50 protein-coding genes and 1 pseudogene (2 of these 51 running past the window's edge) are annotated in these 57,671 nt (G+C 56.7%); 24 read left to right on the forward strand and 27 right to left on the reverse strand.

All coding sequences use genetic code 11. The features are described 5' to 3' along the window. The 5 genes from HOY33_RS12170 to ltnD form a co-directional block, all read right to left on the reverse strand. Positions 1 to 1,337 carry the 5' portion of a GntP family transporter gene (locus HOY33_RS12170; protein WP_172290484.1) on the reverse strand. 22 nt of this gene lie to the left of the window's left edge, so the window shows 1,337 of its 1,359 coding nt (coding positions 1-1,337); the start codon lies at positions 1,335 to 1,337; the stop codon falls past the left edge of the window. Between the two features lie 302 nt (positions 1,338 to 1,639). After that, a complete protein-coding gene (otnI, locus tag HOY33_RS12175; protein ID WP_172290485.1) occupies positions 1,640 to 2,434 on the reverse strand; it encodes a 2-oxo-tetronate isomerase in 795 nt (264 codons plus the stop codon). A 2-nt stretch (positions 2,435 to 2,436) separates the two neighbouring features. Further along, positions 2,437 to 3,060: an aldolase gene (locus HOY33_RS12180; protein WP_172290486.1), complete on the reverse strand. Its 624-nt coding sequence runs from the start codon at positions 3,058 to 3,060 to the stop codon at positions 2,437 to 2,439. Then, entirely contained in the window at positions 3,057 to 4,331 is a 1,275-nt protein-coding gene (gene otnK, locus HOY33_RS12185) for a 3-oxo-tetronate kinase (RefSeq protein WP_172290487.1), read from the reverse strand. The genes HOY33_RS12180 and otnK overlap by 4 nt, the downstream gene beginning before the upstream one ends. Continuing rightward, positions 4,328 to 5,242, reverse strand: a complete 915-nt coding sequence (gene ltnD / locus HOY33_RS12190; protein WP_172290488.1) for an L-threonate dehydrogenase — start codon at positions 5,240 to 5,242, stop codon at positions 4,328 to 4,330. Before ltnD ends, otnK begins: the two co-directional genes overlap by 4 nt. Before the next feature lie 225 nt (positions 5,243 to 5,467). Here ltnD and ygbI point away from each other — a divergent pair, with 225 nt between their 5' ends. Next, a complete protein-coding gene (ygbI, locus tag HOY33_RS12195; protein ID WP_172290489.1) occupies positions 5,468 to 6,229 on the forward strand; it encodes a DNA-binding transcriptional repressor YgbI in 762 nt (253 codons plus the stop codon). 261 nt (positions 6,230 to 6,490) lie between these two features. On the opposite strand, the gene HOY33_RS12200 is transcribed toward ygbI, so the two are convergent. Further along, on the reverse strand, positions 6,491 to 8,149 hold the full coding sequence (locus tag HOY33_RS12200; RefSeq protein ID WP_172290490.1) for a methyl-accepting chemotaxis protein: 1,659 nt from the start codon (positions 8,147 to 8,149) through the stop codon (positions 6,491 to 6,493). A gap of 523 nt (positions 8,150 to 8,672) precedes the next feature. On the opposite strand from HOY33_RS12200, the gene ugpQ reads away from it, so the two are divergent. Further along, entirely contained in the window at positions 8,673 to 9,422 is a 750-nt protein-coding gene (ugpQ, locus tag HOY33_RS12205; protein ID WP_172290491.1) for a glycerophosphodiester phosphodiesterase, read from the forward strand. Between the two features lie 48 nt (positions 9,423 to 9,470). Continuing rightward, a complete protein-coding gene (locus HOY33_RS12210; RefSeq protein ID WP_172290492.1) occupies positions 9,471 to 10,427 on the forward strand; it encodes an AEC family transporter in 957 nt (318 codons plus the stop codon). Between the two features lie 12 nt (positions 10,428 to 10,439). Here the strand turns inward: HOY33_RS12210 and HOY33_RS12215 are convergent, their stop codons facing one another. After that, complete coding sequence (locus HOY33_RS12215; RefSeq protein WP_172290493.1) at positions 10,440 to 10,742, reverse strand: hypothetical protein; 303 nt, start codon at positions 10,740 to 10,742, stop codon at positions 10,440 to 10,442. Between the two features lie 217 nt (positions 10,743 to 10,959). Here HOY33_RS12215 and HOY33_RS12220 point away from each other — a divergent pair, with 217 nt between their 5' ends. Then, positions 10,960 to 11,424 carry a tRNA (cytidine(34)-2'-O)-methyltransferase gene (locus HOY33_RS12220; RefSeq protein ID WP_172290494.1) on the forward strand — a complete coding sequence of 155 codons (465 nt, stop codon included), beginning with the start codon at positions 10,960 to 10,962 and terminating at the stop codon, positions 11,422 to 11,424. Here HOY33_RS12220 and HOY33_RS12225 read toward each other — a convergent pair. Genes HOY33_RS12225 through cpxR form a run of 4 tightly spaced genes read right to left on the reverse strand, consistent with a single transcriptional unit; the run spans position 11,421 to position 16,403 of the window. Continuing rightward, positions 11,421 to 12,188, reverse strand: coding sequence for a DUF3142 domain-containing protein (locus HOY33_RS12225; protein ID WP_172290495.1), 768 nt, complete (start codon positions 12,186 to 12,188; stop codon positions 11,421 to 11,423). The two genes, HOY33_RS12220 and HOY33_RS12225, sit on opposite strands and share 4 nt — an antisense overlap. Continuing rightward, positions 12,158 to 14,323: a hypothetical protein gene (locus tag HOY33_RS12230; RefSeq protein WP_172290656.1), complete on the reverse strand. Its 2,166-nt coding sequence runs from the start codon at positions 14,321 to 14,323 to the stop codon at positions 12,158 to 12,160. Before HOY33_RS12230 ends, HOY33_RS12225 begins: the two co-directional genes overlap by 31 nt. A gap of 14 nt (positions 14,324 to 14,337) precedes the next feature. After that, positions 14,338 to 15,708, reverse strand: a complete 1,371-nt coding sequence (gene cpxA / locus HOY33_RS12235; RefSeq protein WP_172290496.1) for an envelope stress sensor histidine kinase CpxA — start codon at positions 15,706 to 15,708, stop codon at positions 14,338 to 14,340. Further along, a complete protein-coding gene (gene cpxR, locus HOY33_RS12240; protein WP_172290497.1) occupies positions 15,705 to 16,403 on the reverse strand; it encodes an envelope stress response regulator transcription factor CpxR in 699 nt (232 codons plus the stop codon). Before cpxR ends, cpxA begins: the two co-directional genes overlap by 4 nt. A 153-nt stretch (positions 16,404 to 16,556) precedes the next feature. Between cpxR and cpxP the strand changes: the two genes are divergently transcribed. Then, entirely contained in the window at positions 16,557 to 17,042 is a 486-nt protein-coding gene (cpxP, locus tag HOY33_RS12245) for a cell-envelope stress modulator CpxP (protein ID WP_172290498.1), read from the forward strand. Between the two features lie 367 nt (positions 17,043 to 17,409). Then, positions 17,410 to 17,575, forward strand: a pseudogene (locus HOY33_RS12250) (type II toxin-antitoxin system HicB family antitoxin); the annotation flags it as partial. A gap of 117 nt (positions 17,576 to 17,692) precedes the next feature. Here the strand turns inward: HOY33_RS12250 and HOY33_RS12255 are convergent. The 3 genes from HOY33_RS12255 to HOY33_RS20495 all read right to left on the reverse strand — a co-directional run bounded on the left by HOY33_RS12255 (position 17,693) and on the right by HOY33_RS20495 (position 21,003). Further along, the gene (locus tag HOY33_RS12255; protein ID WP_172290500.1) at positions 17,693 to 19,228 is read right to left on the reverse strand and encodes a flavocytochrome c; all 1,536 of its coding nucleotides are present in this window, start codon (positions 19,226 to 19,228) and stop codon (positions 17,693 to 17,695) included. Positions 19,229 to 19,558: 330 nt separating this feature from the next. Next, positions 19,559 to 20,752, reverse strand: coding sequence for an MFS transporter (locus HOY33_RS12260; protein ID WP_172290501.1), 1,194 nt, complete (start codon positions 20,750 to 20,752; stop codon positions 19,559 to 19,561). Between the two features lie 29 nt (positions 20,753 to 20,781). Then, a complete protein-coding gene (locus HOY33_RS20495) occupies positions 20,782 to 21,003 on the reverse strand; it encodes a hypothetical protein (protein ID WP_199377783.1) in 222 nt (73 codons plus the stop codon). Between HOY33_RS20495 and yhjD the strand changes: the two genes are divergently transcribed. The 3 genes from yhjD (at position 20,994) to HOY33_RS12275 (ending at position 23,356) form a co-directional block, all read left to right on the forward strand. Next, a complete protein-coding gene (yhjD, locus tag HOY33_RS12265) occupies positions 20,994 to 22,025 on the forward strand; it encodes an inner membrane protein YhjD (RefSeq protein ID WP_172290502.1) in 1,032 nt (343 codons plus the stop codon). The genes HOY33_RS20495 and yhjD overlap by 10 nt on opposite strands. 23 nt (positions 22,026 to 22,048) lie before the next feature. Next, the gene (locus tag HOY33_RS12270; protein WP_172290503.1) at positions 22,049 to 22,246 is read left to right on the forward strand and encodes a 2-hydroxymuconate tautomerase family protein; all 198 of its coding nucleotides are present in this window, start codon (positions 22,049 to 22,051) and stop codon (positions 22,244 to 22,246) included. Positions 22,247 to 22,423: 177 nt separating this feature from the next. Then, complete coding sequence (locus tag HOY33_RS12275) at positions 22,424 to 23,356, forward strand: sugar kinase (protein WP_172290504.1); 933 nt, start codon at positions 22,424 to 22,426, stop codon at positions 23,354 to 23,356. A gap of 38 nt (positions 23,357 to 23,394) precedes the next feature. On the opposite strand, the gene HOY33_RS12280 is transcribed toward HOY33_RS12275, so the two are convergent. Then, the gene (locus tag HOY33_RS12280) at positions 23,395 to 24,891 is read right to left on the reverse strand and encodes a pitrilysin family protein (RefSeq protein WP_172290505.1); all 1,497 of its coding nucleotides are present in this window, start codon (positions 24,889 to 24,891) and stop codon (positions 23,395 to 23,397) included. 498 nt (positions 24,892 to 25,389) lie between these two features. Here HOY33_RS12280 and acrD point away from each other — a divergent pair, with 498 nt between their 5' ends. Then, on the forward strand, positions 25,390 to 28,503 hold the full coding sequence (gene acrD / locus HOY33_RS12285; RefSeq protein ID WP_172290506.1) for a multidrug efflux RND transporter permease AcrD: 3,114 nt from the start codon (positions 25,390 to 25,392) through the stop codon (positions 28,501 to 28,503). Between the two features lie 88 nt (positions 28,504 to 28,591). Here the strand turns inward: acrD and HOY33_RS12290 are convergent, their stop codons facing one another. From HOY33_RS12290 to HOY33_RS12340, 11 genes are all read right to left on the reverse strand, one after another. Beyond that, positions 28,592 to 29,899 carry a dicarboxylate/amino acid:cation symporter gene (locus HOY33_RS12290; protein ID WP_172290507.1) on the reverse strand — a complete coding sequence of 436 codons (1,308 nt, stop codon included), beginning with the start codon at positions 29,897 to 29,899 and terminating at the stop codon, positions 28,592 to 28,594. A gap of 316 nt (positions 29,900 to 30,215) precedes the next feature. Then, a complete protein-coding gene (locus HOY33_RS12295) occupies positions 30,216 to 31,379 on the reverse strand; it encodes a diguanylate cyclase (protein ID WP_172290508.1) in 1,164 nt (387 codons plus the stop codon). Between the two features lie 642 nt (positions 31,380 to 32,021). Continuing rightward, entirely contained in the window at positions 32,022 to 32,963 is a 942-nt protein-coding gene (locus HOY33_RS12300) for an ABC transporter ATP-binding protein (RefSeq protein WP_172290509.1), read from the reverse strand. Continuing rightward, positions 32,956 to 33,942: an ABC transporter ATP-binding protein gene (locus HOY33_RS12305; RefSeq protein ID WP_172290510.1), complete on the reverse strand. Its 987-nt coding sequence runs from the start codon at positions 33,940 to 33,942 to the stop codon at positions 32,956 to 32,958. The genes HOY33_RS12300 and HOY33_RS12305 overlap by 8 nt, the downstream gene beginning before the upstream one ends. Then, positions 33,942 to 34,829, reverse strand: coding sequence for a D,D-dipeptide ABC transporter permease (gene ddpC / locus HOY33_RS12310; RefSeq protein ID WP_370541638.1), 888 nt, complete (start codon positions 34,827 to 34,829; stop codon positions 33,942 to 33,944). The genes HOY33_RS12305 and ddpC overlap by 1 nt, the downstream gene beginning before the upstream one ends. A gap of 2 nt (positions 34,830 to 34,831) precedes the next feature. Beyond that, positions 34,832 to 35,854 carry an ABC transporter permease gene (locus tag HOY33_RS12315; RefSeq protein ID WP_172290511.1) on the reverse strand — a complete coding sequence of 341 codons (1,023 nt, stop codon included), beginning with the start codon at positions 35,852 to 35,854 and terminating at the stop codon, positions 34,832 to 34,834. Between the two features lie 65 nt (positions 35,855 to 35,919). Then, complete coding sequence (locus HOY33_RS12320) at positions 35,920 to 37,476, reverse strand: ABC transporter substrate-binding protein (RefSeq protein ID WP_370541639.1); 1,557 nt, start codon at positions 37,474 to 37,476, stop codon at positions 35,920 to 35,922. 22 nt (positions 37,477 to 37,498) lie between these two features. Then, positions 37,499 to 38,086, reverse strand: coding sequence for a D-alanyl-D-alanine dipeptidase (gene ddpX / locus HOY33_RS12325; protein ID WP_172290513.1), 588 nt, complete (start codon positions 38,084 to 38,086; stop codon positions 37,499 to 37,501). Positions 38,087 to 38,100: 14 nt separating this feature from the next. Continuing rightward, a complete protein-coding gene (locus tag HOY33_RS12330; protein WP_172290514.1) occupies positions 38,101 to 38,967 on the reverse strand; it encodes a MurR/RpiR family transcriptional regulator in 867 nt (288 codons plus the stop codon). Positions 38,968 to 39,256: 289 nt separating this feature from the next. After that, entirely contained in the window at positions 39,257 to 40,021 is a 765-nt protein-coding gene (locus HOY33_RS12335; protein WP_172290515.1) for an SDR family NAD(P)-dependent oxidoreductase, read from the reverse strand. Between the two features lie 172 nt (positions 40,022 to 40,193). After that, on the reverse strand, positions 40,194 to 41,621 hold the full coding sequence (locus HOY33_RS12340; protein WP_172290516.1) for a PLP-dependent aminotransferase family protein: 1,428 nt from the start codon (positions 41,619 to 41,621) through the stop codon (positions 40,194 to 40,196). A gap of 91 nt (positions 41,622 to 41,712) precedes the next feature. Here HOY33_RS12340 and HOY33_RS12345 point away from each other — a divergent pair, with 91 nt between their 5' ends. The 14 genes from HOY33_RS12345 to HOY33_RS12410 all read left to right on the forward strand — a co-directional run bounded on the left by HOY33_RS12345 (position 41,713) and on the right by HOY33_RS12410 (position 56,364). Next, positions 41,713 to 42,333, forward strand: coding sequence for a YitT family protein (locus HOY33_RS12345; RefSeq protein ID WP_172290658.1), 621 nt, complete (start codon positions 41,713 to 41,715; stop codon positions 42,331 to 42,333). Between the two features lie 357 nt (positions 42,334 to 42,690). After that, complete coding sequence (locus HOY33_RS12350; protein ID WP_199377794.1) at positions 42,691 to 44,622, forward strand: FAD-dependent oxidoreductase; 1,932 nt, start codon at positions 42,691 to 42,693, stop codon at positions 44,620 to 44,622. A gap of 339 nt (positions 44,623 to 44,961) precedes the next feature. Then, positions 44,962 to 45,819 carry a transporter substrate-binding domain-containing protein gene (locus tag HOY33_RS12355; protein WP_172290517.1) on the forward strand — a complete coding sequence of 286 codons (858 nt, stop codon included), beginning with the start codon at positions 44,962 to 44,964 and terminating at the stop codon, positions 45,817 to 45,819. Between the two features lie 9 nt (positions 45,820 to 45,828). Beyond that, on the forward strand, positions 45,829 to 46,488 hold the full coding sequence (locus HOY33_RS12360) for an amino acid ABC transporter permease (RefSeq protein WP_172290518.1): 660 nt from the start codon (positions 45,829 to 45,831) through the stop codon (positions 46,486 to 46,488). After that, positions 46,485 to 47,138 carry an amino acid ABC transporter permease gene (locus HOY33_RS12365; protein WP_172290519.1) on the forward strand — a complete coding sequence of 218 codons (654 nt, stop codon included), beginning with the start codon at positions 46,485 to 46,487 and terminating at the stop codon, positions 47,136 to 47,138. The genes HOY33_RS12360 and HOY33_RS12365 overlap by 4 nt, the downstream gene beginning before the upstream one ends. Then, positions 47,131 to 47,943, forward strand: coding sequence for an amino acid ABC transporter ATP-binding protein (locus tag HOY33_RS12370; protein ID WP_216660496.1), 813 nt, complete (start codon positions 47,131 to 47,133; stop codon positions 47,941 to 47,943). Before HOY33_RS12365 ends, HOY33_RS12370 begins: the two co-directional genes overlap by 8 nt. Next, positions 47,933 to 49,189: a M20 family metallo-hydrolase gene (locus tag HOY33_RS12375; protein WP_172290520.1), complete on the forward strand. Its 1,257-nt coding sequence runs from the start codon at positions 47,933 to 47,935 to the stop codon at positions 49,187 to 49,189. The genes HOY33_RS12370 and HOY33_RS12375 overlap by 11 nt, the downstream gene beginning before the upstream one ends. Continuing rightward, positions 49,186 to 49,884 carry a DUF1989 domain-containing protein gene (locus HOY33_RS12380; protein WP_172290521.1) on the forward strand — a complete coding sequence of 233 codons (699 nt, stop codon included), beginning with the start codon at positions 49,186 to 49,188 and terminating at the stop codon, positions 49,882 to 49,884. The genes HOY33_RS12375 and HOY33_RS12380 overlap by 4 nt, the downstream gene beginning before the upstream one ends. 66 nt (positions 49,885 to 49,950) lie before the next feature. Continuing rightward, the gene (locus HOY33_RS12385; protein WP_172290522.1) at positions 49,951 to 50,541 is read left to right on the forward strand and encodes a cupin domain-containing protein; all 591 of its coding nucleotides are present in this window, start codon (positions 49,951 to 49,953) and stop codon (positions 50,539 to 50,541) included. 356 nt (positions 50,542 to 50,897) lie between these two features. Continuing rightward, a complete protein-coding gene (locus HOY33_RS12390; RefSeq protein WP_172290523.1) occupies positions 50,898 to 51,890 on the forward strand; it encodes a BMP family protein in 993 nt (330 codons plus the stop codon). Next, positions 51,890 to 53,410, forward strand: coding sequence for an ABC transporter ATP-binding protein (locus HOY33_RS12395; protein ID WP_172290524.1), 1,521 nt, complete (start codon positions 51,890 to 51,892; stop codon positions 53,408 to 53,410). Before HOY33_RS12390 ends, HOY33_RS12395 begins: the two co-directional genes overlap by 1 nt. Beyond that, positions 53,403 to 54,485, forward strand: a complete 1,083-nt coding sequence (locus HOY33_RS12400) for an ABC transporter permease (RefSeq protein WP_172290525.1) — start codon at positions 53,403 to 53,405, stop codon at positions 54,483 to 54,485. The genes HOY33_RS12395 and HOY33_RS12400 overlap by 8 nt, the downstream gene beginning before the upstream one ends. After that, on the forward strand, positions 54,485 to 55,411 hold the full coding sequence (locus tag HOY33_RS12405; protein WP_172290526.1) for an ABC transporter permease: 927 nt from the start codon (positions 54,485 to 54,487) through the stop codon (positions 55,409 to 55,411). The genes HOY33_RS12400 and HOY33_RS12405 overlap by 1 nt, the downstream gene beginning before the upstream one ends. A 38-nt stretch (positions 55,412 to 55,449) precedes the next feature. Continuing rightward, positions 55,450 to 56,364 (forward strand): polysaccharide deacetylase, encoded by a 915-nt coding sequence (locus tag HOY33_RS12410; protein ID WP_216660497.1) that lies wholly within the window; start codon positions 55,450 to 55,452, stop codon positions 56,362 to 56,364. 48 nt (positions 56,365 to 56,412) lie between these two features. On the opposite strand, the gene ggt is transcribed toward HOY33_RS12410, so the two are convergent. Then, positions 56,413 to 57,671, reverse strand: partial view of a gamma-glutamyltransferase gene (ggt, locus tag HOY33_RS12415; RefSeq protein WP_172290527.1) — the 3' portion only. Its footprint extends 505 nt past the window's final position; only the last 1,259 of its 1,764 coding nucleotides appear in the window; its start codon lies beyond the right edge, outside the window; its stop codon occupies positions 56,413 to 56,415.

Genomic DNA, 57,671 nt, shown 5'->3' on the forward strand with positions numbered 1-57,671 from the left:
CAGGTAAAGATAAAACCGGCCAGACCGAGCACGGTCGTCAGCACCGTCCAGGTTCTCAGCCCGTCGGCAACGGACAGGCCAAGATATTTGGTCACAATCCAGAAGCCGGAATCATTGACGTGCGAGAGTCCCAACCCGCCGAAACAGGCCGACAGCGTCACCAGCACCAGTTGCATCTGGCTTAATCCGCTGACGGCTTCGCTCAGCAGGCCGCAGGTGGTGAGAATGGCGACAGTGGCCGAGCCCTGTGAGGCGCGCAGCGCCAGCGAAAGAATGAATGCGGCCGGCACCAGCGGCAAGTGGATGCTGGTCAGGGTATCCGCCAGCGCTTTGCCGATGCCGGATTCCACCAGCACTTTACCGAAAACTCCGCCCGCGCCGGTCACCATGATGACCATCGCCGCGGCAGGCATGGCGTCGCCCATAACGCCGCTGGCTTTTTCCAGCGACCAGCCGCGACGCAGGGCAATCAGCCAGAAGGCCAGCGCCAGCGCAATCAGCAACGCCACCGCCGGCGAGCCGACCAGCGACATAACGTCGCGCACCGCGTGGCCCGCTGGCAGGATGGTGGCGGAAACGGTGCCAAGCATAATGATCAGAATAGGAATGACGATCAGCGCGGCGATCAATCCGGCCGGCGGCGTGGAAGAGGGTGACGCGTTCGGCGTGGTCTCCTCCGGTTTTGCCAACTGCAACTGCTCCAGCACGTCAACGGATAGCGCATAGTTACGCCGATTGAGCCCTTTGGCGACCCAATAACTGATGATGCCGACGGGAATGGAGACCAGCAGGCCGATCATCGTCAGCCAGCCAATATCCGCATTCAATAAACCTGCCGCCGCCACCGGGCCGGGATGCGGCGGCAGGGCGACGTGAACCGTCAGCATCACCCCGGCGACCGGCAGACCGAATTTAATCGGCGACACTTTGGCGACTTTCGCAAAGCCATAAATAATCGGGGCGAGAATAATAAACCCGACATCAAAAAAGACCGGGATCCCCAGAATAAAGGCGGCGATAGTCAATGCGGCCACCATTAATCCCGGCCCCATTAACTGGGCGAAACGCCGGGCCAGTGATTCGGCGCCGCCGGAGACCTCGATCATTCTACCCAACATGGCGCCGAGACCAATAATAATCGTCACCGAACCTAGAATACCGCCCATGCCGGAGGTCACGACTTTCATGACTTCGCCGGTCGGAATACCGGTCGCCAACGCGACCAATAAACTCACGACCAGCAACGCGACAAACGGTTGTATTTTTAATTTAATGACCATCAGGAGCAGCAATAATACCCCGGCAATGGCGATACAAAGTAATAGCGAGGTGGACATATTTATGATCTCGTCAATATATCCGTTATCTTTCACATTGCAGGAATATTGACTGCGCTGTGAAATCTATCGGGTATTTATTCGTTATTTAAAGAAAAAGACGTCCTTGTTTCCGTATTGAAATAATAGGGAAACTCGGTCTTTTCTCGTTTTTTAATAAACGCGTCTCTGGCGCCGATATATACCCAATAGATTTCGAGATGCAGAAAGGCGGTAACCGAGCGACAAATTCGTCGGGAACGAATTTGACCAGCCAACGCACCTGCGACTTGAAAAATGACGGGTATAAATATAATCCAAGGTTATAGGTTATTTTTCCTCTTCAGCCAGGGTTTCACCCAACTCAACCCCGCTTCGGTTTTACCTCGCGGGTTATATTCACATCCAATCCAGCCGGAATAATTTACGTCGTCCAGCGTTGCAAACAGGAACGGATAATTAATTTCCTCGTCGTCGGGTTCATTCCGGGAGGGAACCGAAGCAACTTGAATATGCCCGACGCGCCCCTGAAGATCGTGAATAATTTGCGTCAGGTTGCCGTCCACAATTTGCGCGTGGAAAAAATCCAGTTGGATATAGACGTTCGGCCGATCGATCAGGTTCGCCAATTCCAACGCCTGATACTGACTGGAAAACAGATAATGCGGCTTCACCTTCGCGCTTAACGCCTCAATCATGATGTTGATGCCATGCGGCGCAAATTTATCAGCGGCGTAGCGCAGGTTATCGATAAACGTTTGCTGATAGGCGGCGCGATCGGCGCCGACAGGCACTACTCCCGCCATCACCAGCACCGACGGACAGTTCAGCGCCAGCGCATAGTCCAGCGCAGCGTCGATATCCCGGCGGGCATCGTCAATGCGGTCGGGCAGCGCGGCGACGCCCCACTCTCCCGCCGCGATATTGCCGGGCGCGGTATTGAATAACACCTGCGTGAGGCCGTTTTCCCGTAGTTTTTCCGCCAGCAGCGAAGCCGGGTATTCATAGGGAAACAGGTATTCGACGGCCTCAAAACCGGCATCGGCGGCGGCTTTGAAACGATCGAGAAACGGCACTTCCGTGAACAGCATGGAAAGGTTGGCAGCAAATTTAGGCATGATTAACTCCGTAATTCATCAATTTCGTCAACGGTGAGATAACGAATACGCCGATCGCCGAGAATAAAAATCAGTTTGGCGGTCTCTTCCAGTTCTTCCATATTGTCCGCCGCCGCCCGTAAATCTTTACCGGTGACGACCGGGCCGTGGTTGGCTAACAGAAACGCCCGATAATGCGGGGCCAGCTTCGCCAAATCCTCGCCGAGCCGCGCGTCGCCCGGGCGGTAATAGGGCACCACCGGCACCTCGCCGACGCGCATCACTACATAGGGCGTGAACGGTTTAATCGCATCCTGCGGGTCAAGCCCTTCCAGACAGGACAACGCCGTCAGGTAGGTGCTGTGCAGATGAACGACCGCCCGGCATTGCGGGTTATTGCGGTAAAGCGACAGGTGGAAACTGACCTCTTTCGACGGCTTGTCGCCCGAAATCCATTCGCCGCTCATGTCGACTTTGGATAAGCGCCCGGCATCCAGCTCGCCCAGACAAGATCCGGTTGGCGTGGCCAGCAACGTGCCGTCATCCAGCAGCAGCGAGAGGTTGCCTGCGGAGCCGGTGGCATAACCGCGCTGAAAGAAAGATGCCCCCAGCCTGACCATCTCGTCGCGTGCGTGTTGTTCATTCATACTGCGAACTCCCTTTGTGCTCGGGCAAAAAAGTCTTCATCGCCAAAATTGCCGGATTTCAATGCCAGCGACAGCGGGTGGTTGGTGGATCTGACCCAGGGCACGCCGGGTGAAATCGACGGGCCGATATGGAAAGCGTGGATACCCAACGTTTGCACCACAATGCTGGACGTTTCTCCGCCGGCAATGATGAAACGCTGAAATCCTTGCTGCTGAAGCTGTCGGGCCACGGCGGCGAACAGCGCCTCCACCGCCTGACTGCTGGCCTCCGCCCCCCAGCGTTGCTGGATCTGCGCGAGTTCGTCCGCTGAGGCCGTCGCGTACAACAGCGGCGCAAGCGCCTCATCGCGGTGCTCATTCACCCATGCGGCGAGCTCGCGGACATAGGCCTGCCGCTCTTCATCCCCTTGCAGGCAGCGCGCTACCTCAATGGCGCGGCTGGCCGCCTGCTGGCGGTAACGGGCGACCTGCTGATTGGTCATCACCGAGCAGGAACCGGACAGCACCACGCCGGGACCGGGCTGCGGCATACCGGCGGCGGTGGCCGCGCCACTCTGTCCGGCGGACTGCGCCCACTGGCGGGCAAGGCCGATAGCCAGACCGGAGCCGCCGGTAACCAGCTTCATATCGCGCAGCGCCTCGCCCTGCGTCAGCAAATGTTGTTCGTTCAGGGTATCCAGCACCGCGTAACGAACGCCTTGCTGCCTGAGCTGCGCCAACTGCTGTTTAACCGCCTCCGCGCCCTGCTCCATCACCGGATAAGGCACCAGCCCGCAACGGCCGGCGGCCTGCCGCTCCATCACCCGCATCAGATTGCTGTCCGTCATCGGCGTCACCGGATGATTTCGCATACCTGATTCGGACAACAGTTGATTCATCACAAACAGATGGCCCTGATACACGGTTCTGCCGTTGACCGGCAAGGCGGGCGAAATCACGGTTTGCGTTTCCCCCAGCGTATCCAGCAACGCGTCGGTAACCGGCCCGATATTGCCTTTATCCGTGCTGTCAAAGGTCGAGCAATATTTGAAATAATACTGCTGACAGCCCTGCCGCCGGAGCCAGGACAACGCGTCCAGCGACGCGGCGACGGCCTGCTGCGCCGGGCAGGAACGGGATTTCAGGCTAATGACCACGGCCTGCGCGTTAACCTGAAAATCCGCCGGCGGGACGCCATTCAATTGCACCGTCGGCAGGCCGTTTCCGACCAGAAAGCTGGCGATGTCCGTGGCGCCGGTAAAGTCGTCTGCAATAACACCCAGGGCGATCATTTTTCCTCCCCTTTTTCCGGCAGGCTAATACCGCTGAAAATTTTGATCACCGCGCTGTCGTCTTCTTTGCCGAACCCGGCGTTGCTGGCGGCGGTGAACATGTTGAACGCAGTCGACGCCAGCGGCAGCGGGAAGTGGAGCGCTTTGGCCGTGTCGGTCACCAGCCCCAGATCCTTAACGAAGATATCGACGGCGGATTTCGGCGTATAGTCGCCGTCCACTACGTGACGCATCCGGTTCTCGAACATCCATGAGTTACCGGCGGCGTTGGTCACCACGTCGTACATGATGTCCAGCGGAATGCCCGCGCGCGCGGCCAGCGCCATGGCTTCCGCGCCCGCGGCGATGTGTACGCCGGCCAGCAGTTGATGAATGATTTTTACCGTCGCGCCCAGACCGATCTCATCGCCGACGCGATAAACCTTGCTGGCGACGGCGTCCAGCACCGGCTGCAATTTTGCAAAGGCCAGATCGGAACCCGCAGCCATCACCGTGATTTCTCCGGCGGCGGCTTTGACGGCGCCACCGGAGACCGGGGCATCCAGCATAATCAATTGATGCCCGGCGAGTCGTTGAGCGATATTCTGGGCGTCCTGCGAGGAAATGGTCGACGACACCATAACCGCCGTGCCGGGTTTCAACTTCCCGGCAACGCCAGGTTCGCCAAACAAAATGCTGTTCACCTGCGCGGCGTTGACAACCAGAAGTACCACGGCATCCAGCTTGTCGGCAAAGGCAGCAATATCCGTTTCGGCCTGTGCGGCGCCGGCCTGGCGTAAGCGTTCAAGCGCTTGCGAATTAATGTCCACGCCGTAGGTGGTTAATCCGGCTTTGATACAGGACGTCGCCGCGCCAAAGCCCATGGAACCCAAACCGATAACGGCTACGGCATACTCTGATGTTTTTTTCATAACTGTCGCCTTTGTTAATTTTAGTGATTATTTGTTCTATGGTGTTAAATATAAGCGTTTATATTGCTATGCAGGGTGATTGATATCACATAAATTAACATCCAAATCGTAAAGATTGTGAGGAAAGCAGGCCCGCGTCGTGGTTTATAGCGTGAATTTATGATAATTATCGTTCTCAAACGCGATAGTTATCACAATATTTATCAAATAAGGATAGGAGCAGGGATGATCCCAGTAGAACGTCATCAACGTATTCTGGCGCTGGTCGCGGAGCGCGGTGTGGTTAGTATCGCTGAACTGACCGAGCGGCTTGAGGTTTCGCATATGACCGTGCGGCGGGATGTACAAAAACTGGAACAGGACGGCCTCTTGCTCAGCGTATCCGGCGGGGTGCGTTCTCCGGAGCGCCTGGCGATTGAACCGTCGCATCAGGATAAGTCCGTCATGTTCAGCCAACAGAAAGAGGCGATTGGCCGGTTGGCGGCCCGGCAGATCCCGCCGAACAGCTGCATTTATCTGGATGCCGGCACCACCACGCTATCGTTGGCGCGCCAACTGGCCGAGCGGGATGACTTATCGATCGTGACCAACGATTTTGTGATTGCGGCCTTTCTTATTGAATCCAGCCAGTGTCGCATGATCCACACCGGCGGTACGCTATGTCGGGAAAACCGCTCCTGTGTCGGTGAGGCAACCGCGCAGGCGCTGCGCAACCTGTTTATCGATATCGCCTTTATTTCCGCTTCCTCATGGAGCCTGCGCGGCTTATCCACGCCGAATGAAGACAAAGTGGGGGTGAAACGCGCGGTAGTGACGGCCAGCAGCAAGCGTATTCTGCTCTGCGACACTTCAAAATACGGCCGCATCGCCACCTATCTGGCCACCCCGCTAACGGTTCTTAACAGTATTATTACCGATAACGGGCTGCCGGGCACGGCGAAAGAAACGTTGGGGAAAATGGGGGTTGAGGTGCTGGTGGCGGAATAACCCGGCTAAGCGCGGAGGGACTCACACAAAAATGCCTTGTTTGTATTTTTATATTTAACATGCTGATATTAGATATAAATTTAGTGTTTAAACCGGTCACCGCACGGCGTAAGAAATTACGCTGAGGTGGACGTCCCCGCGAATGCGGCGCAAGCCAGTGCCGCGTCGGGAACGCGTCACTGGCGGTTCGGGAAAGGGGACTACCGCCGAAGGAGCCGCGTCAACGGTCTCAGGCGGCCTGAGCGGTAAATCAATCGGCCTTTAGAATGACTCCCAATTCTGCGCGCTGGACTGACCGGCCAGTTTCAGCGTCGGCGTTTGCGCCGGACGACCGGCCTTCTGCGCAGGAATTCTACCCACATCCTCGCCGCTCAAACGGAAAGTACTCATCAACTCAACCAGACGTCTGGCCTGATCGCTCAGGCTGTCCGCGGCGGTAGCGGACTCTTCTACCAGCGCAGCGTTCTGCTGCGTGACTTCATCCAACTGGTTAACCGCATCATTTACCTGGGAGATCCCCTGGGACTGTTCACGGGTCGTTACGCCGATTTCACCCAGCAACTCCGCGACGCGGCGTACCTGCTCGACGATTTCGCCCATCGTGGTTCCGGCTTCATTGACCAAATGTGAACCGTTTTCCACCTTTTGTACGCTCTCGCCAATCAGATCCTTGATCTCTTTGGCGGCGGATGCGGAACGCTGCGCCAGCGAACGCACCTCGCCGGCGACGACGGCGAAGCCGCGCCCCTGTTCACCGGCGCGAGCGGCTTCCACCGCGGCATTCAACGCCAGAATATTGGTCTGGAAAGCAATGCCGTCAATAACGCCGATAATGTCGCCAATCTTACGTGAACTGGCGGAAATATCTCCCATCGTGGCGACCACATTGCTGACCACGGTCCCACCTTTGGTCGCCGTGGCGCTGGCCGCGTTGGCCAGTTCCGATGCCATGGTGACGGTATCCGTATTCTGTTTGATGGTCGTATGCATCTGCTCCATGGAGGCCGCGGTCTGTTGCAAATTAGAGGCCTGTTCTTCGGTGCGCTGACTTAAATCGGTGTTGCCTATCGCAATCTGGCCGGCGCCGGTGGCAATCGATTCGCTGCTCTGACGCACCTGATTTACCGTATGGCTCAGGCCGTCGCGCATGGCCGCCATCGCCGCCAGAACGCTGCTGGTATCGCCCGGACGTAACTGGACTTCCAACGCCAGATTGCCCTGCGCCACCTGTTGCGCGATTTCAACCGCATACGTGGGTTCGCCGCCCAGTTGCTTCTTAATCTTGTAGGTAATTCCCCAGGCAACCAGCCCGCCCAACAGCGCCACCAACGCCGCTATGATGAGCATTAATGAACCCGCGGTGCGCGCCTGATGTTCTGATGCGTTTGCGGTATCAATGGTCAGCGTCGCCTGGTAGGTGACCATTTCACCCAACGCGTTAAAAATACCGTCCTGCGCATCTTGCAACTCGCCGAACAGTATATTACGCGTTTCCTCAAGCTGCCCCGACATCCCCACGCTAATCGATTTGTTTACCGTCTCAATATAAGACGGTATGAGTTTTTCCAGGTTTTGCGTGCGCGTCCGGGCTTCTGGCGAGATGGTGTTCTCCCGGATCTGCGTAAACAATTCGGCATTACGTGCCTGTAACCTGACAATACGTTGCCTCTGTTCTTCCATCTCCTGCCGATCGTCCATCAGCGCAATGTTCCTGATAACGCGCGACAGGGTATTGATGTTGTCTTTAACCTCCTGCATCAACAGCAGATTGTTGATACGCACCTGTGACAACTGGATATTGCCGCCCAGTTCTGCCAGTTGCATACGGCCAAACAGGGAGACAACAAAACCAATCAGGATAATGACGGCAAAGCCTGACCCTAGCATTGTTCCCAATTTCATGTTTTTTAAAAAATTCATAATGTTCCTTGGTGTTGAATATCTGCCGACAGATCCGCTTGCCGAGATATGTCTGTGTAATTGTTTTACATGGGGACGTTAGACAAGCTGTTGTTAAGAACTTGTTATTTATTCACGTCATACCTGATGAACTCGGGTATCGGGCAGTCAGTGATGAATAAGGAGTATAAGTGAGCGGCCAACAAATCTATTGTTGGATAAATGAGCGAAAACAGGCCTGATTGTCGCCATACAATAGTGAAAATCTGCATATGTAAAAATATTGATCGTCATTGACTATTGCTATAGCGCAATCATGCTCGTAAAACTCGTACCCTGTCACAGAAGCGGCGCGCTTTTTCGCCATGCAGTCTGCATTTGTCAGCGCTGTTTGGTCTGCAACCCAAACCGTCATAGGGTGAGCGCGAGTTGACGTTTGAGGCCGGGGCGGAGCATATTCAGTTGGCAACACGCACGACTGGCGGCATTTGTCCGCACAGTCATGGTATTGGTTTGATTCGCAAAGCGGATTACGGATGGAACAATGGAAGATACCTGGCCATATCCGGCGATTGTCGCCCATCGCGGCGGCGGTTCACTGGCACCTGAAAACACGCTGGCGGCGATTGATGTGGGCGCCAGTTTCGGTCACAAGATGATCGAATTTGACGCCAAGCTGTCGCGGGACGGCGAGATCTTTTTACTGCATGACGACACGCTTGAGCGAACCAGCAACGGTTGGGGGATTGCGGGCGATCTGCCGTGGGACAAATTAGTCGGGCTGGATGTCGGCGGCTGGTACGGTAAACAGTTTGCCGGCGAACGGTTGCCGCTGTTATCCGAAGTGGCGACGCGCTGTGAGAAATACGCGATGGCGGCCAATATTGAAATTAAACCCACCACCGGCCGCGAGCGGGAAACCGGGCGGCTGGTCGCCCTGGCCGCGCGTCGGCTCTGGCGAGATCACCCCGTCGCACCGCTGCTGTCGTCATTCTCGGCGCAGGCGCTGGAGGCGGCCCGGCAGGCGGTTCCCGAGCTTCCTCGCGGCCTGCTGCTGGATAAATGGAACGACGACTGGCAAACCCTGACGCAACGTTTAGGGTGCGTATCGCTCCACCTTAATCATCAACGGCTGACGGCGGAACGGACGGCGTTACTGAAAGCCGCCGGGCTGCGGATTCTGGCATATACCGTGAACCAACCTGCCCGGGCGCGAACATTACTTGATTGGGGCGTTGACTGTATCTGCACTGACCGGATAGATTTGATCGGGGCGGGCTTTGCTGCCGGTTGAAATCCGCCCGTTGTTGCGATTAGCGCCGGTTAATAAGGAAGTGGCTCGATGCCCGCATTTATTAGTTCGCTCTGGCACCAGATTTTCCTTTCTTTACCACTATTTGTGTTGATCATGCTGGGTTATGGCCTAATCCGCTTCGGAAAATGGCCGACGACCATTACCGACGGCATGAGCCGCTTCGTCTTCTCCGTCGCCATGCCGGCGATGTTATTCCGCATGATGTGCGATTTTGCCCAGCGTCCGACGGTTGACGCCCGCCTGCTGATCGCGTTCTTCGGCAGTTGCCTGATCGTTTTCGTGCTGGGCCGCATCGTGGCGCGTAAGATTTTTCATCTGGATGGCGTTTCCGGCTCGGTTTTCGCGCTGAGCGGCATCTTCTCCAACAATGTGATGCTGGGATTACCGATCGCCACGCTGTTGCTGGGTGAGGAGGCGGTGCCTTCCGTCGCCCTGGTGGTGGTGTTCAACGGCCTGATCCTCTGGACGCTGGTGACGGTATCCGTTGAGTGGGCGCGCAATGGCGCGCTCTCTCTGCAAGGCTTCACCAAAACCGCGCTGGGGGTACTGAAAAACCCGCTGATTATCGGTATTCTTTCCGGGACGGCGTTCAGTCTGACCGGCTTGACGCTGCCGTCTTACGTCGATAAGCCATTGGTCATGGTGGGCCAGATTGCGGTGCCGCTGTCGCTGATTGCGCTCGGTATGGGACTGGCTGAATACCGTATTCGCGACGGCTGGCAAATCAGCACGGCGATCTGTTTCATCAAATTGCTGGTACAGCCGCTGGTGATCTGGCTGCTGGCGATGGCGCTGGGCCTGCCGGAAATGGAAACCCGGGCCGTGGTGCTGCTGGGATCGATGGCGGTGGGCGTAAACATTTATCTGATGTCGCGCCAGTTTAATGCACTGGGCGGTCCGGTGGCGTCCAGCCTGTTGCTCTCGACGGCGCTGGCCGCCCTGACCACCCCGCTGATCCTGACGCTGATGGGCGTGCGTCTTTAAGCGGCCAACCGGTTAAGGGGTTTGCCGGGGCTGAGTCGGCAGCATCTTTTGCTGGGTGCTGCGTTGCCGCTCCTGTTCCAACTGCTGCTGTCGTTGCTGCTGCAACTGGGTATTGCGTTGCTGTAGCTGTTGGTTCAGTTGCTGCTTCTGCCCCTGCTGGTTCTGTTGCATGCGCTGCTGTAGCTGCTTCTGGCTGCTAATGCCGTTTTCATACTGCTGCTGCGCCGATGGCGTCTGCGGATTGGCGGCCTGGCCGGCCAGCGGCAGCAAAAACAGCACAGAAAGCAGCGTCGTCAGTGTGAATGGATACTTCATCTTCGATCCTCCACGGCACGGAATGTGCCAAAACCGTCATTTCGCCCGGGCCGATACCCATTCAGGTAAATCATTGGCCCGTCGCTTATAGTGTAACCGTCAATAGTGAAAACGTCCTGCGGAGTAATCCGCATTGCCTGACCGTTCAGGTTTTGGGTTACTTTGATGGAATGTTATATACTGCCGACAGAATTTTTCTGGTCATTGAAGTCACTCCATGTTTCATATTGCGCTCTATGAGCCACAAATAGCCCCGAATACCGGTAATATTATCCGTTTGGCCGCCAACAACGGCTGCACGCTTCATCTGATTGAACCGCTGGGCTTTGATTTTGAAGAGAAGAAGCTGCGCCGGGCCGGGCTGGATTACCATGATTTAGCCAACGTTCGCCGTCATAAAAACTATCAGGACTTTCTGGCGACGGTGGCAGGGCTGCGTATTTTTGCCTGCACCACCAAAGGCAGCCGCCCTTACGATCGGCCGGACTATCAGCCCGGAGACGTACTGCTGTTCGGCTCGGAAACGGCCGGACTGCCCGATGAGATCCGCAATGGCTTTGCGCCGGACTTCCGTATCCGCATCCCCATGCAACCGGAGAGCCGCAGCCTGAATTTATCTAATGCGGTTGCCATTATCAGCTACGAAGCCTGGCGGCAGAACGGCTTTGGCGGCCGCGTTTAATCGCCTGCGCCAGGGCGTTGTTTTTCCGGCGGCGGATTTAGCAGAAAAACAACCTCGCCGCGATAGTAGGGAGACGCCGCAAGGCGCTGTTGCCATGCCCTGTCCCACTTACCGTGCTGCACCAACCCCAGCCGGAAAGGGATCGTCAACTTCATCAAGGCCGGCAGATAGTCGGCATAACGGGTAACCGTATTGCGCCCCTGATAGGTTTGCACCACCAGTTCGTCAACGCTGTCATGCAGTCGGTTCAGTTCGGCCGCGTCGCCGGTTTTCGCCCAGTCGAGCAGCCCGGTGATGCTCAGCCGGCAGTCTTCCGGCACTCTTTTTCGCAACTGTCGCAGAAACGCCACATATCCCGCCAGTTGGTGGCTTTTGGCGTCAAAGTCGATTTGAATTCCCGGCGCCTGATTGCCATGGCGACGCCAGCTTTCCCGCAGTTTCAGCATACGGTTGAGGTGATTATCAGACAGTTCCAGCGTGGTCAGCCGGAAAGAAAGCCATAGATGGGTTACGCGTAATTTGCTGGCGGGGATCCCCTGACGAAGAAAAACACGCTTTCCCTGCCGACGGGCGATCTCGCCCTGATGAAGATACAGCGTATCGGCTTGATGTAGCACCGGCTGCGGCCGCACCGCCGCCCACAGCCAGAAAGCCCGATAGTGCGCGGCATTAACGCTGCCGGCCTGAACCGCGACGCTGACCGACAGCAGCCAGGCCAGCGCTATCGCCCGGCCTACCAGTAATATTTGAGCCGCCCTGCCCACGGCGTGCCTTTAAACTCGGTTTTCAGCCTGGTAAACCAGGCCTTGCGCGTGGCTTTGCCGATCTCCTGCCGACCGCAGTCATTGTGTCCGCTGGGAGCGTAGCAGTAGACGGCCCGGTAGAGCGCGTAGCTTTTATCTTCCGGCGGCGCATTGGGATCGGCGATCACCCGCAGATAGCCATCCAGTCGGTTATATTCCTGGCCGGTAAACCGGGTCGGCGCGTTGATTAACTCATCCAGCATATTGCTCTCGCCCCAGTCAAAGCCGACGACATTGCCGGTGCGCAGGAAAAATTCGCCGAGGCAGTTGCTGGCCCGCGCATCGTCAGGGTGCTGACTCAACCGGTTCACCACCGCATTCAGCGCCGGACATTGATACCCTTCTTCGGCATCGCCGCCGTCCCAGTCAAACACCGCCAGGTTTTCCCGGCTCCAACTGATGTTTTCCGACTCTTTCAGCGGAGAGATGGCTTTTCTCAACTCAATGTCTTTGAGGTAGCCGGCATAATCGGCATGCGTCAGTGATTTTGTCAGCAAGGTATGCAGGGCAATGGCGCGTTCCTCATGCGTCTGCTGTGGGCCGGTTTGCTGGCGGAGCAGGTCGGCGCCGGCGCTGGTTTTTAACACCGCGGAACGAAAACGCAGATTTTTAACCGGGCTGTCGGCGGCGAATACGGCTTCCGGGCGGCCCGCCTTCGCCAGCGTCTCGGCCAGCGCGAGTTGCAGGAACTGCTGCTGGGTATAATTCGTTTTCAGCGTCAGCAGGCGGCGCCAGTGCATTTCGGCGTCCTCCCACTGCCTCTGCTGCTGGAACGCTTTTCCGCGCAGCACTTGCAAACTAAAACGGGTGGTATCGGTGAGATCGTCATCTTTAGCGGCAGGAATGCTGTTTATCACCGCGGCATAATCTTTCAGGTGATAAAACCGCCAGGCGGCCTGTAGATAGCTGAATTCCGTTTGCATACCCGCATGGTCAAACAACGCTTGCTGGCTTGCCAATTCTTGCGCGGATAAGGCCGGTAATTGCATCCAGCCATCGTCGGCGCGCAGGCGCTTAAGATCCTGCACCAGCATTAACAGCGGACTCTCCGGCGAGGTGGTGAATTTGCCATTTTCCAGCAGTTTGTTATCAATCTCATTACTCAGCGCCTGTAACTCACTGACGCTGTCGGCATGGCTCAGCGCCTGATGGTAGGTTTTCGGTAATGCATTCAGATCGCCGATTAGCCAGTACGCCCGCCGATAAAGGCCCTGCGCGGAATCGGCGTATCGTCCTTGCGGATACTGCTTCAGATAGTCGTCAATCCGCCGTATGGCGAGCAGCCCGACGTTTTTATCGGCCTTGCCGGCATCGAACATATTGTACTCGTCCAACGCATGCTGCATCGATTGGTTAATCGCCACCCGTATCAGCATATAGCGCGCCGTTTCGGCAACCCATGGCTGGTCGACCTGGGTCAGTGACTGAAACCCCGTTTCCGCCCGATCAAATTCACCCTGATAGAAAGCAAACGCAGCGATCAGATAGCGCTTAAGTTCCCCCGCGCGGCCGTCGTCAGGCAGGCCGCCAAGCTCGGTTGACAACGCGGCGGCCTGATAATCCGCCGATAGCATATTCACCCGCGCCTGAGCCAGCAGCGTACGCTGCGCATCCGTCAGTTGCCGATCCGCCAGCAGTACATCAAAGAACGTTGCAACGGTTGAGACCGTATTCGAGAGTTGCCGTCCCTCGCTACCGCCGGGACTCAGTATCCTGAGCGTTTCCCGGGTCGCGGGGGATAAATGAAGCTGCTGTGTTTTGTTTTGCAGCGAACGCTCTTCCGCCAGCTCCGCGGGCGTCGCAGATGAAGACGTTTCTTCTGTCGCCGCCAACCCCATCACACGGTAGGCCGTGAACGGATCGATGCGCGTATGCGCCTGATCGGGCACAGGCTGAGGAACGGGCAGTGCGATATGACTGCGACTGCTCTGCAATAACATCAGGTTGGTTCGGGTGTCGTTATCCGGCGCCAGATAAGGAAATGCGGCTATCCCGCACTCTTCGTCGAAAAAACCACATATCCCATCGCTGGAGCTGAGTACCGGAGCGCTGAATAATGTGGTCAGCAAACCAACCAGCAGCGTCATGCCTTTCATGTGCATATTGCAATTTATCTCTGATGTAATGGCAGCCAGATAATTAGCCGCAGACCGCCCAGCGGGCTATCTTCCGCTTTTACCCAGCCTTTATGCTGCGCGATCGCCGTCTCTACGATTGCCAACCCCAAACCCGTACCGCCCGACTCCCGATCGCGGGCTTCGTCGGTACGGTAGAACGGCCGGAAAATCTGCTCCCGATCTTCCGGGCTGACCCCAGGGCCATCATCATCCACTTTGATGGTGATCCCCTGATTATCGACGGAAAAGGCGACGGCAATATGCTGGTGAGAATAACGCAGCGCGTTGCGCACGATGTTTTCCAGCGCGCTATCGAGGGCGGAGGGATTACCATACAGCGTCCACGGGCCGGGCGGATAAGTCACTTCCAGCGTTTTCCCCATCTGCTCCGCTTCAAAGCCGGCGTCATCCAAAACATTGCCCCACAGTTCATCGGCACGGAGAAATTCGCGGGTAAGTTCGTTCTTATGCTGCGTGCGCGACAGAACCAGCAGATCGTTGATCATGCTATCCAGCCGCTGCGTTTCGGTTTCAATACGGTTAAGCTCATGGCCCTCCCCCTGACGCCGACGCAGTAATGCGGTAGCCAGTTGCAGACGCGTAAGCGGAGTGCGCAATTCGTGCGAAATATCGGACAGCAGACGGTGTTGCGCCGTAACCATCCTCTCCAGCGCGCTGACCATCTGGTTAAAACTGACCCCGGTCGCCAGAAATTCCTGCGGCCCCGCCTCCAGTTCAGGATGCTGCCGCAGGTTGCCGCGCGCCACCTCGTCCGCCGCATATTTCAGCTTACGGGCCGGTTTCGCCAGGCTCCAGGCAAGCCATAACAATAAGGGCGAGCTGATCAGCATGGTGAAAATCAACAGCAACAACGGACGGTCGAACAACAGGTTGATAAAGTCTGATTGCAGGCTGCTTGCCGGACGAATCAGGTAAAGCTGGTAATTATCTTCACCGTCCCGGATAGAGAATGGCCCCAGAAGTTCGACACGGCCATATTTCTTTTTTTGTGGATGATCGGCGTTGTCGGACAGGCCGATAAAGTTACGCACAATTTGAGTTTCGCTTTTCTGCGCGCCAAGCACCCGCCCTTCGCTGGTGACCAGCAAAAGACGCTGCCCCGGCGGAGCCCACTTCTCAATGACCCAGAATAACCTCAGCCACCAGCGCAAATCGTTGGCGGGAGTATTCGCCAGATCGGCCTGAATATGTTGCTCCAGCATAATCCCTTGCCGCTGCTCGCTTTCCAGCAGCGCCGTCAGCTGACGTGAATCAAGCTTGGGCACCATCAGTACCAGCATGAGCACCAGCGCCAGCGTCAGCCAGAAAATAGCGAAAATACGTGCGGTCAAACTATTGATCATGCAGCAGACACCATGAGATAACCTCGTCCGCGCAACGTTTTAAACCACGGCAACCCATCTTTGCGCTCGGGGAGTTTGCGGCGCAGATTAGAGATATGCATGTCGATGGCGCGGTCAAACGGCGTCAGCCGTTTTCCCAGCACTTCCTGGCTCAGATGCTCGCGCGAGACAACCTGGCCCAGCCGTTGCGCCAGCAGATACAGCAGCGTGAATTCGGTGCCGGTCAGATCCAACACGGTTTCATCAAAGCTGGCTTCCTGCCGACCGGGGTTAAGGCGCAGGCCGTCAACTTCCAGCGTCGGGGCGCCGGTTTCGCCGGACTGTTGCTGATCCGTCCAGTTAGAGCGCCGCAAAATGGCGCGGATACGGGCAACCAACTCACGATCGTTAAAGGGCTTCGGCAGATAGTCATCCGCGCCCAGCTCCAGGCCGAGCACCCGATCCAGTTCGCTGCCGCGGGCAGTTAACATGATTACCGGTGTCTGGTGCTGCTGGCGCAGTTCTTTTAATGTATCGATACCGTTTTTCTTCGGCATCATCACATCCAGCAGCAACAGGTCGACAGTGTTATCCAATACGTTTAACGCCTGCTCGCCGTCGTAGGCGACAACGACGTTAAAACCTTCCATTTCAAGCAATTCTTTCAATAAAGACGTTAGCTCTCTATCGTCATCAACCAGTAGGATCTTGTTCATGTTTTCTCTACCTCCAGGGGCAAAATACGTCATAGATTACCGCTATTCCATGACTTTACGTAGTTTTACATCCTCTGACGCATGTTTGCAGCAAGACGATTAGACTGATGCTCATTGATTCACAGAACAGCACGCCACACCAGGGAGTTTTTGATGCAACACGTCACAACGTTATCTCTTGCCTCACTGCTGATGCTGAGCTCTTTCACTGCATTTGCAGCGGGTGTTGAAGGTGCGGCTGTGAATGGCTGGCAGCATGATGATGACTCTGCCATGAAAAGAATTCCTGGTCAGCAGGGCATGTTTGATGGTGTGAAGTTAACCGAGCAACAACGGCAGCAGATGCGCGATTTGATGCATCAGGGCCGTCAGGACGCCCCGGCATTTAACACTGAAGATATTGAAACCATGCACAAGCTGGTTATCGCCAATAGATTCGATGAAGCCGCCGTCCGCGCTCAGATAACCAAGATGATGCAAGGGCAGATTGAGCGTCAGGTTCAAATGACCCGAGTGCGTAATCAGATGTATAACCTGCTGACAACTGAACAGAAAAATATTTTAGACCAAAAACACCAACAGCGCATGAAAGAGATGCAGCAGCAGATATCAATTTTTAATCGGATGCCCGATCAATAATCAGGCATTCGCCCGTAATCCCGAGCAGTGAGTAGTGAGTAGCAATGTAGTTCGAGTAATACCTGTAGTAGATACACCCTATTTTCCTTGCCATAGACACCATCCCTGTCTTTTGCCCTCCATGATGGAGGGCTTTTTTTTTGGCGGTTTTCCGGTAAAACCGTTTTAAAACAACCACCTATTAAGCAATCACAAGCAACTGCAAGCGGTTAGAAAGTGGTCAAAAACGGGCCATTTTGGGCAAATGTGGTCAACATGTGGACACTTTCAAACGGCTATTTTCCCCCGCAACGGGTTGAGCGTAATAGCGTTTTCCAGATAGTCCGGCGCCAGGTGCGCATAAGTCATGGTCTGCTGGATGCTTACAGTTGATATTGACGTCGGCCGATTACTCGGCGGTGCGGAAAAAATTAACGTTACCGAATTCGTTAATCGATCGTATAGATCGCTGCGTGGCAACCAACCCGGAGTTTAAGCGTCGATCTGGTTTTCTTGCACAAGCCGCATTAGAGCGCATTTCCGCTATCCGATAAGCTATTCGATGATTTGAAAAACCCGCTCGCGGATATATCTCTATATCATTCCGGTTATTCCCCTCCGCGTGACGGCAATGCGGAGGGGTTCCCCTATTGTTTAATGGTTAGTGCAACTCAGGCGGAAAGCGCGGCTTTTTTCCCGGCGATACGACCGAAGACAATACAGTCGGTCATCGCCACGCTGCCAAGTCTGACCGCGCCATGCACGCCGCCGACCGTTTCACCGGCGGCGTACAGACCGGGGATCGGCTTCAGATCAAACCCGATTACCTGGGCGTCTTTGTTAATCGCCAGTCCGCCCATGGTATGGTGCACCCGCGGCCACAGACGCGCCGCATAGAACGGCGGCGTGACGTTAGGCACCGCGTCTTTGAAAATCATGCTGTCGAGATCCGGATCATGTTCATTACGCTGCTCGATAAACGAATTCCAGCGATTGACCTGTTCGACAAACGCGCTGACCGGCATATCATAAGCTTTCGCCACTTCTTCCAGCGTGTTGAACATTTTTAACGACCCGTTTTTCAGCGCCCCCTCTCGTTGCCCCGGATCCACCATGTTCAGGGTATTGGTTTTATCGGCGATTATCACCGCCGGATGCCCCAGTTGGATAATCGCATCGGCACGCTCTTTGCGGTTGCCGGTCTCTTTAAAGAAGCGTTTTCCGCTGGCAGGATCGACCATCAGGCCATAGCCGACGACCCGTTCAACGAACTGCGGTACATAGCCGAACCCCTGCTCGTCGGGGCTGGTCCAGGGCCCCAGTTGGATCCAGTCCATCTGCGTATCCAACGCGCCAATCATGCAGGCCGCCATAATGGCCTCGCCGGTCGCGCCCGGATGATTGGTGGAGGTAAACTCCTCGGTCAGTCTGGGATCATACATCTGACGCAACGCGACCCCTTGAGAAAAACCGCCGGATGCCAGTATCACGCCCTTGGTGGCCCGGATGTAGGCGATTTTACCGGAGTCCTCATCGGGAAACCTATACCCGCGCCGAACCTCGGCCCCGATGACCTTGCCGTCCTGATCGACAACCAGCCGCAGAAGTTTGGCTCTCTGCTCGATCACCGCCCCCAGTTCCCTGGCTTTCTGCTGCTGTTTCATGATCAGTCCCGAGCCGGAACGTTGCACCAACTGGTGCGCGCGCTTCACAGAATGGCCGCCGTGATAATTGACCACGTTAAACTCCGCGCCAATACTCTGCGCCCATTCGAGCGCCTCTACCGAATGTTCCGCCACGGTTTTGGCCAGTTCCGGATAATTAAGCCAGTTGCCCGCTTTCATCATGTCCTGATACATCAGCTCCGGCGAGTCTTTGATACCCTGCTCCTGTTGCATTTTGGAGCCGGCGGCGGCCAGATCTCCGCCGTTAAGTACCGAATTTCCCCCCAGCAGCGGCATCTTATCGATGATGAGTACCCCGGCCTTCGCATTACGCGCCTCTATGGCGGCCGCCAGCCCGGCAAATCCGGTACCGACAACCAGCACGTCGACCGTGGTATCCCATTGCTTCGGTTCGGCTATCGGCGGCGTCACCGCCTGGGCCGGACGGGATAACGCCGCACCGCCCAGCGCGCCGATAACGATGCCGGTTGATTTCAGAAAGTGGCGGCGACTTTGCGGATCAGATATTGGTTTTTTACTCATTGAATTATCTCCATGTTCAAAAACAGTAAATCACGATAAAAAAACAAAGAATAATCTGGATAGTTCGCAAGATGATTTGGATAACGGCACACAGCCTGTAATCATGGCGGGAATGTTCACCGACGGCGTTATACGATATGCATTGGCCGGTGATTATTGGCAGGCTAAGTACCTGACTGTATTTCAACATAAACAGTGCGGAGTTAAACGTGAGTCCACTCTCATTGTCATACAGTCATGATTCACTTAACGCGGCGCGGCCGCAGACAGCAACCGCGAGAAACCGAAGTCGGACAGAAGGGAAAGATTAATCTTATCAGGCGCTTTCGTTTACCGAACGTCACGCCGCCGCAGGCGCCACGTCAGCAGCAGCCCGCCAAGCCCCAGTATTGCCGCCGCCAGATAGATGGACGCAATACCGGTATAGCCCATCAGCACACCGGCTGCCGGGCCTACCACGCCCAGCGAGAGATCGAGAAAAATGGTATAGGTAGCCAGCGCGCTTCCCTGATTTTGCGGGGAGACCATCTTAACCGCGACCACGCCCAGCGCCGGAAAGACAAGTGAAAAACCGGCGCCGGCCAGCAAGGCGCCCAGCTCCGCCATCAGCGGTTGCGTCGCTCCCCACACCAGCAATAATCCGATGATTTCCACCACGAAGCACGCCAGCGCCACATGCAATCCCCCAAACCGATTAATACTGTTGGGAAACAGCAATCGGGCGCCCACAAAAGCGCAACTGAAGATCGTCAGCGTGAGCGCGGCGCCCTCCCAGTTTCTGTCGGCATAGAACAACGTGATAAAGGTCGCGATCACCCCAAAGCCGGCCGAAGCGAGCGCGAGAATGACGCCGTAGACCCAGACCTTTCCCAGCACTTCCCGGAATGGGATTTTTTTGCCCGGCGTGACCTTCACCGTCGGACGCCACGAAGCAAAAATCATGGCGATCGCCGCGACCAGTATGATGAAAATCGACAGCAGTTTCAGGCCGCCGATGTGGTTAAGCCATACGCCCAGCGGCGCGCCGATCGCCATGGCGCCGTAGGTGGCGATCCCATTCCATGAAATCACCCGCCCGATATGCCGTGACCCCACCAAACCCGCGCCCCATAAGGTCGCGCCGGTTCCGGCGAAGCTCTGCCCTGCGCCAAGGATTAAGCGCCCGACGCACAACAAAAATAAGGCCATCGCCGGAGAAGCCTCGTTCCAGGCGGCCAGCAGGTAACACACGCCGCTCAGCATGGCGCCGGCCAGCCCCCAGACGACGACCTGTTTGGGGCCTTTTTCATCGGCGTACCGCCCGGCCCGGGGACGACTCAGCAAAGTGGAAAAATATTGCAGGCTAATCACCAACCCCGCCCAGAAAGCGCTGTAGCCCAGGCCATCGTGAACATAACCCGGCAATACCGCCAACGGTAAACCGATTGTCAGATAGCTGGCGAAGTTGAAAATGACAACGGACACAATACGCAGATTCAAACGTAATGCGCCAACGGCAGGTTCCGATGAGGGCGAAATAGGCATGGAGAATTTTACTCACTTAACATCATTGCTTAAGGCAAAAGCATCAACCGCAGCCGGTATGGAAGCTTCGGAGTATAAACAAGCGCTTCCCGCCTTTCACCGTCAATTAATGCTAAGTCGTAACGGACGTTATAATTAGAATCTGTCCCATTAGACAAGGGTAATGCGGTAATAACCGTAACATTCTCATATTGTTGGTTATAATCAAACTCACAGCAATACTGACCGCAGGAGAAGATCAATGCCAGCATCGGCAGATCCGGAGCGTCATTCTCAGCCGACCCCCGCAGCCAAAACCGAGGATAAACCCTCGCCGCAGCCCCGAACCGTTCTGAACCGGGCCAAAAGTTGGATGCAACGTATTCAGGCTATCCCCAGCGTGGCGCATATGATCCGCGCCGGCGAACGCTTCAATGACCGAATGGGGAATCAGTTTGGCGCGGCGATCACCTATTTTTCCTTTCTATCGCTGATACCGATATTAATGGTGTCGTTTGCCGCCGTGGGTTTCGTGCTGGCCTCAAATCCAGACCTGCTTACTGAGTTGATTAACCGGATCGTCAACAGCATCAGCGATCCCAACCTGGCGAACACGCTGAAAAATACGGTGAATACCGCCATCCAGCAACGTACCACCGTCGGGATTACCGGGTTGCTCATCGCGCTTTATTCCGGCGTCAGTTGGATGGGGAATTTACGCGAGGCCATCCGCGCCCAGTCGCGCGATGTCTGGGAGCGCAACCCAAAAGATGAGGAGAAAATTTACTTTCAGTATACCCGCGATTTTCTGTCGCTGACCGGGTTGATGCTGGCGCTGGTGGTGACGCTGTTCCTGACTTCCGTCGCCGGAACGGCGCAGGATATGATTGTTCGCGCGCTGGGCCTGGAAGGAATCGAATGGCTGCGCCCGGCCATGACCCTGATCGCGCTGTCGATTTCAATTTTCGCCAACTATTTGTTATTTTTATGGATATTCTTTGTCTTACCGCGGCACAAACCCAAACGCAAGGCGTTGTTCCGGGGTACGTTAATTGCCGCAATCGGTTTTGAAGCGATTAAATTCGCCATGACCGTCGCCCTGCCCAAACTGGCAAGTTCGCCCTCCGGCGCCGCCTTCGGTTCGGTTATCGGGCTAATGGCATTTTTCTATTTTTTCGCCCGGCTCACGCTATTTTGCGCGGCCTGGATTGCCACCGCCAACTATAAAGGCGATATTTCGGCAGACCGTAATGCACCGCAAAACGACGCGCAGGAAAAAGATCCATCGACATAATTCATACCCAAACAGGAGAGTGTATGCCGTACGTAAATATTAAAATCACCCGTGATGGCGCCACGGCGGAGCAAAAGAAAACCCTGATCGCCGGCGTAACGCGGCTTCTTGCCGAGACGTTGGGGAAAAACCCGGCCACCACGATGGTGGTCATTGATGAAGTAGATACCGATAACTGGGGAATTGGCGGGGAAAGCGTCACCGATCGCCGCCGTAAATAGCCCGCCCCGCGCCCGCATCATCACCGGCAAAACGGATCGGAAAACAGGGGTTTTCCGATCTGCGTCATGAAAAAATAAAACATTGTTTTAATGCTATTGACTCAATGTCTCGTTATGTTGAGACTGAGGGTAATTTCCGCATTTACCGTCTTTTTCTTCTCATACAGGCCAACAGTGATGACAACTAACCACATTGCCATAATCGGCGAATGCATGATCGAACTGTCGCAAAAAGGCACGGATCTTAACCGTGGATTTGGCGGCGATACGCTGAATACAGCCGTGTACATAGCACGTCAGGTCAGGCCGGACGTGTTAGGCGTGCACTACGTCACCGCGCTCGGCACCGATAGCTTCAGTGAAGAGATGGTTGCCGCCTGGCAGGAAGAAGGGGTAAAAACCGATCTGATCCAGCGTCTGGATAACAAATTGCCCGGTTTATATTTCATCGAAACCGACGACAGCGGTGAACGCACTTTCTACTACTGGCGCAACGACGCCGCCGCCCGCTACTGGCTGGACAGCGCCGACGCGGAAAAGATCTGCAAACAGTTGGCGCATTTTGATTACCTTTATCTGAGCGGCATCAGCCTGGCGATTCTTAATGCCGAAAGCCGCCAGCGCCTGTTGGCCTTATTGCGCGCCTGCCGCGCCAATGGCGGCAAAGTTATTTTTGATAACAACTATCGCCCACGCCTGTGGCAAAGCAGAGAAGAAACGCAGAAAGCCTATGCCGATATGCTGTCCTGCACCGATATCGCCTTCCTGACGCTGGATGATGAAGACATGCTGTGGGGAGCCAAACCGGTTGCCGAGGTGCTTAAACGGACACATGGTTTAGGCGTGACGGAGATTGTGATTAAGCGCGGGGCCGACGCCTGCCTGGTGTCGCAACAGGGACAAGAATGCATTGATGTGCCGGCCGTGACGCTGCCAAAAGAGAAAGTGGTCGATACCACCGCGGCAGGCGACTCTTTCAGCGCCGGTTATCTGGCCGTGCGCCTGAATGGCGGCGGCGCGCGGGAAGCGGCGCAGCGCGGCCACCTGACCGCCAGCACCGTTATCCAGTACCGCGGTGCGATTATCCCACAGGAGGCCATGCCGGCTTAAGCGGTGACGGGCCGCTTGCACGGCCTTGTGTTTTTTCATTACGGCGCGACGGGCGGATCCGTTTCATCCTGTGTTTTAGGATCTTCCGCGGCGGGGGCGGCCGCATCGGCAACCGGCGTCATAATCCGGCTATAGGCGGCCTGAAGCTCTTTCATATTGGCTTCCGGCTCTCCCTGCGGCTGTATCAGCATCAGCGTCGCTTCCTGCGAAAGCTGGTGATGCAACGCCTCATTCAGCACATCCAGCGTCAACGCAGACAGAGAAGCCTGCCGCAGTTTCTGGTACTGCTCCGGCGCAATATCCACCACGCCGTTCTGCTGCGATCGTAAACGCTGATCCATCAACACGTCCGTACCGGTGCGGGCATAGGTGGCAAACAGTTTGCTCAGTTCATCCGTTTTGTGAGCGATAAGCCCATCAAACTCCTGCTGCGTCAGCCCGCTATCCCTTAACGACGCTAACTCCTGAGCCAGAAACGTCAGGTCCGCCATCACGCCGCTACTATCGGGAACATCCATATGCATCGCGCACTGCGCGCGGGTATAAAACACGTTACAGTCGAAACGGAGGTTATTGCCTTTTTGATGATTTTTTTGCAATGCCTGCTGCACGTGCCAGAACAGGGCTTCCCGCGCCAAATCGCTTCGCCAGTAACGGGCTAATGCCTCAGCGTCCCGAATCGGGTGCCACGGGGAATCCCATATCAGGGACAACGTATTCTGCTGAACGTTTTGATTCATCAGGCTGATAGCCTGAAGCGGCAAGGGGCTTAACGTCGGCACCGGCGCGGGAGCTTCGCGTTTGCCTTGCAGAGATGAGAACGCTTTACCGATTTGCTCAACCATGCCGCGGTGATCGACATGCCCGACGATATAGAGCGTCATGGCATCCGGCGTGTACCAGGTTTTATAAAATTGCGTTAACTGCTCGTGATTTAACGGCGGTTTGACCGCCTGACCGGGATCGTGAGCCAAGAGCGCGGAGCCTTTCAACCGATAACGCCAGCCGGGATCCTGTGGATTAAGCGGGAATGTCGCCACCTGGTCGGGCATATTCAATGCCGCATTAATGCTTTGCTCGCTGATAGCCAGTCGTCCGGCGGTTTCCGACAGCCAGTTTAACGCTTCTTTCAGCAGCTCCGGTCGGTTATTCGGCAAACTCAGATTGTAAGACGTGAAATCATAGGAGGTGATCACCGGCGGCAAAGGACGCTTGCCGTCATTATGCTCTGTCCACATGGACGGCAGTTGCGCCGCCGAAAGCGTCTCGCCAGGCACAAACGCCAAACGAGGAAGAAAATGCGCGAACCCGATTTGCTGCGCGTTTTCCACCAGCGAACCGGTATTCACCATCAGGCGTAGCTCAACCCTGTCGCCCGGGCGCTGCGGCGTCGTCAGTAATTGCCAGGTAAAACCATTATCAAGTTTACCCTGCTGCCAGGCAGGATCGGGTTGTAGCGCTTCAGCCTGCACGTTGCTGCCGACAACCGTCAGCAACATTCCACCAACTAAAAGGCCTATTTTGGTGCCCTGCATGTGAACCCCTACTTAAATAACTATCCAACATAATGTGGTCATTGTTGATAATAATAGTGGCCTTGCATTTGCCACCGAACACTCTCGTGGATGCATCACGGAAAATGGGAAAGGCGGAAGTGTACCATCCCCTTTGACCACACGCTTTTATCTATGTCACTTCACGTGGTGAAATAAAATTCAAAAAAGGGAAAATATTGAGGTATAACAGATTGGCGGCGGGATCTTGCTCGTCACTTTTCATCGTTAGGTAAGGACGATGTTCGGGGAATTCTGCAAGTCGCCACGCGCTTTCTCCGCTTGTGCTTGCGCGTCATCCGCGATGTGGCCGAACAATGCCGGCAGACATACACAGTCCGACATTTTCCGACGATAATTTACACTTTCTCCTTAATTTTCCCACGATTCGCTGAACCTTACCGGATAAAGTAAATTACGGCTGGCGCGCTCTGCGGCAGTGATTATCACGTACAGACCACCGCTGAGGAGCGTCATTCGATGGCGAATTTTTTTATTGATCGCCCCATTTTTGCCTGGGTGTTGGCAATTATACTCAGCTTGTGCGGTATGCTGGCGATCGTTTCACTGCCCGTCGAGCAATACCCCGACCTCGCGCCGCCCAGCGTGCGTATTAATGCCAACTATCCCGGCGCGTCCGCCCAAACCATTGAGAATACCGTGACTCAGGTTATCGAGCAGAGTATGACCGGGCTTGATAATTTGATGTATATGGCTTCGGACAGCAGCAATACCGGACAGGCAAGGATAACGCTCAGTTTTGAAGCGGGAACCAACCCGAATGAAGCCCGTCAGCAGGTGCAGAATCAGTTGCAGTCCGCCCTGCGAAAGCTCCCGCAGGCCGTGCAACAGCAAGGGGTGACGGTCAGTAAGACCGGCGACGCCAATATTCTGATGATCGCCTTTGTTTCCACCGATGACAGCATGGATAGACAGGATATTTCGGACTATGTCGCCAGCAATATTCAGGATCCGATCAGCCGCATCAACGGCGTGGGCGAGGTAGACGCCTATGGCTCGCAGTATGCGATGCGTATCTGGCTCGATCCCCTGAAGCTCGCCGATTACGCGCTCACCACTGAAGATGTGGTGTCCGCCATCGAGGCGCAGAACAGCCAGGTTTCGGTCGGCCAGGTGGGCGGTACGCCGTCGGTGGATAATCAGACGCTGAATGCCGCCATCAACGGTCAGTCATTGCTGCAAACCCCGCAGCAGTTTCGTGACATTACCCTGCGCGTGAACCAGGGCGGCTCGGCGGTGACGCTCGGCGATGTCGCCGAAGTGGAGCTTGGCGCGGAAAGATATGACTTCCTCAGCCGATATAACGGTCAGGCGGCCTCCGGTCTGGGGATAAAGCTGGCTTCCGGCGCCAATGAACTGGAAACGGATAAACTGGTGCGCGCCCGTATTGAGGAGCTATCGCACTATTTTCCGCGCGGGCTGGAAGCCAAAGTCGCTTATGAAACGTCGCCTTTTGTTAAGGCTTCCATTATCGATGTGGTGAAAACCCTGTTTGAAGCGGTACTGCTGGTTTTCCTGGTGATGTACCTGTTTTTACAGAATTTCCGCGCCACGCTTATCCCCACTATCGCCGTGCCGGTCGTGCTGCTGGGCACCTTTGCGGTGCTGTATGCCTGCGGATTCAGCCTCAATACCCTGACCATGTTCGCGATGGTGCTGGCGATCGGTCTGCTGGTGGACGATGCCATTGTGGTGGTGGAAAACGTCGAGCGCGTCATGAGCGAGGAAGGACTTTCTCCACGCGAGGCGACGCGCAAGTCGATGCAGCAGGTTCAGGGCGCATTGGTGGGGATCGCGCTGGTGCTGTCGGCGGTTTTTGTCCCGATGGCTTTCTTCGGCGGCACCACCGGCGCCATCTACCGCCAATTCTCCATTACCATCGTTTCATCCATGATCCTGTCGGTGCTGGTGGCGATGATCCTCACCCCGGCCCTGTGCGCCACCCTACTTAAGCCCCTGACCAAAGGACAGCATCACGGCCGCAAGGGATTTTTCGGCTGGTTTAACCGCCATTTCAACCGCGGCGCGGCGCGCTATGAGCAGGGCGTCGCCAAGATCCTGGTGAGAAGCGGCCGCTGGATGCTGCTTTATCTTGCCGTCATCGGCATCATGGCGTTGCTGTTTATCCGGCTGCCCACGTCATTTCTGCCCCAGGAGGATCGGGGCGTGTTCATGACGCAGGTTCAACTGCCGCCCGGCTCGACACAGCAGCAGACGTTAAAAGTGGTGCAGAAAATTGAGCAGTATTACCTCACCAAAGAGAAAGAGAATGTCGTATCGGTATTCTCCACCGTGGGCGCCGGGCCGGGCGGGAACGGGCAGAACGTCGCGCGTCTGTTTGTGCGGTTGAAAGACTGGGATGCGCGCACGAGTGGAGAAAATAGCGCCTTTGCCATTATCGAACGCGCCACCCGCGCTTTTCATGCCATTAACGAAGCGCGGGTGATTGCCAACAACCCGCCGTCCATTAGCGGTCTGGGCAATGCGGCCGGCTTTACCATGCAATTACAGGATCACGCCGGGCTGGGCCACGATGAACTGATGCAGGCCCGCAACCAACTATTGTCCATGGCCGGCGATAGCCCGGATCTGACCCGGGTGCGGCATAACGGTCTGGATGATAACGCACAGTTGAAGATCGATACCGACCAACGCAAGGCGCAATCGCTGGGCCTGTCTATCGACGACATCAACAGCGTATTGCAAACCGGCTGGGGCTCTACCTATGTCAACGATTTCATCGATCGCGGACGGGTGAAAAAAGTCTATGTTCAGGCCGCCGCAAAATATCGCATGCTACCGGACGACATCAGCAAATGGTACGTCCGCAACAGCAATGGCGGAATGGTGCCGTTTACCGCCTTTGCGCAAACCTCATGGGAGAGCAGCTCGCCGCGTCTGGAACGGTACAATGGCTATTCCGCGCTGGAAATCGTCGGGGAGGCCGCACCGGGCGTCAGCACCGGGACGGCCATGGAGATCATGGAAGCGCTGGTGGAGAAACTCCCGGACGGCATTGGCTTGGAATGGACGGGAATGTCCTATCAGGAAAAACTGACGGGCGCGCAGGCGCCGGCGCTGTACGTCATTTCGCTGCTGGTGGTGTTCCTGTGTCTGGCGGCGCTGTATGAAAGCTGGACCGTTCCCTTTTCGGTCATGCTGGTGGTTCCGCTCGGCGTGCTGGGCGCATTGATCGCCACCTGGGGACGAGGATTGGAGAACGATGTTTATTTCCAGGTAGGGCTGCTGACCGTCATCGGCCTGGCGGCGAAGAACGCCATCCTGATTGTCGAGTTCGCCAATGAGTTGAATCAGCGCGGGCGGGATCTGGTTGAAGCGACGCTGGAGGCGTCACGTCAGCGGCTGCGGCCGATACTGATGACCTCGCTGGCGTTTATTTTCGGCGTACTCCCGATGGCGACCAGCAACGGCGCGGGTTCCGCCAGCCAGCATGCCGTAGGCACCGGCGTCATTGGCGGCATGATTTCCGCGACGATCCTCGCCATCTTTTTCGTACCGTTGTTCTTTGTGGTGGTGCGCAGGCGTTTTCCGCTGCAAGAGAAAGCGCAATAAGTATTCAGCGACGCTAATGGCTTAACGATCATCCCCACCGCACAACCGTGCCGTGGGGAAAGATCAAAACGCGAGGGAAAAGCGCGGATTATGACTGCGCCGTCGGCTCGGCGGTTTTGTCGCCTTTGCTGCCGGTATCGCCCTTGTTGCCGGAAAGTACCGCGTCCATCTGCTGCGCATCCAGCTCATGGCAATACTTGGCGACGACGATGGTGGCCACGCCATTGCCAATCAGGTTGGTCAGCGCGCGGGCTTCCGACATAAAGCGGTCAATGCCCAGAATCAACGCCAGACCCGCCACCGGCAGATGGCCTACCGCCGAGAGCGTGGCGGCCAGCACGATAAATCCGCTGCCGGTAACGCCCGCCGCCCCCTTGGAAGAGAGCAGCAAAACCACCAGCAAGGTAATCTGATGCCAGATATCCATATGGCTGTTGGTTGCCTGCGCAATAAAGACGGCGGCCATCGTCAGATAAATAGAGGTGCCATCCAGGTTGAATGAATAGCCGGTAGGAATAACCAGCCCGACAACCGATTTCTTACACCCGACCTTCTCCATCTTCTCCAACATCCGTGGCAGCACCGATTCGGAAGAAGACGTACCCAGCACAATCAACAGTTCCTCTTTGATATAACGGATAAACTTGAAGATGCTGAAGCCGGTGGCTTTGGCGATACTGCCCAGCACCAGGAACACGAACAGCAGACAGGTTATATAGAAGCAGGCGATCAACTGGCCCAGCTGCACCAGTGTCCCTAGCCCATATTTGCCGATGGTGAACGCCATGGCGCCGAATGCGCCTAAAGGAGCCAGACGCATGATCATATTGATAATGCCGAAAATCACTCTGGAGAAACTTTCGATCACATCAAAGATCATTTTGCCTTTTTCGCCCAGCCGATGCAGCGCAAAACCAAACATCACCGCGAACAGCAGCACCTGCAAGATATTGCCGCTGGCGAAGGCGCCTACCGCACTGGAAGGGATCACATCCATCAGGAACGGAATCAACCCCTGCTGCGATGCCTGCTGGGTATAAACGGCGACGGCGGAGGCATCCAGAGAGGCGGGATCGATATTCATGCCGGCGCCCGGCTTTACTACGTTGACCACGATCAGCCCGATGATCAAGGCAATCGTACTGACAACTTCAAAATACAGCAGAGCGGTCGCGCCGGTTTTACCCACTGACTTCATGCTTTCCATGCCGGCAATGCCGGTCACCACAGTACAAAAGATGACCGGGGCAATGATCATTTTAATTAATTTAACAAATCCATCGCCCAGAGGTTTCATCTGCGTGCCAAGTTCCGGATAGAAATGGCCCAGCAGTATCCCTACCGTAATGGCAGTAAGCACCTGAAAATAAAGACTTTTAAAAATAGAAGTTTTCATACGTACGTCCTATGGTGGGGAGACACAGGCGGACAATATACGAATAGGGAATACCACCTGTGATTGCGCCGGAAAATAACACCGCACTAATAGTCTGGAAATGTTTTATAACTTTAGTTTGTGAACATGAGGTTAAAAATATGAGCGGAATCGCTTCAGTAAAAGTAAACATTAAACAATAGTGCAATTTATTTGTAACAAGCAGAAAGAATCCCGGCTTAACGTCGAAGAAAAATCCGCGGCGACCAGTCATAAAGGTAGGTTAAAAGAGCAAATAACGGAGGGTGAAAATAACCATCAGGCGACGAATAAGGGATTATTCATCAAAAACATGAATGCCATTCTTCCTTTCATGGCGGGCGCGTTGCATCGCCAAACGCGCTTGCGAAAGGAAAAGCGCCGCATGCGTTGTCTGTTTGCCGGGGGATGCGTCAACGTGCAGAATACCGACGCAGGCCGTAAGCGGAGAGGCGTTATCGTTTAGTGATATGAACGGCGCATTTATTTGCATAATGACATTGCGCGCCCAGGCTTGCGCCTGCTCCACGCTCGCCAACGGTTTTCCCAGCACCGCGAACTCATCGTTGTCCAGACGGGCCAATAAAACGCGTCTTTCCTCCGGCGGTTCATTAACCGCCGCTTTTAGCTGATTAATCAACGTAGCGGAGATCTGGCTGCCGTTATCGGCCGATAGCGGCGCCAGACCGATCACCATCAGGCTAAACGGCGTGTTTTCCGCCAGCCACCGCTCCAGATGCATTATAAAATCGGCTTTATCGGGGAAGTCATACTGCATGGCGCCGGAAAAAAGCGACTGTTTCAGCAACTGTTGATTGCGGTTATAACTGCGAACCAGTACGCCAAGCTCATCGTCCTGATGCCATTCCGGCAGCGTCAGCTGATGATGCGGGATCGCTTCTGCGGGTAAATTCTGTAGTTCGGTGATAATGGCGCGTAATGGATGTACCATCAGTCGGTTCATACACCAGGTAATGGCGATGGATAAAACAAGCGCCAATAACAGGTAAGTCGCCAGCATGATCGAGAACGTACTGACGATAAACTGGAACATGCGATAAGAGTCGGCCTGCAAAACCAAATGCGCCAATGGCGTCGAATTTTGCGTCTGCGGCGGGGAATACAATGGCACGGAGATCTGTATCGGCAGTTTGAAGAAACCGGCGATCCAGTTCGGCACCGGGCGTTCCGTCGGGAAACTGGCATGCAGCGTCTGAAATTCATCGGGCAACAGCACATCCGCCCGACTGAGAAAGCCGACAGGCAGTAAACTGTTCAGAATATCTTCAGCCCGTTGCACTTCGCCTTGCAGCACCGCCTCCGTCAGCGGCTGGCGCACGGAATAAGCGATGACCTCCAGTTGCCTGGCATAATCCTCACGACGCTGATTCACGAAGTGAAAAAGCTGTATCACGATAAACAGACTGATGGTAACCAGCGCCACAGCGGACACGGCTGTCATCTGCTTAATCGTTAATGAACGTCTGAGCCGCAAACACCTTCTCCGTCAATTCTATATTGCTGCTGTAGTTGTCTAAAAAAACCAAACCTGCCATAAGGCGAAACCCCGCCAGTATAAGACAGCTTGCCGGAGCTCCCGTGCTGTTTTCGTCCTGTCGCCACAGGATTTCGTCTTAATCCTAAGCTATCCGCCCGTATCGGTTTGCCCCCGTGATAACGCGTCTCAGAATAGGGGATATCGCCCGCACAAGCCAGAAAATGGGCTCAGGTTTACGTTTGATATCAACGGGCAGGAAAATGATGGGGAATGAGAATAGCGTTAATACATAAGAATTGAGTTGTCGGCGTTAATCACCATGAAAATAAGGTCTTTATCTTTATTTCACGGCATTTTTTTATCCTCTTCTTGCAAAAGTTTCGTCAAAAAATAAAAGATCTATTATTCGCAACCATCGCGATGCCATTGTCGCTTTTTTGATTTTTTCATCGAATAGGGCATTAAACATTCCGATGATATCAATCCTGGCTACGTCCCTTTCAAGGTTAAATAAATACTCTATCGCTCAGCAATAATTACCCCGGATAACACGTTATGGTTCCTGCGCCGGCAGGAACCATGCATCCATAAGTCATCGGCTGCTCGTCAGTCGGCGCGCCAGCAGCGAACGTCCACATGTTGTACCGTGGGCGACATCGGTTGCGGCCGCTCGCAGCCTGCGGCGGCCTGCGGGCAGCGCTCGCGGAAAAAACAGCCCCGCGGCAACACGCGGTTGCCCGGCAATTCGCCCTTACGATCCTCTATCTCTCCATCCAGCGACCGATCCACGCGCGGCACGGAATCCAACAACAGCCGGGTATAAGGATGTTTCGGCGCGGTCAGCACCTGTTGAGCGCCGCCCAGCTCGACGATTTGCCCAAGATACATCACCGCGACACGGTCGCTCATATGGCGCACCACCGACACGTTGTGTGAAATCAGCACATAGGTCAGTTGGCGCTGCCGTTGCAGTTTCACCAGCAAATTGAGAATTTGCGCCTGCACGGAAATATCCAGCGCCGACGTGGGTTCATCGAGCACAATAATATCGGGCTGCGAAGAGAGCGCACGGGCGATTGAGATACGCTGGCGCTGGCCCCCGGAAAAAGCATGGGGCAGCCGATCCAGATATTCCGGGCGAATACCGACCAGTTCCGCCAGCTCCGCCGCTAACGCACGACGCTCACGTTCACCGTTGTGCTTCTGCAACCAGACCGGCTCGGTAATAATACGCCAGACGGGTAAACGCGGATCCAGTGACGACAGCGGATCCTGAAACACCATTTGCATCCCGCTGCCAAGCCATGAGGTCGGGCTGCGGGCGCGAAAACACTCGCCCGCGGCGGGGGGCAACATACCCATCAATAACTGGGCCAGCGTGCTCTTGCCGCAGCCGGACTCACCGACGATACCCAGGGTTTCCCCGCGGACAATTTGCAAATCCAGGCCATTTAACGCATGAACCTGTTCGGTGACTTTTCCACGCCAGTTTTTCCGGGCGGGGAAATTGACATGCACATCCCGTAGTTCAAGCAAAATATCAGACATGTTCCGCCTCCCGTTGCGGATGCCAGCAGGCGGCGCGTTGTTCGCCGGCGCCGCAGGATGTTAATACCGGCTGTTGCCGACAGCGCGCGTCGGCGGCAAAGCAGCGTTCGCGGAAAGCGCAGCCCGCCGGCAGCGACGCCAGATTGGGCACGGTGCCCGGAATGGCGGGCAACACCGCGCGAGGCGGCGCGTCTTCCGGCGCGCAGCGCAACAAACCGATGGAATAAGGATGGACGGGGCGGGCAATCACATCCCGCGTGGCGCCGCTTTCGATCACCGCGCCGGCGTACATCACATACAGACGATCGCAAAGCTGAGACACCACCGCCATATCGTGGCTGATAAACAATACCGCCGTACCGCGGGCGCGCGCCTTCTGCTGTAGCAGACGCAACACCTGCCGCTGTACGGTCACATCCAGCGCCGTCGTCGGCTCATCGGCAATAATCAGCGCCGGATCGCAGGAGAAAGCCAGCGCGATAATCACCCGCTGACGCATGCCGCCGGACAATTCAAACGGATAGCGCTCCATCACCCGCGCCGCATCGGAAATCTGCATTTCATTGAGCAACGCGATGGCTTTCTGCACCGCCGCCCGGCGGGAAATCGGCTGGTGCTGGCGGATCACATCGGTCATCTGCTGCCCGATACGCCGCGTGGGATTCAGCGCCGTCATCGGCTCCTGAAAGATCATCGCCACTTGCGCGCCGCGCAGCCGCCGCATCTGTTTCTCGCTGGCATTCAGCACATCCTGACCGAGCACGGTAAGACCGCCGCCGTTGATGCGATAGCTGCCGGCCGGCAACAGGCGCATAGCCAGCATGGCGGTCACCGACTTGCCCGAACCGGATTCGCCGACCACGCCGACAATTTCGCCACGTTTGACATACAGCGAGACCTGATTGAGCGCGCGAACCTCGCCGTTATATACCGGGAAACTCAGTTGTAGATTATCGATATTCAGAACGTCATCGTGCATCAGTTGCGTCCTCCGCTTTTCGGATCGAGCAGGTCGCGCAGGCCATCGCCGAACAGATTAAATCCGACGGCGGTAATCAAGATCGCCATCCCGGGGAAGGTGCAATACCACCACTGATCGAGCACATAGTTACGGCCGTTTGCCACCATCGCCCCCCACTCCGCCGTCGGCTGTTGCGCGCCGAGGCCGATAAACCCCAGCGTGGCGGCCATCAATATGGCGGTGCCGATATCCAGCGACGCCTGCACAATCAGCGGCGGCAGCGCGTTACGCAGCACGTGCCAGCTAATCAGATGCCAGCGCGTGGCGCCGAAAATTCTTGCCGCCTGTACATAGGCCAACTGCCGCACCACCAGCGTCTGGCCGCGCGCCAGACGGACATAAAAGGGAATGCGCACAATGGCGATAGCCAGCATGGCGTTAAACAGACTCGGCCCCAGCGCGGCCGCCAGCGCCATGGTCAACACCAGCGAGGGGATCGACAGCATGATATCCATGATGCGCATAATCAACGCATCGGCCCAACCGCCCACTACGCCGGAAAAACAGCCCAACAGAGAGCCAATAATGCCGGAAAACAGCACCACCGCCAGACCGGCGGCCACCGATTGCTGGCTGCCGACCAGCACGCGGCTAAAAAGATCGCGCCCCACCTCATCCGTGCCAAACCAGTGTTGCGCCGAGGGCGGCTGCAAACGGGCGGCCAGATCGATGGCATTGGGATCCTGCGGCGTCAACCAGGGCGAAAAGATCATCAACAGCAGCATGATCAGCATAATGACGCCGCCGATCAGCGTCAGCGGGCTGCTCTTCAGCATCCAGGCGCGTTTGCCCCAGCGTTGTCGCCGTTCGCTTTGGCGCGGCGCCGCGGCCTCGTTGCTTAACATCATCATTCAGTCCCTCCACGCCCGATGCGGGGGTCGATCCATAAATAGAGCAGATCCACCACCAGATTGACCACCACATACGCCAGCGAAACCACCACCGCAAAGCCCATCACCGCCGGGAAATCCAGCGCCTGAATCGACGAGACCACATAAGCGCCCATGCCGGGCCAGGAGAAAACGGTTTCCGTCAGCACCGCGCCATACAGCAGATCGCCCAACGCCAGCCCCAATACGGTAATCGACGGGATCAGCGCATTGGGCAACGCATAGCCCAGGATGACGCGCCAGGCCGGTAAACCACTGGCGCGCGCGGTGCGAATATAATCTTCACTGAGTTGCTCAAGCATGGCGGAGCGAATTTGACGCGCCACGATGCCCAGGTGCACAAACGCCAGCGTTATCGCGGGCAAAATCAAATGTTGCAGACTATTCCAGAAAGCCTCCCCGTTGCCGGCCAGCAGCGAGTCGATGGTATAAAAACCGGTGACCCGCGTCGGCGGATCGATCCAGTCATCGAGACGGCCGCCGCCGGGCAGCCAGTTAAGGTGCCCGTAAAACAGGACAATCACGCCTAATCCCAGCCAGAACGCCGGGGTTGAGATACCGGTTATCGCCAATAAGCGCACCAGGTGATCGAGCCAGCGATCGCGATACACCGCGGACAGCACGCCAAGCGGCACGCCCAGCATCAGCGCCAGCAGCAGAGCGAAAAAGGCCAGTTCCAGCGTGGCGGGAAAGAAAGTGCGCAAATCTTCCAGCACCGGACGGCCGGTGCGAATGGACGTTCCCAGATCGCCATGCAGTAAGTCGCTAACGTAACGGGAAAACTGAACGTACAGCGGTTGATCCAGGCCCAGCTGTCGGCGAATATGCTCGACCATGGCGTCGCTGGCGCGATCGCCGGCCAGCAACCGCGCCGGATCGCCGGGGATCAGGTGGGAAATAATAAAGGTGATGACGCAAACCCCCGCCACCACGAGTATTAGACCCCAACAGCGCTGCCGTAAAACACTCCAGAAGGTCATGTTAAAGCCCCCAGTCAAAGAATAGGGCCAGCGGCCTGACCCCGAAATAAAAGCGGTGCCTGTTGTTATTTGCTCATGGTCGCCACGTTAAACACCTGCTCCAGCATCGGGTTGAAAACAAAGCCTTTCACTTCCTTGTTCATGGCGACCTGATAGTTTTTCTGGAACAGATAAACATAGGCGGCTTCATCAATGACGATCTTCTGCGCCGCCTGGTAAGCGTTGGTACGCTCGGCCTGATCCGACGTCGCCACGGCTTGCTTGAGCAAATCGTCGACGGTTTGGTTGTCATAGAAGGAACGGTTTCCCGGCAAGCCTTTCTTATCCGACTCGAACCAGTAGTTCATGAACATATAGGGATCGGCGAAGTCGGGGCTCCAGTTGCCGATGGCGATGTCGTAATCCCCTTTCCCGACGCGGTCGCGCATGGTGGCGTTAGCCAGTTTTTCCAGCTTGACGTTAATCCCCAGCGTATTCAGATTCGCCTGGGTGGAAATGGCGATCGGTTCCCAGTTGGGATCGCTGTCCGAATAAAGAAACGTCAGGCCCTGCGGCTTAACGGCGAGCTTGTCGTAAGCCGCTTTCGCTTTGGCGGGATCCCGGCTGTACTGCATGGCTTGCGGATCGTACCCCCACAGCCCTTCCGGGATCGGGCCGCGCATCTGCTTGCCGTTCCCGCCGAGAATACCGTTTACCATGCCCGCGTAATCGGTCGACCAGGAGATGGCGCGCCGCAGATCCGCCTGGTTTAACGGCGCCTTGCCGTTGTTGAGATAGAGATACGTCACGCGCAGCGACGGATATTCATCAGTGGCGACTTTCCCCTCCTGTTTCAACGCCGCCATTTGATCGACGGGCAGCGACTCCGCAATATCAATGTCGCCGCGGGAAAGCTGTAAGCGACGCGTCGCGCTCTCGCCGATTATTTTCACCGAGACGCGTTTAAAGGCCGGTTTCGCGCCGCTATAGTGCGGATTGGGCACCAGCACCAGCTGCTGCCCTTTCTGCCAGCGTTGCAACAGGTAAGGGCCGGAACCCGCCGTGTTCTCCGCCAGCCAGCCTCTGGCGTCATCGCCGCCATGCTCTTTCATCACCGCGGGGTTAACGATCGCCGCCCCCGCATTGGCCAGCGTATAGAGGAAAGGGGCAAACGGCGTACTGAGCGTGAAACGCACCGTGTAGGGGTCAACCACCTCGACGTTGAGATCTTTTGGATAGGCTTCCGACGGCCCCTGCCCGATCTTCAGCAAGCGCTCGAACGAGAACTTGACCGCCTCGGCGGTGACCGGTGCGCCATCAGAAAATTTGGCATCGTTTTTCAGTTTAAAGGTCCAGACTTTCCCATCGTCGGAAGCCTGCCAGCTTGCGGCCAAATCGCCTTCCACCTCCGTGGAGCCTTTGCCGTTTTCCGTTTTATACTGCACCAGGCGTTGATAGACAGGGTAAGTGACCGTCCAGTCATTATTATCAATGGTGACCGCCGGATCGAGCGTCTGCGGGTCGGCGGCTTTGCCGATCACCAGCATATCCTTCGGCACCGCCGCCAGTGCCGGCGTGACGATCATGGCAATGGCCGCGGCGATCAACGCCGGTCGAAACAACGAAACTGCGGTGGTAGTCATCTTCATGGCCGTACTCCTGGTTTCATAGTAAGTTGGGGGTGGTTACGTTTCGCGGTGCGATACAGCTAAAACGATCGCTTAACAGCGGGTAGGCCGTGGAGCCGGGCAGTTCAAAGTGCCACCATTCGCTGGCGATGCCGACAAAGCCGCCGCCAAACATGATGGCGTTCAGCAACAGGCGATTGCGCTGCGCCGCAGGCGGCACGCTGGGGTGATAAGGATGCGAGCGCTCATGCATCTCATCAAATTCGGTGCCCATATCCAGCAGCCGGCCGTTTTCGTCGAAAAGCGTGACGTCAACCGCGGTGCCGCGGCTGTGATTGGAACCCTGCGAGACTTCCACCACATACCGCGGATCCGGGCAGGCCAGCCACAGATACTCTTGCGCTTTCTTTGGACGATAAGCGTCGTAAACCAGCAGCCTGACGCCCGCCAGCGCGGCGATTTCCACACTGCGCCGCAGAGCGCCGGCGGCGTCAGGATGCAGTAGGCAACGATTTTCGCTGTATATGGTCTGGCCGGTAATGTTATCCGGCGTCGCATATTTCATGTCGATGCCCACCTGCGGCAACGCGGAATAAACATCAACCAATTCAATTTCTTGATTCATATAACAGACCTTGTTTAGCGTTCAAATTGTCCAAACTCCTGTTGCAGTTGGCGGTTTAGCGCCAGACGGGGCGCCAAACGCTCGCCGAGCCGTTCCACCACCGCGGAAAGCAGCAGGTTGAACAGGCAACTGAGCGGCGCCAGCGAATCCCAAAAATGACCGGTATCGGTATGCACTTGCAGCAAATCCAGCGGATAGTCACGCGCCCACGGGCACCAGATATCGGTGACCAGCGCCAGCGGCAGGTTGCGCTCGCTGGCCGCCCGGCAATACTGGCGGGCGACGGCGGAATACGCCCGGGTGTCGGTGACCACCAGGTAAGGGCGGGCAAACTCGGAGTTGAGCGACTCGACCCAGGTGCCCGACAGGCCGTCGACATAGCTGACGCGGGGACGCAGATATTCCAGATGGCTGAAAAAAGCGTTGGCGATACCGCGCGTGGACTGAATGCCTAAAATAAACACCGCTTCCGCTTCGGCCAGTTGCCGGCTCACCCGCGCAAAGGTTTCGCTCTGCGCCAGTTGATAAACCTGAGTGATGGCCTCCAGTTCAAGCTGGAGCGACTGGGAAAAACGCTCAGGCAACGCGTGCTGTTGTTGCCATGAGTCGAGGCGGTCAATCACGCCCCAGGGTTTATAGGGCATGTCCGACGTATGACGCAGGCTGCTTTTGACATCTTCCAGATTGCGATAGCCCAGTCTGCGCAGGTAGCGGCCAACGGTAATCCCCGTCGTTCCGGTTGCTTTGGCGATGCTGTCCGCGGTCTCAAACGGGATCTGGGCAATATGCGTCAGCAGCCAGCCAGCGATACGTTTTCCGCTGGGCGTTTGCTGGCTAAAGCTGGCTTCAATCCTGGCAACTAACGCTGTCGTTTCCGTCATTTCCCGCCCCCATGTTATCTTTCTGTCATTAATTAAAATGCTGTTATATGGATAACAAATGCAGGGTGCGTGCCAGGTTTTATCCGGCCGGCAGAGCGGCCGTCAGGCGGCATTCGCGGTCATTAAGCGTCAAAATTTGGGTATGAAAGCGCAAAAATCGTGCAGAACCGATCCGTTTTGGTGCATGTTGGCGCCCGTGCGGGCAAAAAGAAGGGAACAGAAACGCGCTGTGGCGATGACGCACGGCGCGGCAAGGTTTTATTTACGGATTATCGACGGCCGATGCGTTTTATGCCTGCTTAGGCTGGCCGTTAGAGGCCGTTAACCCGCCGTCGACAGGAAGATTCGCGCCGGTGATATAACGCGCGTCATCGCTGGCAAGAAAGGCAATGACATCCGCAATGTCCTCAGGTTCGCCCGCCCGCTGCATCGGGATACGCTCATAGAATTTTTCCAGCAGCGCTTTATCCTGCTCCGTGTCTTCGGTAAGTTCCGTCAGGATAAAGCCCGGGCAGATCGCATTGACGCGCACGCCGTCTGCGGCATAGTCCATGGCGACCGCTCGCGTGAAATTCGTAATCGCCCCTTTCGCGGCGTTATAGCTGCTCATGCCCCAGTCGCCGCCAAGACCGGAAACCGACGAAATATTAATCACGCTGCCTTTGGTGTTGAGCAGGGCCGGCATGAAATAATGCAGGCAATAAAATACGCCGTGCAGGTCGGTGCCCATCAATTTATGCCAGTCATCCAGCGTCAGTTCATGTACGCGCCCCTGGACGATCATCCCGGCATTGTTAACCAGCACGTCGACCCGGCCGTACTCGTCCGCTACGCGCCGGGCCAGGGCTTCGACTTCGCTGGCCTCAGAGACATCGCAAGCCGCAATCAAATGTTTTCCCGACGCTAACGATGCCGCGGTTTTTTCCAGTTTTTCCTGGGTACGGCCGACCAGAACAACGCTTGCTCCTTCGCGGGCAAAACGCCGGGCCGTTCCGGCGCCAATGCCTGAACCCGCACCGGTGATAACCACAACTTTATTCTTAAAGCGTTCCACGTTGCCTCCTGTTTGTGCTGCATTTGTTAATTGTGACGTGCATCACGTATATATTTAACCTTGGCAGCCACAGGAAACTCTGCAAGAAAAAAACGTATTTTGCGATTAATCAACTGTTTTTTATGGCAATAAAAATCTTTAAAAATGTGTCGGATAAACCAGGCGAGCAGGGTTAAACCACCATCCCCCGCCCGCCGTAGCTTCTGGTTTGCGCCAGGTTTTCCCAGAGCGGCTGGAGCCGTTCGAGCGCAATACGCATCTGTGCGGGTTCCAACGTAAACGGCAGCCTTAGATACCGTTCAAATGCCCCTTCAATGCCAAATCGCGGGCCTGCGCCGATACGGATGCCGATGGACTCGGCGCTGGCGGCGAATACGCTTGCCAGCGGTTTTGGCAGTTCGATCCACCAGGATAAGCCGCCGGCCGGCTCGGTTATCCGCCAGTCGGGAAATAACTGTTTTATCGCCGCGCTGCTGATATCCCGCTGCCGGCGCAGCGTTTCCCGGCGCCGCGGCAGGAAATTATCGGCGTCATTAAACAGGCTGATAGCCGCAAGTTGTTCCAGCACCGGACTCCCTAAATCCAACGTGGCGCGTACCTGCATCAACGCGGCGATGGTGCGCGACGACGCGCGGATCCAGCCAAGCCGCAACCCTCCCCAAAAACTTTTTCCCGCGGAACCAAGCGTAATCACTCTGTCCGCCTTATCAAAGGCCGCCAGCGGCGGCGGCGGCGGCGCGTCGAACCATAAATTCACCATGGTTTCATCCACCACAATCGTTGTGCGGGTTCGGGCCGCAATCCCGGCTACCGCCGCACGCGTTCCGGCATCCATACAGCGCCCGGTCGGGTTATGAAAATCAGGAAGCAGGTAAGCCAAACGAGGGGAAGTCTGGGCAATGGTCGCCGCCAGTCCGTCGGTGTCCCAGCCGTTTTCCGGCAGACTGACGGGCACCGGGCGACACGAAGCGCCGTTGATTGCCGCCAGCGCCATCGGGTAAGTCGGATGGTCGATAACCACACGATCGCCGGGGCCGGTAAGCAACCGCAGGATCAGACCGAATCCGCTGACCGCGCCGTTCACCACCATTATCTGATCCGCCGTGGTCGGCAGCCCGCGGCCGGCGTAGTGGCGGGCAATGATCGCACGCAGCTCAGGCAGGCCCAGTTGATCGTATCCGGTGGCGCCGAGGTGCTCCGGCAGAGCGATCAGCGCGCGGGCATAGGCCTGATGGATCTCCGGGCCCGCCGTCAGGGCGGCGATGGAGAGATCGAGCGTCGGAGCCGCACCCGGTAAAGGGGAGGAGGCATTGCCGCCGTCCGGCAGTAGCGTTACCGAGCCGGAACCGTGACGACTGAGCAGATAACCCTCGTCACGCAGTCGCGCCAGCGCGGCGGCCACCGTGGTACGGCTAATGCCCAGTGCCGTCGCCAGTTCGCGCTCCCCCGGCAGCCGGCTGTCCAGCGGCAGACGACCGTCCAGAATCAACAATCGCAGGCCATCCGCCAACTGACGATAAACCGGCATGCGCGGTAAATCCTGGCGCCAGTGTCCAAGAAGCTTAATCAACGAGGCCGTACCGGTTCTGCGCTGTGCCATATCAGTCCACTTTATAAAAACTGGACCTTAATACTAAATCCATTTTGCGAGAAGGTATAGCCACGATGAATGTATTAAGGTGAAGATCATGATGGCGCGTCGCTTGCTGCAACTTTATATCGGACTGGCGTTATACGGCGTATCCACGGCAATGTTTGTGCACGCCAATCTCGGCGTCGATCCGTGGGACGTGTTTCACCTGGGCGTGGCGCGGATCTTTTCTCTGACTATTGGTATGGTGATAATCGTCGTTGGCGCATTGGTGCTGCTGCTGTGGATCCCGCTGCGTCTTCGTCCCGGACTGGGAACCGTCAGTAACGTGATTGTGCTGGGTCTGGCGGTGGATGCCGCGCTGGCTTTGATGCCGCCTCTTGAATCGCTGATGGCGCGCGGCGCACTGTTGATTGCCGCCGTAGTAATCAACGCGTTGGCGACCGGCATGTACATCGGCGCGGGTTTTGGCGCCGGGCCGCGCGACGGGTTAATGACCGGAATTCATGCCCGCACCGGCTGGTCGGTGCGTAGCGTGCGTACCGCGATTGAAGTCACTGTGCTGCTGGCGGGCTGGATGATGGGCGGCACACTCGGCGTCGGCACCGTGCTTTATGCGCTGGCGATTGGCCCGCTGATCCAGCTTTGCCTGCCGTGGTTTCATATCGATCCGCGCCCGAAAAAACCGCTGACCGAACCCTCGGTGAATAATGGAATATAATAAATAATCCAATATATTTTTTATAAAATAACGTTTTATTTTATTATCTCACAACCCGATAAAGGAATAATATTAAATAGTCGAACGGTATCAAAAGAGATAAGTAGAACATATCGCGTTTAAATTTATTTATCGTCGATATTATAATGAAAAGTTGCAACTTGATTGCAAGTTAATCCATTGTAAACGAAATGTTCGCCCTTGCTTCTACATTTTATCAACAAACCCTAATTAAATAGCAACAACATAAAATATGTTCCATGATTCAAATCACAAAATAAATTAACAATAAGTCGCTATACTGAGCCTGTGTTTATTATTAAATATAAAATCACAAAAAACATAGGATACATTATCATGTATAAAAAATTATTTGAGCCTAAAAGAATAAACCAATGCGTTATTCCTAACCGGCTTGTTGTAACCGCAATGGTAGCAAATTATTGTAACACCGACGGCACCTCTTCCGATCGATACATTGCCTATCATGAGGAAAAGGCAAAAGGCGGCTGGGGGTTAATTATCACCGAAGATTACGCGGTCAATGAACATGCGATGGGCTATCAGTATATCGCCGGTTTATGGAATGACGAACAAATCGCCAGCCATAAAAAACTAACGGATACCATTCATCGCTACGACAGTAAAATCTTTGCCCAAATTTATCATGCGGGCAGACAAAGCAACGGTAAAGTCAACGGCGGGGTTCAACCCATGGCGCCGTCGCCCATTCCCTGCCCGTGGCTGAGAGAAATGCCGCGTGAGTTGTCGATTGAGGATATTCAGAATCTGGTTAAGGATTTCGGCAACTGTGCGAAAAGAGTCAAACAGGCGGGTTTTGACGGCGTAGAGATTCATGCGGGTCACGGTTATTTAATCGCCGAGTTCCTCTCTCCCTATGTCAATAAACGCGTCGATAAATACGGCGGCTGTCTGGACAACCGGGTGCGGTTTTTGAAAGAAATCTATCAGGAAGTGCGCAGCAATGTCGGGCCGGACTTTCCGGTGATGGTCCGCTTCTCGGCGTATGAAGGTTTTGTCGGCGGCCGGGACATTTCCGAATCCCGCGTGCTGGCTCAGTTGTTTGAAGAATGGGGCGTTGATGCGCTGGATGTTTCCGTCGGCGCCTATGGCGATCATAATAAATTCGGCACGGTTTCCCCGATGTATGTAGGCCATGCCTGGACCGTGCCGTTTGCGGAAGAGATAAAGAAACTGGTGAATATCCCGGTGATTACCGCCAACCGCATTAACGACCCAAGGATGGCGGATAGCATTCTGTCGATGGGCAAAGCCGATTTTATCGGTATGGGCAGAGGCTCGCTGGCCGATCCCCATTTACCCAACAAAGCCAAAGCCGGAGAATTAACCTCAATCCGCTACTGCATCGGATGTATGCAGGGCTGTACCGGCAGTCTGTATGTGGGCGGGCCGCTAGAGTGTCTGGTCAACCCGACCCTGGGACGGGAAGGCGTGCTGGACTACACAAAAACCTCAACGCCCAAAACCGTTTTTGTCGCCGGCGGCGGGCCGGGCGGGATGGAAGCCGCCCGCGCCGCGGCGCTACGCGGGCATCGCGTGACATTGTTTGAAAAAAGAAATCAGTTAGGCGGGCAATTCCTTTCCGCCGCGTTCCCTCCCGGCAAAGGTGAATTGGCAACCTACACCGCATGGGCTATTCAGGAATTGGAAAAACTGAATATCGACATAAAATGCGGCACCGAACTGACCGAAGACATTATCCGGCAGGAAAAACCAGACACCGTTATTATTGCCACCGGCGGGAAACCGGCCATGCCGCCGATTAAAGGCGTTAATCTCCCTCATGTTGTTTTTGCGGAAGATGTTTTGTTGGGTAAGGTAATAACAGGAAATAATATTGTTATTGCCGGCGGTGGCGAAGTGGGCGGTGAAACCGCCGCGCATCTTGCCATGCAACAAAAAAATGTGACCGTTATAGAAATGCGCGACCAGATATTGCAGGAGCTTGATGGCGTCAGTAAATTACACGTTATAAATATACTGAATGAATTCAACGTAAAACAATATCTAAATACCAAAGTGGCGGAAATTACCGACACGCATGTCATTGTTGAAAATCAACAAGGACAAGTTTCTATTGAAGCCGATACCGTCGTTCTGGCATTAGGTTATGTTCCGGTTAATGAATTAGCGAAACATCTTAATCAAACCAGCAATAATGTGGTGGTAATCGGCGGCGCGGTAAAAACCAGTAATGCCATGGTGGCAATAAAAGAAGGATTCGATGCGGGTATGGCGGTGGTTTAATTCCGTCTTACACCTTATCGATTTTACGTTGTAGAAACCGGGGCGAATCCTCTTCGCCCCGTAACACAACGCAGGCCTGCGTCACGCACTCATCCTGCACGCTGGCGGTGCAATAACGCACTGCGACCAAACACCGGAAGTTGATTTTATCCCCCGCACGCTAAGGGCTTCGCGCCCTTACCTCTCTTGTCCGGTTAAATAATTCCATTTGATAACAGTAAGATATTTTCTATATCTGCATTTTCTGCGCGGAACAGTCAGTGTGGCATGTTTCATGCTTTTATAACTACATGCAAGTTACTTGAATTAAATGCACATCACTTTCAACAGGGGAATATCATGACATTACGCAAATTCGCCGCCGTATGTTACGCATCCACGTTGTGTGCGATCGGCGCGCTGGCCGTTCCTGCCCACGGCGCCGATCTGCTGGATCGGATTAGCGCTCAAAAAACCATCACCATTGCCACCGAGGCGCGCTATGCCCCCTTTGAGTTCGTTCAGGACGGCAAAATCGTGGGTTACGATGTCGACCTGATGAACCACATTTTGCAAAAGCGCCTGCCGGGCGTGAAGGTAAAACAACTGGATCTGCCGTTTCAGGGGATCCTGCCGGGGCTGGATGCGAAAAAGTTCGATTTCGTGGTCACGGCCGTCACCGTCAACAAGCAGCGGATAGAACATTTTGCCTTTACAGTGCCCATCGCCGAATCCACCGTTGCCCTGCTTAAACGCGAAAACGATACGTCGATCGCCACGCTGGACGATCTCAGCGGCAAAGTCGTTGGCTCGCAGGCAGGCTCCGGTCAGTTGCAGATTTTACAAGCGTTCAATGAGCAATTGAAAGCCGGCGGCAAGCCCGGCATCAAAGAAATCAAGCAGTACGTTTCCTTTGATGAAGCCTATGCGGATTTGGCGAACAAACGGCTTGACGGCGTCGCCCAGTCGCTGGCGAATCTCGGCCCGCTGATCAAAAGCCGCCCCGGCATCTTCAGCACGCTTGAACCGATGCTTGGCCCTACCACCTATTTCGGCTGGGTCGGACGTCAAGACCAGGATAGCGCCCGGCTGGTAAAACTGTTTAGCGACGGCATTGCCGAAGCCAACCGCGACGGCACGATGAAAGCGCTGCAAGATAAATGGTTCGGCTTCACCATGACCGTTCCGGCCGATCAGATGCCTGCGCCGAGTCTGTAAGGGAGACGCATGGCCGATTTTTACGCACGGTTCCTCGCCTGGCTTCCCGACCTGCTCAACGGGGCGGCGACCACCGCGTCGTTGTGTCTGACCGCCATCGTCGCCGGCTTTTTTGTCGGCGTGGGGCTCCATCTGATGGAACGCAGCCCGATGCGGATCTGGCGGAGCATCGCCAACGCCTGGGTCAGCCTGTTCCGCGGCACACCGGTGCTGGCGCAGATGCTGCTGTGCTTTTATCTGCCCGGCGAACTGGGGCTGGAAATATCCAGCTATCTGGCCGCCGTGTTAGCCCTGACGCTCAATACCGCCGCCTATCAGTCACAAATCCTGCGCAGCGGCTTTGCCGCCATCCCGCCCGGCCAGTTGGAGGCGGCGGCAATCTGCGGTCTGAGCCCATGCCAGACCTTGTGGCGTATTCAGGTGCCGCAGGTGCTGCGCCTGACGCTGCCGTCATTAGTTTCTGAACTGATCGACGTGGTGAAAGCTTCCGCCGTGGTATCGGTTATCGCCATCACCGACCTGATGCGGGTGGGCCAGCAACTGGCCTCGTCAACCTATCAGCCTCTACAGGTGTATATCGCCACGGCGCTGGTCTACCTGTTGCTGACCAGCCTGCTCGCGCTGCTGGGCCGTCATTTTGAACGCCGCTGGGTGAAGGAAAGAATATGAACGATCTGCTTCTCTACCTGCCTGACTACCTGCGCGCGATGGGCGTCACCCTGTGGATCAGCGCCTGCTCGGCGCTGCTGGGCGCGCTGCTCGGTTTCGCCCTGCACGCGCTGTGCCGCCGGCAGCAGGCGCTCTATGCCGCGTGGCGCTTCTACGTCTGGGCGATCCGCGGCACCCCTTATCTAGCGCAGTTGGCGGTTATTTATTTCGGTCTGCCGTCGGTCGGCATCATGCTGAGCGCCATTGAAGCCACCATTTTGTCGTTGACGTTATACAGCGCCGCCTATTTTGGCGAAATCTTCCGCGCCAGTTGGCAGAGTATTGCCCGCGGCCAGTTGGAGGCGGCGGCGGCGCACAATATTTCGCCGTGGCACAGCTTCTGGCATATCCAGACGCCGCAAGCAATGCGCTTCAGTCTGCCGCTGCTCGGCAATCAGTTCATTCTGACCATTAAAGAAAGCGCGGTGGCCTCGGTGATCACCGTGCCCGAGCTCACCATGACGACCGGACAAATCGTTGCGAATACCTATACCTACGTCCTGCCCTATGCCCTGCTGATCCTGAGCTATTGGCTGCTGGCGCAGGCCGTCAGCCTGAGCATTCGCCTGCTTGGCCGCTGGCAGACTTCTAAAGGATACCCCTATGGCTGAAACCATTATCGAACTGCGCGGCGTCGGCAAGTCATTCGATGGCAACCGGGTGCTGAAAAATATCAATCTGGCCGTCGATGCCGGCGAGATCGTCACGCTGATTGGCCCGTCGGGATCGGGGAAAACCACCGCGCTGCGCTGCATGAACTTTCTGGAAGCCTATGATGAGGGGGAGATCTGGATTAAAGGTCAGCTATTGGGTTATAGCGGGCCGGGGCGCGAGCCACGGCACCGCGACAGCCCGGCGTTGATTGCCGACGTGCGCCGTCCGCTGGCCATGGTGTTTCAACAGTTCAATCTGTGGCCGCACATGACGGTGCTGGAGAACGTCGCCGCCCCGCTGGTGCTGGGGAAAAAGCTGCCGCGCCACGACGCCCGCCAACGCGCCGCCGCCGCGCTGGCGCAGGTCGGCATGAGGGAAAAGGCCGACGCCTGGCCGTCGCGCCTGTCGGGCGGACAGCAGCAGCGCGTCGGCATTGCCCGGGCGTTGGCGCTGGAGCCGGAACTGCTGTTGCTGGATGAGCCGACCTCCGCGCTCGATCCCGAACGGGTCGAGGAAGTGCTGGACGTAATAAAAGCGCTCGCCGACAACGGCATCACCATGGTGATGGTCACGCATGAAATGTCGTTTGCCGCCCATATCTCTTCGCGCATTGTTTTCATGGCCGACGGTTCGGTGGTGGAAAGCGGCCCGCCCGGTACGCTGCTCCGCGCCCCGAAAAGCGTACGCTTGCAGACCTTTCTGGCGCCGTGGTTTAAAAGCCCGTTGCAGCTTGATGAGCCGAGGTTCGCCGATGATCAGTAAACAGGCGAAAAAAGCGGCGGACTGCGTCAGGCAGTCTCGGTTACTCGACAATCTGGCGATTCTGTCGCGATTCGGCGCGCTGGCTTCCGGCGGGGTAGACCGTCAGGCCCTTTCCACGGAAGATCTGGACGCCCGGGCCTGGCTGATCGATCTGGCGCAATCGCTGGGCTGCGAGGTCTCCACCGATGACTGCGCCAACCTGTTCATTCGCCGGGCAGGACAGCAGGATCTGCCGCCGGTGGTCACCGGCAGCCATATTGATACCCAGCCATGCGGCGGCAATCTGGACGGATGTTACGGCGTGATGGCCGGCATCGAGTGCCTGAGCGCGCTCAATGAAGCCGGCATCGTCACCCAGCGGCCGCTGGAGGTCGTCGTCTGGACCAACGAGGAAGGCAGCCGCTTTGCTCCCGGCGCCATGGGCTCCAGCGCCTTTGTCAATCCAGACTTGCTGGCGGGCTATCTGGAGAACCGCGATCGGGACGGGGTCACGGTCGGCACGGCGCTGGCCGACTGTCACCGCCGTTTTGCCTCCCTGCCGCGCCGCGCCGCATACCCGATGGCGGCGTTTATCGAACTGCATATCGAACAAGGGCCGGTGCTGGAACAGGCCGGCCTGCCGCTGGCGACCGTACAAGGCATTCAGGGCGTCCGCTGGTATCAGATCCGCTGCCTCGGCCAAAGCGCCCATGCGGGCACCACGCCGATGGATCGGCGCAAAGACGCCATGACATTAGCGCGCCGTCTGGCGGATCGCATTGAGCAGAGCGTGGCCGCGGTGCCAATCGATCGGCGGCGCTTAACGTTTGGCAGCTGGCAGGTGACGCCGAACGCCATCAACACCGTGGCGAGCGAAGTCAGTTTCACCGTCGATTTCCGCCACCCCGACGACGCCGTTTTAGACCGCTTTGATGCGGCCATCGCCGCGCTTGCCGCCGACGACGTGACCGTGACGTCATTGCTGTTTCAAGCGCCGGTCGCCTTCGACCCGCATCTGCTGGCGCAGCAGCAGGCGTGCTGCGAGGTATTGGATATTCCGACCGGTCAGTTGGTTTCAGGCGCTTTCCATGACGCGATGTATCTGGCCCGGCACTGTCCGACCAGCATGTTTTTTGTCCCCAGCCGCAATGGCATCAGCCATAACCCGGCCGAATATACCGATCCCCATTCGCTTTGGCTTGGCGCCAGAGCGCTCGCCTGCTGTCTGACAGCGCTGGCAAATCCATTAACAGGAGTCAATTCATGAGCACACACCACTACCCTGCCTGCTGTGAAAAAGATAACGGCGCCGCACTGGGCACCAACGCCACCGCCACCTCGCCGATTTCCGCCGACGGCACGCCGGTTCCCGGCGAGCTGTATACGGTGCCCGCCCGCTGCGGCCGCGCCGTGCGTCTGCAAAAAGGGCAGGTTATCCGCATTATCAATACGCCGGGAAGCCAGGTGTGCGATACCTGGCTGTTCAACAGCGACGATCTGAGCGAGTTCTCATCCATGGAGCACACCCGCGCATTTATCGACAAAATCATCCCCAAACCGGGCGACGTGCTGGTCACCAACCAGCGCCGCGCCATCGGCACGCTGCTGACCGATACCTCGCCGGGGGTGCACGACACCCTGATCGCCGCCTGCGACCTGTTCCGCTACAGCAATATGGGGATCACCGAATACCACGACAGCTGCGCCGATAACATGCGCCTGGCGCTCAATGCCATCGGTCTGCGCGCCCGTGAAGTCCCGCAGCCGCTGAACCTGTGGATGAATACGCCGGTAAACCCCGATTACAGCATCTCCTGGCTACCCGCCGTCAGCAAAGCGGGAGACTATGTCGAGATCCGCGCCGAACTGGACTGCATCGTGGTCATGTCCGCCTGCCCGCAGGACATCGTGCCAATCAATGGTTGTAATCCTCAGGCGATTCATTTTAGTGTAACGGCATAATCAGCCATGCTGCCCGCTGTCAGGCGGACGACGGGCAGCGTCTACATTCACAACCGATAACTCGTTATGAAAAAAAACGGCGATACCAGCGGTACTGTACTCTCCAATCTGGGCATGCGGCTACGGCATGCCCGTCTGGCGCAAGAAATGACCTTGAAACAGTTGGCGCAGAAGGTGGAATGCTCTGAAAGCCTGCTGTCTAAACTGGAAAACGAGGTGGCGACACCCTCTCTGGCTATGCTCCACCGGCTGGCGCGCTCACTGGAAACCAACATTTCAGACCTGATGGCGGAAAACTGGGTGACGGATTCGCCGGTGCTTAAACCGGAGCAACGGCGGCGAAAACGTTTTCTGCAACGCAATAAACAGGGCGGCATCGAACTGGAAAACCTGACCTATCACCATAAGGGCGGTCTGTTACAGGGAAATATCCACATCATTGAGCCAGGCGTCGCCAGCGATGGCCTGATTGAACACCACGGCGAAGAGATGGGATATGTGCTGTCCGGCGATATCGAACTGTATCTGGGCGAAGAAACCCATCGTTTAGCCGCCGGGGATTCCTTTTATTTCCCCAGCCACATCCCTCACGGCTACAGCAACATTGGCAAAACGGTTGCCCATGTGCTGTGGGTCAATACGCCCGTTACGTTCTGAATCGCGCAGCCCCACGCGCCGCAATCCCCTCAGTCTGGCCGGCAGCCGCCCGGCCAGGCATCCCCCGTTGAAAAGCCGCCGCTGTCGATCCGACTCTGGCTATTTCCCGATCCACGCGGTGGATTCATGAACTTTTTTAGTGCGAAAATTGCTCACACTGCTCTATTTCAGTACAGCCCCTGCCGACATCCCGCTGGCTTAGCACCGTATTTTCCCCCTATAACCACGGCACAGCGCCCGTCCCGACGGCATTTTCATACCCATTTCAGGCGAATAAAAAAGCAGGCATGAAACTTGCTTTATTTAAACTCAAGTTACTTGAAAGCAAGTTAACACTATTGAATCGGAGAATGAAGATGGCCACATTTTATACCCCGCGTCCTTTTACCGCGCTCTCGCGGATAGCCGCTGTCGCCGCTGTCTCAATAACGCTTGCATACGCCAGCGTGGCCAGCGCCCAATCATTGAAGGTGGCCATTGTGATGGCCGGCAACATTACCGATCACTCGTTTAATCAGTCCGGTTACGAGGGCGTGACGCAGGCCGGCAAGGCGCTGGATCTTGAGGTGGCCTACAGCGAAAAAGTGCCCCAGCCCGATCAGGCCCGCGCGCTGTCTGACTATGCCCGTCGCGGCTACGACATTGTGATCGGCCACGGCGGCGAGTTTCAGGACGCGGTCGAGCGGGTCGCCAAACGTAATGCCAACACGCAGTTTCTGATCGTCAACGGCACCAAAAGCGGCGACAACGTCTCCACGCTGGCTTTTGACATGAAAGACATGGGTTATGTGATTGGTTTTATCGGCGGTAAAAGTTCGCAAACCGGGGTCGGCGGTTTTGTCGGGGCGCAGAAAATCAAAGCCTATACCGATCTGAACGACGGTTTCGTCGAGGGTTTTAAGGCCGCGAGACCGGATGGCAAGGTGCTCAGCGCCTGGACCAACGACTGGGACGACCTGGCTAAAGGCAAGGAAGCGGCGCTGAACCTGATTGACCAGCAGGCGGATGCCCTGTTCCCGACCATGGATAACGCGGTGCTTGGCAGCCTACAGGCGATAAGAGAGAAAAATAAACAGGGTTTCGGCATTTACTATGACGCGCTGAAAGACTGGCCGGACAACCTGCTGCAATCCGCGGTGCTGGATATGCGCGGCGCATTACTCACCGTCCTGACCCAGGCCAAAAACGGGCCGCTGGGCGGCAAAGCCTACGTCTACGGCTTCGAAACCCCGACCGCGTTTCGTCTGGGCAGCTACGGGAAAGCGGTATCGGAACAGACCAAAACCGAGGTCGCCGCGTTAATTGAGGAGATCAAACAACGCAACGCCGCCGCGGCAGCGCAACCGTAATGAATTACCTCAGCATCGAAGGCCTGAGTAAACGATTTGGCGAGTTCACCGCGCTGGACACGGTCTCGCTTAACGTCAGCAAAGGCAGCATCCATGCGTTGCTGGGAGAAAACGGCGCGGGCAAAACCACGCTGATGAATATCCTGTACGGCCTGTACCAGCCCGATAGCGGCCGCATCAGTCTGGCGGGCACCCCCCTGAAGGCGTCATCTCCCAGACAGGCGTTGGACAGCGGTCTGGGGATGATCCACCAGCATTTCATGCTGGTGGATAACCTGACGGTGCTGGAAAACGTCATTCTCGGTTTTCCCGGCGGGCTGCGGCTCAGACTGGCGGAGCACCGTCGCAGGCTCATCGAACTGAGCGAGCAGGTCGGCCTGGACATCCACCCCGACCGTCCGATATGGCAATTGCCTATCGGCATGCGCCAGCGGGTGGAGATCCTCAAGGCGCTCTACCGCAATGTTGACGTGCTGATCCTCGACGAACCCAGCAGCGTGCTCGGCCCCGATGAGATAGAAGCCTTTTTGCAGATTCTGAAAAAACTGCGCGGCATGGGAAAAACCATGCTGTTTATCACGCATAAACTGGACGAGGTGTTCCGGGTTTGCGATCGGGTGACGGTGCTGCGCCGGGGCAAGGTCGTCGGACACGCGGAAATTGCCGACACCACGCCACAGACGGTGTCGCGGATGATGGTCGGTCGCGAGTTGGCGAAGCCGCCCGATCTGCCGCCGATGCCGCCGGGCGACGCGGTGCTGGCGGTGCGGTCGCTCAATGCCGACAACGATCGGGGAATGCGGGCGCTGCATGATATTTCATTCCAGATCCGCGCCGGCGAGGTACTGGGCATCGCCGGGGTTGACGGCAACGGCCAGTCGGAGCTTGCCGAAATCATTACCGGCTTGCGCCGGCCCACCTCCGGCGACGTCAGCATACGGGGGGAATCGATGTTGGGTTATGACGTGGGCGAACGCCGTCGCCGCTTCAAGGTGGGCTATGTTCCCGAAGATCGCCACAGCACCGGCCTGATTCTGGACTTTGCTCTTTGGCAAAACGCCATGCTGCGCGACGCCTGCCGCGCGCCCTTTGCCCGCCACGGATTGATCAAAGCCCGCACAGCCCGGGACATCACCCGCGACTGGTGCGAGAAATACGATATCCGTATGCATTCGGTTAACCAACCGGTTCGCTTCCTGTCCGGCGGTAATCAGCAAAAACTGATTTTTGCCCGTGAAGTGGAATGCGACCCGACGCTACTGGTGGTGATGCAGCCCTGCAAAGGGCTGGACGTCGGCGCCATCGAGGCGGTGCAGCGCGTGGTGCGCGAGCAGCGTATGCTGGGTAAGGCGGTGCTCTATATCTCCACCGAACTGGAAGAAATTATGGCAATTTCCGACCATATTGGCGTCATGTGCGCCGGCCGACTCACCGGGATGCTGACGCGGGCCAACGCGACGACGGAACGTATCGGCGAGCTAATGACCAGCGATACCGTCGAGGACGGCGGCCATGAATAATCTGCGGCAGGCGCTCTACCGTTTACGCATGGTGTGGGCGGTGATGGCGGCCTTTGCCGTCGGTTCATTGCTGATCCTGGCGACCCATCACAACCCGATCAACGCCTATGCCGCCCTGTTCCAGGGCGCCTTTTTCGATTACTACGGTCTGGCCGATACGCTGATCAAGATGTGCCCCATGCTGCTTGCCGGCCTGGCGGTGATCGTGCCGATGCGCTGCGGCCTATTGAACGTGGGGGGAGAAGGGCAAATTTATATCGGCGGACTGGCGGCGGCGGCGGTCGCCCTCTATCTGCCGGCGGCGCCCGCCTGGCTGCATCTGCTGCTGTGTCTGCTGGCCGGTATGCTGGGCGGCGGGTTGTGGGGCGCCATCCCCGGCTACCTGCGGGCGACCCGTGGCATCAATGAGGTGATCGTTACGCTGCTGATGAATTACGTCGGCATCAACATCGTCAGCTATTTCGCCGGCGGCCCGATGATGCAGGACGGCGCCCCTTACCCCTACTCCAACGAAATCAGTGAAAGCCTGTGGTTGCCGATTTTCCTGCCGCACACCGACACCCATATCGGCGTGTTCATCGCCGCCGCGCTAAGCATGCTGCTCTTTTGGGTTTTACGCTACACCACCGTGGGTTTTTCCATGGCGGCGGTAGGTAAAAGCCCCACGGCGGCGCGCTATGCCGGTATGTCCGTCAACCGCCATTTAATCGGCAGTATGATCGCCGGCGGCGCGGTGGCCGGGCTGGCGGGAGCGATTGAGGTTGTGGGCGTCAAGTATCGGTTGTACCACCTTTTCAGCCCCGGCTACGGTTACGACGGCATCGTGGTGGCATTTATGTCCAGCCTCAACCCGCTGTTCGCCATGCTGTCCGCCTTTTTCCTGGCCGGGTTAAGCTCCGGGGCGCAGTTCATGCAGCGGGCCATCGGGCTTGACGTCACGGCGATTGAAGCGCTGCGCGGCCTGATCGTCATCTTTGTCGCCGCGGGTCTCATCTGGAAACTCAGGCGACAAAAGCCGCCGGCCGCCGCGGATAACCTCGTTCCCTCCCCCCTCTCGTCACGGAGCCACCGGTAATGGATGCAACCTATCTCGCGATTGCCTCGACAGGGCTACGCCTGTCCATTCCGCTGATCTTCGCCGCACTGGGCGGCATCTGGTCGGAACGCGCCGGGGTTTTCAACCTCGCGCTGGAAGGCAGCCTTCTTAGCGGCGCGTTCGGCGCGGCGCTGGGCAGTTTCTACTTTCACAGCGCCTGGGCCGGGCTGGCGGTCGGGCTGTTCGCCGCCGGGTTGACCGGCCTGCTGCTGGCGGTGATGACCGTCTGGCTGTCCATCAACCAGATGGTGGCGGGTATCGCCATCAATATGTTCGCGATCGGCATAACCGCCTTTCTCTCGCGCATCGTTTTCAGCGGACAAGGCGCCTCCGACAGCCTGACCGGCTTTTCTCCCCTCGCCATCCCCGTGCTGTCCTCCATACCGGTCGTCGGCAACCTGCTGTTCAATCAGGATGCGCTGGCGTACCTGATGTACGCGCTGGTGCCGCTGGCGTGGTGGTTATTGTTTCATACGTCCTGGGGGCTGAACCTGCGCGCCACCGGCGAGTATCCGCGGGCGGTTGACAGCGCCGGTCTGTCGGTGTTTGGCATTCGTTTTATCAGCGTGGTCGGGTCGGGGGTGATTGCCGGCCTCGGCGGCTGTTATCTGGTGCTGTCGCAGGTATTTATGTTTACCGAACATATGAGCGCCGGCAAAGGTTTTATCGCGCTGGCGGCGCTGATACTCGGCCGCTGGCACCCGCTCGGCGCGCTGGCGGCCTGTCTGTTGTTCGGTCTGGCGGATGCGTTACAGCTACGGCTACAGTTCAGCCATCCCGACGTGCCTTATCAGCTGTTCGTGGTGCTGCCTTATGTGGCGTCCATCGGCGCGCTGATCGTCTTTGCCGGGAAAATCAGACCGCCGGCGGCGGCCGGGGAACATTATCAGCGCGGCGGTAAATAACGCGCCGTATTTTTCCACCTCACTTATCAGGCAATGGTATGACAACAACACACGGTATGATCAACAACCCCATCCCCTGGCCCGATGGCGCGCGGTGCGCCGTGGCGATCACCTTTGATGTGGATGTAGACAGCTTTCTCCATCTGCAACGCCCGGCGGACAGCTATAAGCGGGTCAGCACCCTTTCAACGCTGCAATACGATCCCAACATCGGCGTGCCCCGCATTCTGCAAACCTATCGCGAACTCGGCCTTAAGCAGACCTTCTTTATACCGGCGTGGTGTATCGAGCGCTATCCGGCCATGGCGGAGGCCATCGTCAGGGAAGGTCATGAGATTGGTCACCACGGTTACATTCACGAGCACGCCAACGAACTCAGCGAACAGGAAGAACGCTTCTGGCTGCGCAAGTCGATTGAGATTATCGAGCGGCATACCGGCAAGCGGCCGCGCGGGTTTCGCGCCCCGCTGTATAACTTTTCCCCGGCCACCACCGATTTGCTGATTGATGAAGGATTTCAGTACGATGCCTCGCTGATGGGCGACGATGTGCCTTACCTGTTGCGCGGTAAAAAAGGCCATCTGGTCGAGCTGCCCACCCACTGGGCAATGGACGACTGGCCGCCTTACGTGCATATGAGCGACATCGACTACGTTATGCCGATTCGCTCGCCGCAGGAAGCGATCGGGGTGTATAAGGCCGAGTTCGACGCCATGTGGGAGTACGGCGGACTGCTGGTGGCGGTGTGGCACCCCTTTGTCACCGGGCGACTGGCCCGCTGGCATGAAACCGTGCGCTTTATCGAATACATGCAGTCACGCGGCGGCGTATGGTTCGCGACCCTTGAGGAAATAGCGGCCCACGTCAATAAAGTCCGCGCCGACGGGCGGGTTCATCTGCATGAAGAACAGATGCCGCCTTATCCGGGGCCGGTCACGTTCGATAAATTTTAACCCGCCATTGAACCGCCCCACAGGAAGCGGTTCGTCCCCTCGCCGACCTCAATATCCTATCGCCGCCCCCGCCGGGCGGCGAATGTCATTGGCGCCGTACAGGTAGCCTTCACGCACTTTGCCGGATACCGCCGAGTCGTTGCCGGAATTGGCGGGAGTCACCCCGGGCGCGCCGGGCAACCCGACCATGATCAGCTCCGCCGCGCCCCAGGGCGTTTGTTCAACCATTTTGTAGCCGCGCTGTTTCAGCAAAGCCAGCGTATCGGCAGACAGACCGCGTTGTTCGTAATACACCTCATCCGGCAGCCACTGATGATGAATACGCGGCGCATCCACCGCTTCCTGCGGCGCCATGCCGTGGTCGATCACATTGAGCGCCGTTTGCAAGGTAATGGTGATAATGCGCGAGCCGCCCGGCGATCCCAGCACCATGAACACTTTCCCCTCTTTGGTGACCAGCGACGGGCTCATGGATGAGAGCGGGCGCTTGCCGGGGGCAATGGCATTACGCTCCCCCTGCACCAGTCCATACAGGTTTTTCTCCCCGACCTTAATGGTGAAATCATCCATTTCATCGTTAAGGAAGAAGCCGGTGCCCGGCGCAATCACCACTGCGCCGAAACGGCCATTGACCGTATAGGTGGTGGAAACCGCGTTGCCCTGATTATCGACAATCGAATAGTGGGTGGTTTCCGGTTTTTCATGCGGCCCGATGCCCGGCTGAACCCGCTGCGACGGCGTGGCGTTTTCCGGTTCTATTTGCTTGCGGATCTCGGCGGCATAGCTTTTGCTCAGCAGGCGGTCGATCGGGTTGCGGACAAACTCGGGATCGCCAAGATAGGTATTGCGATCCATATAGGCATGACGCATTGCCTCGGTGAGCACATGCACGGAAGCCGCAGAATTAAAGCCCATCGATGCGATGTCGTACCCTTCCACGATATTGAGAATTTCACACATCGTTACCCCGCCAGAGCTGGGCGGCGGCGAGGAAATGAATTTATAGCCGCGGTAATCACAGGTAACCGGCACGGTTTCGGTGATGCGGTAATTGGCGAAATCAGCGGCCGTCAGAACACCGCCCCCCTGCTTCGCCGCCTGCTCCACCAACTGGGGAATGCTTCCCTTGTAGAACGCGTCCGGGCCGTTATCCGCGATCGCCTGCAAGGTATTCGCCAGATCGCGCTGCACCAGCTTATCGCCGGGCTGCAACGGGCTGCCGTCAGGACGCAGGAAAATCCGCGCGGATTCAGGATCGTCTTTGAAACGCTTGACCGTGGTGTCCAGAATATCGGTATCCGCCCGCG

The sequence above is a fragment of the Brenneria sp. hezel4-2-4 genome (assembly GCF_013155275.1).
Taxonomy (GTDB): Bacteria; Pseudomonadota; Gammaproteobacteria; order Enterobacterales; family Enterobacteriaceae; genus Brenneria.

Excerpts from the sequence above, each read along its gene's own strand:
- HOY33_RS12320 (WP_370541639.1), bottom strand. The coding sequence starts at position 37,476 with ATGACTACCACCGCAGTTTCGTTGTTTCGACCGGCGTTGATCGCCGCG.
- HOY33_RS12200 (WP_172290490.1), bottom strand. The coding sequence starts at position 8,149 with ATGAATTTTTTAAAAAACATGAAATTGGGAACAATGCTAGGGTCAGGC.
- HOY33_RS12410 (WP_216660497.1), top strand. The coding sequence starts at position 55,450 with ATGACAACAACACACGGTATGATCAACAACCCCATCCCCTGGCCCGAT.
- HOY33_RS12370 (WP_216660496.1), top strand. The coding sequence starts at position 47,131 with ATGGCTGAAACCATTATCGAACTGCGCGGCGTCGGCAAGTCATTCGAT.
- HOY33_RS12375 (WP_172290520.1), top strand. The coding sequence starts at position 47,933 with ATGATCAGTAAACAGGCGAAAAAAGCGGCGGACTGCGTCAGGCAGTCT.
- cpxA (WP_172290496.1), bottom strand. The coding sequence starts at position 15,708 with ATGATCAATAGTTTGACCGCACGTATTTTCGCTATTTTCTGGCTGACG.
- HOY33_RS12355 (WP_172290517.1), top strand. The coding sequence starts at position 44,962 with ATGACATTACGCAAATTCGCCGCCGTATGTTACGCATCCACGTTGTGT.
- HOY33_RS12180 (WP_172290486.1), bottom strand. The coding sequence starts at position 3,060 with ATGAATGAACAACACGCACGCGACGAGATGGTCAGGCTGGGGGCATCT.
- HOY33_RS12330 (WP_172290514.1), bottom strand. The coding sequence starts at position 38,967 with ATGACGGAAACGACAGCGTTAGTTGCCAGGATTGAAGCCAGCTTTAGC.
- cpxP (WP_172290498.1), top strand. The coding sequence starts at position 16,557 with ATGCAACACGTCACAACGTTATCTCTTGCCTCACTGCTGATGCTGAGC.
- HOY33_RS12270 (WP_172290503.1), top strand. The coding sequence starts at position 22,049 with ATGCCGTACGTAAATATTAAAATCACCCGTGATGGCGCCACGGCGGAG.
- HOY33_RS12380 (WP_172290521.1), top strand. The coding sequence starts at position 49,186 with ATGAGCACACACCACTACCCTGCCTGCTGTGAAAAAGATAACGGCGCC.
- acrD (WP_172290506.1), top strand. The coding sequence starts at position 25,390 with ATGGCGAATTTTTTTATTGATCGCCCCATTTTTGCCTGGGTGTTGGCA.
- HOY33_RS12210 (WP_172290492.1), top strand. The coding sequence starts at position 9,471 with ATGCCCGCATTTATTAGTTCGCTCTGGCACCAGATTTTCCTTTCTTTA.
- HOY33_RS12400 (WP_172290525.1), top strand. The coding sequence starts at position 53,403 with ATGAATAATCTGCGGCAGGCGCTCTACCGTTTACGCATGGTGTGGGCG.
- ltnD (WP_172290488.1), bottom strand. The coding sequence starts at position 5,242 with ATGAAAAAAACATCAGAGTATGCCGTAGCCGTTATCGGTTTGGGTTCC.
- HOY33_RS12215 (WP_172290493.1), bottom strand. The coding sequence starts at position 10,742 with ATGAAGTATCCATTCACACTGACGACGCTGCTTTCTGTGCTGTTTTTG.
- HOY33_RS12305 (WP_172290510.1), bottom strand. The coding sequence starts at position 33,942 with ATGCACGATGACGTTCTGAATATCGATAATCTACAACTGAGTTTCCCG.
- HOY33_RS12230 (WP_172290656.1), bottom strand. The coding sequence starts at position 14,323 with ATGAAAGGCATGACGCTGCTGGTTGGTTTGCTGACCACATTATTCAGC.
- HOY33_RS12300 (WP_172290509.1), bottom strand. The coding sequence starts at position 32,963 with ATGTCTGATATTTTGCTTGAACTACGGGATGTGCATGTCAATTTCCCC.
- HOY33_RS12255 (WP_172290500.1), bottom strand. The coding sequence starts at position 19,228 with ATGAGTAAAAAACCAATATCTGATCCGCAAAGTCGCCGCCACTTTCTG.
- HOY33_RS12260 (WP_172290501.1), bottom strand. The coding sequence starts at position 20,752 with ATGCCTATTTCGCCCTCATCGGAACCTGCCGTTGGCGCATTACGTTTG.
- HOY33_RS12340 (WP_172290516.1), bottom strand. The coding sequence starts at position 41,621 with ATGGCACAGCGCAGAACCGGTACGGCCTCGTTGATTAAGCTTCTTGGA.
- HOY33_RS12360 (WP_172290518.1), top strand. The coding sequence starts at position 45,829 with ATGGCCGATTTTTACGCACGGTTCCTCGCCTGGCTTCCCGACCTGCTC.
- cpxR (WP_172290497.1), bottom strand. The coding sequence starts at position 16,403 with ATGAACAAGATCCTACTGGTTGATGACGATAGAGAGCTAACGTCTTTA.
- HOY33_RS12395 (WP_172290524.1), top strand. The coding sequence starts at position 51,890 with ATGAATTACCTCAGCATCGAAGGCCTGAGTAAACGATTTGGCGAGTTC.
- HOY33_RS12295 (WP_172290508.1), bottom strand. The coding sequence starts at position 31,379 with ATGACAGCCGTGTCCGCTGTGGCGCTGGTTACCATCAGTCTGTTTATC.
- otnK (WP_172290487.1), bottom strand. The coding sequence starts at position 4,331 with ATGATCGCCCTGGGTGTTATTGCAGACGACTTTACCGGCGCCACGGAC.
- HOY33_RS12290 (WP_172290507.1), bottom strand. The coding sequence starts at position 29,899 with ATGAAAACTTCTATTTTTAAAAGTCTTTATTTTCAGGTGCTTACTGCC.
- HOY33_RS12220 (WP_172290494.1), top strand. The coding sequence starts at position 10,960 with ATGTTTCATATTGCGCTCTATGAGCCACAAATAGCCCCGAATACCGGT.
- HOY33_RS12315 (WP_172290511.1), bottom strand. The coding sequence starts at position 35,854 with ATGACCTTCTGGAGTGTTTTACGGCAGCGCTGTTGGGGTCTAATACTC.
- HOY33_RS12390 (WP_172290523.1), top strand. The coding sequence starts at position 50,898 with ATGGCCACATTTTATACCCCGCGTCCTTTTACCGCGCTCTCGCGGATA.
- HOY33_RS12365 (WP_172290519.1), top strand. The coding sequence starts at position 46,485 with ATGAACGATCTGCTTCTCTACCTGCCTGACTACCTGCGCGCGATGGGC.
- otnI (WP_172290485.1), bottom strand. The coding sequence starts at position 2,434 with ATGCCTAAATTTGCTGCCAACCTTTCCATGCTGTTCACGGAAGTGCCG.
- HOY33_RS12280 (WP_172290505.1), bottom strand. The coding sequence starts at position 24,891 with ATGCAGGGCACCAAAATAGGCCTTTTAGTTGGTGGAATGTTGCTGACG.
- HOY33_RS12350 (WP_199377794.1), top strand. The coding sequence starts at position 42,691 with ATGTATAAAAAATTATTTGAGCCTAAAAGAATAAACCAATGCGTTATT.
- HOY33_RS12405 (WP_172290526.1), top strand. The coding sequence starts at position 54,485 with ATGGATGCAACCTATCTCGCGATTGCCTCGACAGGGCTACGCCTGTCC.
- ddpX (WP_172290513.1), bottom strand. The coding sequence starts at position 38,086 with ATGAATCAAGAAATTGAATTGGTTGATGTTTATTCCGCGTTGCCGCAG.
- HOY33_RS20495 (WP_199377783.1), bottom strand. The coding sequence starts at position 21,003 with ATGCTGGCATTGATCTTCTCCTGCGGTCAGTATTGCTGTGAGTTTGAT.
- HOY33_RS12385 (WP_172290522.1), top strand. The coding sequence starts at position 49,951 with ATGAAAAAAAACGGCGATACCAGCGGTACTGTACTCTCCAATCTGGGC.
- ddpC (WP_370541638.1), bottom strand. The coding sequence starts at position 34,829 with ATGTTAAGCAACGAGGCCGCGGCGCCGCGCCAAAGCGAACGGCGACAA.
- yhjD (WP_172290502.1), top strand. The coding sequence starts at position 20,994 with ATGCCAGCATCGGCAGATCCGGAGCGTCATTCTCAGCCGACCCCCGCA.
- ugpQ (WP_172290491.1), top strand. The coding sequence starts at position 8,673 with ATGGAAGATACCTGGCCATATCCGGCGATTGTCGCCCATCGCGGCGGC.
- ygbI (WP_172290489.1), top strand. The coding sequence starts at position 5,468 with ATGATCCCAGTAGAACGTCATCAACGTATTCTGGCGCTGGTCGCGGAG.
- HOY33_RS12275 (WP_172290504.1), top strand. The coding sequence starts at position 22,424 with ATGACAACTAACCACATTGCCATAATCGGCGAATGCATGATCGAACTG.
- HOY33_RS12345 (WP_172290658.1), top strand. The coding sequence starts at position 41,713 with ATGGCGCGTCGCTTGCTGCAACTTTATATCGGACTGGCGTTATACGGC.